55 protein-coding genes, 2 tRNA genes and 1 riboswitch (1 of these 58 only partly in view) are annotated in these 56223 nt (G+C 68.0%); of the genes, 38 read left to right on the forward strand and 19 right to left on the reverse strand.

Going from position 1 to position 56223, the window contains the following annotated elements; all coding sequences use genetic code 11:
• Positions 1 to 50: 50 nt before the first annotated feature.
• The 4 genes from MF609_RS15780 (at position 51) to tnpC (ending at position 2827) form a co-directional block, all read left to right on the forward strand.
• Positions 51 to 127 (forward strand) — tRNA-Met (locus tag MF609_RS15780).
• Between the two features lie 187 nt (positions 128 to 314).
• Positions 315 to 776 carry an IS66-like element accessory protein TnpA gene (tnpA, locus tag MF609_RS15785; protein ID WP_419723110.1) on the forward strand — a complete coding sequence of 154 codons (462 nt, stop codon included), beginning with the start codon at positions 315 to 317 and terminating at the stop codon, positions 774 to 776.
• The gene (gene tnpB, locus MF609_RS15790; protein WP_242417111.1) at positions 773 to 1126 is read left to right on the forward strand and encodes an IS66 family insertion sequence element accessory protein TnpB; all 354 of its coding nucleotides are present in this window, start codon (positions 773 to 775) and stop codon (positions 1124 to 1126) included. Before tnpA ends, tnpB begins: the two co-directional genes overlap by 4 nt.
• A 57-nt stretch (positions 1127 to 1183) precedes the next feature.
• Complete coding sequence (gene tnpC, locus MF609_RS15795) at positions 1184 to 2827, forward strand: IS66 family transposase (protein WP_242417112.1); 1644 nt, start codon at positions 1184 to 1186, stop codon at positions 2825 to 2827.
• Between the two features lie 10 nt (positions 2828 to 2837).
• Here the strand turns inward: tnpC and MF609_RS15800 are convergent, their stop codons facing one another.
• Together MF609_RS15800 and MF609_RS15805 are read right to left on the reverse strand one after the other, a co-directional pair.
• The gene (locus MF609_RS15800) at positions 2838 to 3323 is read right to left on the reverse strand and encodes a hypothetical protein (RefSeq protein WP_242417113.1); all 486 of its coding nucleotides are present in this window, start codon (positions 3321 to 3323) and stop codon (positions 2838 to 2840) included.
• Between the two features lie 249 nt (positions 3324 to 3572).
• Complete coding sequence (locus MF609_RS15805) at positions 3573 to 4679, reverse strand: 5-methyltetrahydropteroyltriglutamate--homocysteine S-methyltransferase (protein WP_242417114.1); 1107 nt, start codon at positions 4677 to 4679, stop codon at positions 3573 to 3575.
• Between the two features lie 194 nt (positions 4680 to 4873).
• Here MF609_RS15805 and MF609_RS15810 point away from each other — a divergent pair, with 194 nt between their 5' ends.
• From MF609_RS15810 to MF609_RS15845, 8 genes are all read left to right on the forward strand, one after another.
• Positions 4874 to 6151, forward strand: a complete 1278-nt coding sequence (locus tag MF609_RS15810; RefSeq protein WP_242417115.1) for an MFS transporter — start codon at positions 4874 to 4876, stop codon at positions 6149 to 6151.
• Between the two features lie 157 nt (positions 6152 to 6308).
• Positions 6309 to 7715, forward strand: coding sequence for an aldehyde dehydrogenase (locus tag MF609_RS15815; RefSeq protein WP_242417116.1), 1407 nt, complete (start codon positions 6309 to 6311; stop codon positions 7713 to 7715).
• 86 nt (positions 7716 to 7801) lie between these two features.
• A complete protein-coding gene (locus MF609_RS15820) occupies positions 7802 to 8638 on the forward strand; it encodes a p-hydroxycinnamoyl CoA hydratase/lyase (RefSeq protein WP_242417117.1) in 837 nt (278 codons plus the stop codon).
• Between the two features lie 158 nt (positions 8639 to 8796).
• Positions 8797 to 10890: an acetate--CoA ligase family protein gene (locus MF609_RS15825; RefSeq protein ID WP_242417118.1), complete on the forward strand. Its 2094-nt coding sequence runs from the start codon at positions 8797 to 8799 to the stop codon at positions 10888 to 10890.
• 303 nt (positions 10891 to 11193) lie between these two features.
• Positions 11194 to 13584 carry a TonB-dependent receptor gene (locus MF609_RS15830; RefSeq protein ID WP_242417119.1) on the forward strand — a complete coding sequence of 797 codons (2391 nt, stop codon included), beginning with the start codon at positions 11194 to 11196 and terminating at the stop codon, positions 13582 to 13584.
• Positions 13585 to 13760: 176 nt separating this feature from the next.
• Complete coding sequence (nadB, locus tag MF609_RS15835; protein WP_242417120.1) at positions 13761 to 15350, forward strand: L-aspartate oxidase; 1590 nt, start codon at positions 13761 to 13763, stop codon at positions 15348 to 15350.
• A gap of 121 nt (positions 15351 to 15471) precedes the next feature.
• Entirely contained in the window at positions 15472 to 16548 is a 1077-nt protein-coding gene (locus MF609_RS15840) for a serine hydrolase (RefSeq protein ID WP_242417121.1), read from the forward strand.
• Positions 16549 to 16717: 169 nt separating this feature from the next.
• The gene (locus MF609_RS15845; protein WP_336944884.1) at positions 16718 to 17221 is read left to right on the forward strand and encodes a phytanoyl-CoA dioxygenase family protein; all 504 of its coding nucleotides are present in this window, start codon (positions 16718 to 16720) and stop codon (positions 17219 to 17221) included.
• A 7-nt stretch (positions 17222 to 17228) separates the two neighbouring features.
• Here MF609_RS15845 and MF609_RS15850 read toward each other — a convergent pair whose 3' ends face one another.
• From MF609_RS15850 to purH, 3 genes are all read right to left on the reverse strand, one after another.
• Entirely contained in the window at positions 17229 to 18311 is a 1083-nt protein-coding gene (locus MF609_RS15850) for a glycoside hydrolase family 43 protein (RefSeq protein ID WP_242417122.1), read from the reverse strand.
• Positions 18289 to 18891: an HAD-IA family hydrolase gene (locus tag MF609_RS15855; protein ID WP_242417123.1), complete on the reverse strand. Its 603-nt coding sequence runs from the start codon at positions 18889 to 18891 to the stop codon at positions 18289 to 18291. Before MF609_RS15855 ends, MF609_RS15850 begins: the two co-directional genes overlap by 23 nt.
• A 176-nt stretch (positions 18892 to 19067) precedes the next feature.
• Positions 19068 to 20657 carry a bifunctional phosphoribosylaminoimidazolecarboxamide formyltransferase/IMP cyclohydrolase gene (gene purH / locus MF609_RS15860; protein WP_242417124.1) on the reverse strand — a complete coding sequence of 530 codons (1590 nt, stop codon included), beginning with the start codon at positions 20655 to 20657 and terminating at the stop codon, positions 19068 to 19070.
• Between the two features lie 128 nt (positions 20658 to 20785).
• On the opposite strand from purH, the gene MF609_RS15865 reads away from it, so the two are divergent.
• The 3 genes from MF609_RS15865 (at position 20786) to MF609_RS15875 (ending at position 22101) form a co-directional block, all read left to right on the forward strand.
• Entirely contained in the window at positions 20786 to 20938 is a 153-nt protein-coding gene (locus MF609_RS15865; RefSeq protein ID WP_242417125.1) for a hypothetical protein, read from the forward strand.
• A gap of 14 nt (positions 20939 to 20952) precedes the next feature.
• Positions 20953 to 21258, forward strand: a complete 306-nt coding sequence (locus MF609_RS15870; RefSeq protein ID WP_242417126.1) for a hypothetical protein — start codon at positions 20953 to 20955, stop codon at positions 21256 to 21258.
• A 63-nt stretch (positions 21259 to 21321) separates the two neighbouring features.
• Positions 21322 to 22101: an SDR family oxidoreductase gene (locus MF609_RS15875; protein WP_242417127.1), complete on the forward strand. Its 780-nt coding sequence runs from the start codon at positions 21322 to 21324 to the stop codon at positions 22099 to 22101.
• Positions 22102 to 22204: 103 nt separating this feature from the next.
• Here MF609_RS15875 and MF609_RS15880 read toward each other — a convergent pair whose 3' ends face one another.
• The 5 genes from MF609_RS15880 to MF609_RS15900 all read right to left on the reverse strand — a co-directional run bounded on the left by MF609_RS15880 (position 22205) and on the right by MF609_RS15900 (position 28177).
• A complete protein-coding gene (locus MF609_RS15880) occupies positions 22205 to 22711 on the reverse strand; it encodes a hypothetical protein (RefSeq protein ID WP_242417128.1) in 507 nt (168 codons plus the stop codon).
• An 83-nt stretch (positions 22712 to 22794) separates the two neighbouring features.
• Positions 22795 to 24534 carry a heparinase II/III family protein gene (locus tag MF609_RS15885; RefSeq protein ID WP_242417129.1) on the reverse strand — a complete coding sequence of 580 codons (1740 nt, stop codon included), beginning with the start codon at positions 24532 to 24534 and terminating at the stop codon, positions 22795 to 22797.
• Complete coding sequence (gene rpe / locus MF609_RS15890) at positions 24531 to 25190, reverse strand: ribulose-phosphate 3-epimerase (RefSeq protein WP_242417130.1); 660 nt, start codon at positions 25188 to 25190, stop codon at positions 24531 to 24533. The genes MF609_RS15885 and rpe overlap by 4 nt, the downstream gene beginning before the upstream one ends.
• Before the next feature lie 87 nt (positions 25191 to 25277).
• The gene (locus MF609_RS15895; RefSeq protein ID WP_242417131.1) at positions 25278 to 26111 is read right to left on the reverse strand and encodes a glycosyltransferase family 2 protein; all 834 of its coding nucleotides are present in this window, start codon (positions 26109 to 26111) and stop codon (positions 25278 to 25280) included.
• Positions 26108 to 28177, reverse strand: a complete 2070-nt coding sequence (locus MF609_RS15900; protein WP_242417132.1) for an HAD-IIB family hydrolase — start codon at positions 28175 to 28177, stop codon at positions 26108 to 26110. The genes MF609_RS15895 and MF609_RS15900 overlap by 4 nt, the downstream gene beginning before the upstream one ends.
• An 82-nt stretch (positions 28178 to 28259) precedes the next feature.
• Between MF609_RS15900 and MF609_RS15905 the strand changes: the two genes are divergently transcribed.
• Positions 28260 to 29324 carry a glycosyltransferase family 4 protein gene (locus tag MF609_RS15905; RefSeq protein ID WP_242417133.1) on the forward strand — a complete coding sequence of 355 codons (1065 nt, stop codon included), beginning with the start codon at positions 28260 to 28262 and terminating at the stop codon, positions 29322 to 29324.
• Positions 29321 to 30541 carry a glycosyltransferase family 4 protein gene (locus MF609_RS15910; protein ID WP_242417134.1) on the forward strand — a complete coding sequence of 407 codons (1221 nt, stop codon included), beginning with the start codon at positions 29321 to 29323 and terminating at the stop codon, positions 30539 to 30541. The genes MF609_RS15905 and MF609_RS15910 overlap by 4 nt, the downstream gene beginning before the upstream one ends.
• Here MF609_RS15910 and MF609_RS15915 read toward each other — a convergent pair.
• On the reverse strand, positions 30463 to 31344 hold the full coding sequence (locus tag MF609_RS15915) for a glycosyltransferase family protein (RefSeq protein WP_242417135.1): 882 nt from the start codon (positions 31342 to 31344) through the stop codon (positions 30463 to 30465). The genes MF609_RS15910 and MF609_RS15915 overlap by 79 nt on opposite strands.
• Before the next feature lie 83 nt (positions 31345 to 31427).
• On the opposite strand from MF609_RS15915, the gene MF609_RS15920 reads away from it, so the two are divergent.
• Positions 31428 to 32315 (forward strand): NmrA family NAD(P)-binding protein, encoded by an 888-nt coding sequence (locus MF609_RS15920; protein WP_242417136.1) that lies wholly within the window; start codon positions 31428 to 31430, stop codon positions 32313 to 32315.
• Between the two features lie 93 nt (positions 32316 to 32408).
• Here MF609_RS15920 and cobU read toward each other — a convergent pair whose 3' ends face one another.
• A complete protein-coding gene (gene cobU, locus MF609_RS15925) occupies positions 32409 to 32924 on the reverse strand; it encodes a bifunctional adenosylcobinamide kinase/adenosylcobinamide-phosphate guanylyltransferase (RefSeq protein WP_242417137.1) in 516 nt (171 codons plus the stop codon).
• Positions 32925 to 32949: 25 nt separating this feature from the next.
• Positions 32950 to 33150: riboswitch (cobalamin riboswitch) on the forward strand.
• A gap of 133 nt (positions 33151 to 33283) precedes the next feature.
• Here cobU and MF609_RS15930 point away from each other — a divergent pair.
• The 11 genes from MF609_RS15930 to MF609_RS15980 are packed head-to-tail and all read left to right on the forward strand — an operon-like array spanning position 33284 to position 43927.
• Positions 33284 to 35212: a TonB-dependent receptor plug domain-containing protein gene (locus tag MF609_RS15930; RefSeq protein ID WP_242417138.1), complete on the forward strand. Its 1929-nt coding sequence runs from the start codon at positions 33284 to 33286 to the stop codon at positions 35210 to 35212.
• A gap of 4 nt (positions 35213 to 35216) precedes the next feature.
• Positions 35217 to 36176 carry an aminotransferase class I/II-fold pyridoxal phosphate-dependent enzyme gene (locus MF609_RS15935; protein ID WP_242417139.1) on the forward strand — a complete coding sequence of 320 codons (960 nt, stop codon included), beginning with the start codon at positions 35217 to 35219 and terminating at the stop codon, positions 36174 to 36176.
• Positions 36173 to 36784, forward strand: coding sequence for a cob(I)yrinic acid a,c-diamide adenosyltransferase (gene cobO / locus MF609_RS15940; protein WP_242417140.1), 612 nt, complete (start codon positions 36173 to 36175; stop codon positions 36782 to 36784). Before MF609_RS15935 ends, cobO begins: the two co-directional genes overlap by 4 nt.
• Positions 36781 to 37587, forward strand: coding sequence for an ABC transporter substrate-binding protein (locus MF609_RS15945; RefSeq protein ID WP_242417141.1), 807 nt, complete (start codon positions 36781 to 36783; stop codon positions 37585 to 37587). Before cobO ends, MF609_RS15945 begins: the two co-directional genes overlap by 4 nt.
• The gene (locus tag MF609_RS15950) at positions 37584 to 38546 is read left to right on the forward strand and encodes a FecCD family ABC transporter permease (protein ID WP_242417142.1); all 963 of its coding nucleotides are present in this window, start codon (positions 37584 to 37586) and stop codon (positions 38544 to 38546) included. Before MF609_RS15945 ends, MF609_RS15950 begins: the two co-directional genes overlap by 4 nt.
• Positions 38543 to 39313: an ABC transporter ATP-binding protein gene (locus MF609_RS15955; protein ID WP_242417143.1), complete on the forward strand. Its 771-nt coding sequence runs from the start codon at positions 38543 to 38545 to the stop codon at positions 39311 to 39313. Before MF609_RS15950 ends, MF609_RS15955 begins: the two co-directional genes overlap by 4 nt.
• Positions 39313 to 40182 carry an adenosylcobinamide-phosphate synthase CbiB gene (gene cbiB, locus MF609_RS15960; RefSeq protein ID WP_242417239.1) on the forward strand — a complete coding sequence of 290 codons (870 nt, stop codon included), beginning with the start codon at positions 39313 to 39315 and terminating at the stop codon, positions 40180 to 40182. The genes MF609_RS15955 and cbiB overlap by 1 nt, the downstream gene beginning before the upstream one ends.
• A complete protein-coding gene (locus MF609_RS15965; protein ID WP_242417144.1) occupies positions 40170 to 41627 on the forward strand; it encodes a cobyric acid synthase in 1458 nt (485 codons plus the stop codon). Before cbiB ends, MF609_RS15965 begins: the two co-directional genes overlap by 13 nt.
• Positions 41624 to 42628: a nicotinate-nucleotide--dimethylbenzimidazole phosphoribosyltransferase gene (cobT, locus tag MF609_RS15970; protein ID WP_242417145.1), complete on the forward strand. Its 1005-nt coding sequence runs from the start codon at positions 41624 to 41626 to the stop codon at positions 42626 to 42628. Before MF609_RS15965 ends, cobT begins: the two co-directional genes overlap by 4 nt.
• Positions 42618 to 43391 carry an adenosylcobinamide-GDP ribazoletransferase gene (gene cobS, locus MF609_RS15975; protein ID WP_242417146.1) on the forward strand — a complete coding sequence of 258 codons (774 nt, stop codon included), beginning with the start codon at positions 42618 to 42620 and terminating at the stop codon, positions 43389 to 43391. The genes cobT and cobS overlap by 11 nt, the downstream gene beginning before the upstream one ends.
• Entirely contained in the window at positions 43388 to 43927 is a 540-nt protein-coding gene (locus tag MF609_RS15980; protein WP_242417147.1) for a histidine phosphatase family protein, read from the forward strand. Before cobS ends, MF609_RS15980 begins: the two co-directional genes overlap by 4 nt.
• Here MF609_RS15980 and MF609_RS15985 read toward each other — a convergent pair.
• Positions 43909 to 44742 (reverse strand): glycoside hydrolase family 16 protein, encoded by an 834-nt coding sequence (locus MF609_RS15985; RefSeq protein ID WP_242417148.1) that lies wholly within the window; start codon positions 44740 to 44742, stop codon positions 43909 to 43911. The two genes, MF609_RS15980 and MF609_RS15985, sit on opposite strands and share 19 nt — an antisense overlap.
• A 146-nt stretch (positions 44743 to 44888) precedes the next feature.
• Here MF609_RS15985 and MF609_RS15990 point away from each other — a divergent pair, with 146 nt between their 5' ends.
• From MF609_RS15990 to MF609_RS16000, 3 genes are all read left to right on the forward strand, one after another.
• Positions 44889 to 45599: a dienelactone hydrolase family protein gene (locus MF609_RS15990; RefSeq protein ID WP_242417149.1), complete on the forward strand. Its 711-nt coding sequence runs from the start codon at positions 44889 to 44891 to the stop codon at positions 45597 to 45599.
• A 56-nt stretch (positions 45600 to 45655) separates the two neighbouring features.
• Positions 45656 to 46099, forward strand: a complete 444-nt coding sequence (gene msrB, locus MF609_RS15995) for a peptide-methionine (R)-S-oxide reductase MsrB (protein WP_242417150.1) — start codon at positions 45656 to 45658, stop codon at positions 46097 to 46099.
• Positions 46100 to 46439: 340 nt separating this feature from the next.
• Positions 46440 to 47375, forward strand: a complete 936-nt coding sequence (locus MF609_RS16000; RefSeq protein WP_242417151.1) for a LysR family transcriptional regulator — start codon at positions 46440 to 46442, stop codon at positions 47373 to 47375.
• Between the two features lie 42 nt (positions 47376 to 47417).
• On the opposite strand, the gene MF609_RS16005 is transcribed toward MF609_RS16000, so the two are convergent.
• From MF609_RS16005 to MF609_RS16030, 6 genes are all read right to left on the reverse strand, one after another.
• Positions 47418 to 48362 carry a fumarylacetoacetate hydrolase family protein gene (locus MF609_RS16005; RefSeq protein WP_242417152.1) on the reverse strand — a complete coding sequence of 315 codons (945 nt, stop codon included), beginning with the start codon at positions 48360 to 48362 and terminating at the stop codon, positions 47418 to 47420.
• A gap of 4 nt (positions 48363 to 48366) precedes the next feature.
• Positions 48367 to 49146 (reverse strand): cyclase family protein, encoded by a 780-nt coding sequence (locus MF609_RS16010; protein WP_242417153.1) that lies wholly within the window; start codon positions 49144 to 49146, stop codon positions 48367 to 48369.
• Entirely contained in the window at positions 49143 to 50300 is a 1158-nt protein-coding gene (locus MF609_RS16015) for an alpha/beta hydrolase family protein (protein WP_242417154.1), read from the reverse strand. The genes MF609_RS16010 and MF609_RS16015 overlap by 4 nt, the downstream gene beginning before the upstream one ends.
• 4 nt (positions 50301 to 50304) lie before the next feature.
• Positions 50305 to 51207, reverse strand: a complete 903-nt coding sequence (locus MF609_RS16020) for a VOC family protein (protein ID WP_242417155.1) — start codon at positions 51205 to 51207, stop codon at positions 50305 to 50307.
• Between the two features lie 38 nt (positions 51208 to 51245).
• A complete protein-coding gene (locus tag MF609_RS16025; RefSeq protein ID WP_242417156.1) occupies positions 51246 to 52361 on the reverse strand; it encodes an FAD-dependent oxidoreductase in 1116 nt (371 codons plus the stop codon).
• A 435-nt stretch (positions 52362 to 52796) separates the two neighbouring features.
• A tRNA-Thr gene (locus tag MF609_RS16030) sits at positions 52797 to 52871 on the reverse strand.
• 112 nt (positions 52872 to 52983) lie between these two features.
• Between MF609_RS16030 and MF609_RS16035 the strand changes: the two genes are divergently transcribed.
• The 6 genes from MF609_RS16035 to gloB form a co-directional block, all read left to right on the forward strand.
• Positions 52984 to 53121 carry a hypothetical protein gene (locus MF609_RS16035; protein WP_242417157.1) on the forward strand — a complete coding sequence of 46 codons (138 nt, stop codon included), beginning with the start codon at positions 52984 to 52986 and terminating at the stop codon, positions 53119 to 53121.
• Between the two features lie 74 nt (positions 53122 to 53195).
• On the forward strand, positions 53196 to 54164 hold the full coding sequence (locus MF609_RS16040; RefSeq protein ID WP_242417158.1) for a glycoside hydrolase family 5 protein: 969 nt from the start codon (positions 53196 to 53198) through the stop codon (positions 54162 to 54164).
• Between the two features lie 40 nt (positions 54165 to 54204).
• Entirely contained in the window at positions 54205 to 54915 is a 711-nt protein-coding gene (locus MF609_RS16045; protein WP_242417159.1) for an alpha/beta fold hydrolase, read from the forward strand.
• Positions 54915 to 55667, forward strand: a complete 753-nt coding sequence (locus MF609_RS16050) for a tetratricopeptide repeat protein (protein WP_242417160.1) — start codon at positions 54915 to 54917, stop codon at positions 55665 to 55667. Before MF609_RS16045 ends, MF609_RS16050 begins: the two co-directional genes overlap by 1 nt.
• Positions 55668 to 55728: 61 nt before the next feature.
• Positions 55729 to 56148 carry a VOC family protein gene (locus tag MF609_RS16055; RefSeq protein WP_242417161.1) on the forward strand — a complete coding sequence of 140 codons (420 nt, stop codon included), beginning with the start codon at positions 55729 to 55731 and terminating at the stop codon, positions 56146 to 56148.
• Positions 56145 to 56223 carry the beginning of a hydroxyacylglutathione hydrolase gene (gene gloB / locus MF609_RS16060; protein WP_242417162.1) on the forward strand. The gene runs 644 nt beyond the window's last position, so 79 of the gene's 723 nt are visible here — the first part of the coding sequence; it begins with the start codon at positions 56145 to 56147; its stop codon lies beyond the right edge, outside the window. The genes MF609_RS16055 and gloB overlap by 4 nt, the downstream gene beginning before the upstream one ends.

Genomic DNA, 56223 nt, shown 5'->3' on the forward strand with positions numbered 1-56223 from the left:
CCATTCACAATGCCACATACCCCTCCCGCCCAAATGGGCGACAAAGGTGTCGCGGGGTGGAGCAGCCCGGTAGCTCGTCAGGCTCATAACCTGAAGGTCACAGGTTCAAATCCTGTCCCCGCAACCAGTGCATATCATCCGAAACGCCGCCCTCACGGGCGGCGTTTTCGTTTGTACCCAGACAACGCCAGCCAAAAACACGCGTGCTCGCTGCGGGTAAGCGTCCGGTGAGCCGCGTGTTGCCGCGTTCAGCATAGCCGTCGATGTCCGGACCGGTCGTGGTCTCCTTCTGGAGTCCAGAAGGAGGTCAGGAGATGGGGCGGATGGAGGTCATCACCCGGACGGAGCGCCGGCGAACCTATAACGAAGCGGAGAAGGCCGCGGTGGTTGCCGAGGCGTCGGCGCCGGGCGTGACAGTGCGGGAGTTGTCACGGCGGCTCGGCATCGCCGAGAGCCTCATCTACAACTGGCGGTCGGCGCAGCGGAAGGCGGCGAGCATCGCCAGCGAGCCGTTGCAGTTCATCCCGTATGGCGTGGTGACGAACGCCGTGCCCGTCGAGCCAAGCTTGGCGCTCGCACCGACAACTTCTGCAGCGGCACCTGCCAAGCCGTCGTCACCTGCCGTACCGGCAGAAGACCTGATCCGCCCGCATCCGGGAGCGCGGCCCGGTGGCATCGACATCGATCTGCCGACGGGCGTGCGGCTGTCGGTCGACAGCTACGTCAACGAGAAGGCGCTCGCCCGCGTGCTGCGGGCGCTGGGGCATGCGTCGTGATAGCGCTGGCACCGGGTACGAAGGTATATCTCGCCTGTAAGCCGGTCAGCATGCAGAAGGGTTTCGACGGGCTGACCGCGCTCGCCAGCCAGGTGCTCGGCACCGACCCGTACTCGGGTCATCTGTTCGTATTTCGAGGCAAGCGCGGCGACTATCTCAAGGCGCTCTACTGGGACGGCTCGGGCATGTGCTTGTTCGCCAAACGGCTGGAGAAGGGCCGGTTCGTGTGGCCGCCACTGGTCGACGGCGGCATCGTGCTAAGCCCCGCGCAGCTGGCCCTGCTCATCGAGGGCATAGACTGGCGGCGCACCGTGGCGCCGGCTCCGGTAGCCGCGCCGACGCTCGTCTGAACGACGCTTTTCCGTCCTTTTCGCTTGGCCTGAGTCGGGCTGGTGGTAGGATGGGCCATGTCGCTGGCGACGGTCGATCTCCCCTCAGACCCGGACGAGCTGCGCGCCTTCGCACAGGCGTTGCAGGACCGGTTGGCAACGGTCGAGCAGGCTCGCGTGACCACCGCTGGGGAGCTCGCAACCGCGGTAGCAGAGCTGGCCAGCACCGCTGCCGAGCTTCGCGCGGCCAAGGCGACCATCCAGCTGACGGCGTTGGAGATCGAGAAGCTCAAGGTCCAGCTCGCTCGGCTCCGGCGCATGCAGTTCGGCCAGTCGTCCGAGCGGCTCACCCGCGAGATCGAGCAGCTGGAGCTGCGGCTGGAGGAGTTGGAGACGGTCGAGGCCGAGGCGACCAGCGCGTCTGCCGACGCTGGCGTGCCGCCACCCGCCCGCGAGAAGCGCAAGCCCAAGCGCCTGCCGCTGCCCGACCACCTACCACGCCATGAGGTCGTGCACGCCGCCCCGCACGCGGAGGGTTGCGGCGCGTGTGGCGGCACCATGTCGGCGCTGGGCGAGGACGTGACCGAGGTGCTGGAATATGTGCCCGGCCGCTTCCAGGTCGTCCGCCACGTCCGCCCCAAGCTCGCATGCCAGCGCTGCGACGCCATCACCCAGGCGCCGGCACCGGCGCTGCCTATCCCGCGGGGCAAAGCCGGACCCGGCCTGCTCGCGCATGTGCTGGTGTCCAAGTACGCCGACCATCTGCCCTTGTACCGGCAGGCGGAGATCTACGCCCGAGAAGGCGTTGACCTCGACCGCTCGACCATGGCGGACTGGGTCGGCCAAGTCAGTTGGCTGCTTCAGCCGCTGGTCGAACACATCCGCGCCCATGTATTCGCGGCCGACAAGATCCACACTGACGACACGCCGGTCCCGGTGCTGGCGCCGGGCAGCGGCAAGACGAAGACCGGCAGGCTGTGGGTGTACGCCCGCGATGACCGGGGCTGGCAGGGCATCGGTCCACCGGCAGCGGCCTACTTCTACACGCCCGACCGCAAGGGCGAGCGACCGCGCGCGCACCTCGCGAGGTTCAGCGGCTTCCTGCAGGCGGACGGCTGTACGGGCTACGACCAGCTGTATGATGGACGCCGGCAGCCCGGTCCCATCGTCGAGGTGGCGTGCTGGGCGCATGTCCGGCGCAAGATCTACGACGTGTGGAAGGGGACCGGCTCGACCACGGCGCGCACCGGCGTCAGCATGATCGACCTGATGTATGAGGCGGAAGAGTTGGGACGCGGGCTGCCGCCGGAGGACCGGCTCGAACGCCGCCAACTCGTCAGGGTCGGCGTGGACGGCTTCTTCAACTGGGCCGAGGACACCATGCGCCGCATCTCGGGCAAGGGCGCGCTGGCCGACGCCATCCGCTATGCGGTCAAACGGCGCGAGGCACTGACCCGCTTCTGCGACGACGCGCGGCTGGAGGCAGACAACAATCGCGCCGAGAACTGCCTCCGCCCCGTGGCGCTCGGGCGCAAGAACTACCTCTTCGCCGGCTCGGACAAGGGCGGCGAGCGGGCGGCCGCGATCTACACGCTCATTCAGACCGCCCGGCTCAACTTTGTCGACCCCGAAGCCTGGCTGCGCGATGTGCTCACCCGTATCGCTGACGGCCACCCGATTAGTCGCATCAGCGAACTCGCGCCATGGTATCGCAGCGGATGAGTAGCTGAAATTACCGATAAACAGTTCTACCAAGGTCTGAGCATAGCGCCTTGGCATCTGAAGGGCGCAGTCGCGCAAGCTCACGATTGAACCGTTCGGCAAAGCGCGTTGCGGCAGTGAAGCAAGCCTGTCTCGGCCCATTCCACATCACCATCCCATCATGTGGGTTACTGCCCTTGGCATCCAATTCAGTGAGCCGAGTATCGCCTGGAAAAACTTCGGTTCGGGACGGGCATAAGCCTGGAGCGCTTGAAGAGAGGACCACCCCGCCGGTCGTGATTTTGTAGAACTTTGGTGGGTTTAGCTTCGCTGCGATTGCCGCTTCCGCAGTAGCAGATCTGTGGCCGAACTGGGCGTAGCAAGTCTTCCACTCGCGCATTTGTGCACGCAACGCGCGTTGCGTCGCTGCCGGCTGTTTAGCCAGCCAAAGAGCCTCTTTTGCCTCCAGCGCTTTGTCCGACTGAGCAAGCGCGAGGCCTGTGGCTCCAGACAGCATAAAAAGGCAGCACGCTCTCAAAGTGAAGGAGGCAATGGTCACCCGGCCATGCTGCGCCAGTTGATCTAACGGAACAAGGGCTAGCGCGCGCCCTCTCGCGCATGCCCTTGGCTTCTGCACGGCTTCGGCCGGACGCTTACAGCTGCGGTCCGGGTGACGTGACTGACGGGCCGGCGTTGTACCCGAGAGATGTCGTGATGCGTGCAGCCTGCCCGCATCACGACATTCATGCTCCGCGTACGTTATCGATCAGCCCCATACGTCGCGGGCAACGTCCAGCACCAGTTGCAGTTTCGCGGCCTGCTGTCCGACTTCGATGTCGTTGCCGTGGACGGTGGAAGAGAAGCCGCACTGCGGCGACAGCGCCAACTGGTCGAGCGGGGCGTAGCGCGCCGCTTCCTCGATCCGGCGTTTCACGTCCTCCGCCGATTCCAGCTCGCCAAGCTTGGTCGTCACCAGCCCCAGCACCACCGTCTTGCCCTTCGGCAGGAAGCGCAGCGGTGCGAAATCACCCGAACGGGGATCGTCATATTCGAGGAAATAACCGTCGATCGCCAGTTCGTTGAACAGCACTTCCGCTACCGGTTCGTAACCGCCTTCTGCCGCCCAGGACGAACGGAAATTGCCGCGGCACAAATGGACGCAGACGGTCATGTCGTCGGGCCGGTCGCGGATCGATTCGTTGATAAGTCGCGCGTAGAGCCGGGGCAGCGCATCCGGGTCCATGCCCCGCTGCCTCGCATTCTCGCGCTGGGTCGTGTCGCACAGATAGGCAAGATTGGTGTCGTCGAGCTGGAGATAACGACATCCCGCATCGGCCAGGCTGGCGATCTCCGCGCGATAGGCGGCGGCGAGATCGGCGTAGAAATCCTCCAGATCGGGATAGGTCGTCGCGTCGATCGCATCGCGTCCGCCGCGAAAATGCAGCATCGTCGGCGACGGGATCGTCACCTTGGCCGTCCGCGTCGTGCAGCTGGCAAGAAATTCGTAATCGGCGCGCTGGATATCGCGGACGTGATTGATTTTGCCCGTGATCTTCATGACAGGTGGCGCATATTCCAGCGCCTTGCCGCCATGCTGGTGGAACTTGACCTGGGTCCCGCCGGCTTCCTCGACACCGTCGAGCTGCAGCAGGAAGTCGGTGTGGAAATAGGTGCGGCGGAATTCGCCGTCGGTAATCCCCTGAAGTCCCAGATCCTCCTGAAAGCGGACCACGTCGCGGATCGCCGTATCTTCCGCGCTGCGTAAAGCGGCGGCGTCGAGCGTGCCCGCACGATACGCCTCCCGCGCCTCGATCAGCGCCTTTGGTCGCAGGAAGCTGCCGACGTGATCGGCGCGAAAAGGTGGGGTCGGCATCGTCTCTCTCCCGCTATCCCGTAGTTATCCACAGGACTTATCCACAGTTATCCACAGCCCGGCCCCGATCGCAAAGCATCGGCAATGCCGGTTGTCGGGACCGGTCATAGCGGTATATGTTACCCCGCATAACAAAAAACTGGAGAGGGTACCACGTGGCCCAAGACCCGCGCATAGCGATCGAACAGGCTCCGATGTCGCGATTCCAATGGGGGATCGTCGCGACCATGGTCGGGTTGAACGCGCTGGACGGATTCGACGTCCTGTCGATCAGCTTCGCCTCTCCCGGCATTGCCGCCGATTGGGGCATCGATCGCGCCGCGCTGGGCATCGTGCTGTCGATGGAACTGGTCGGCATGGCGATCGGGTCGCTGTTGCTGGGGGGAGTCGCCGACCGCTTGGGCCGGCGGACGACGATCCTCGGCTGCCTCGTCATGATGACCGTCGGCATGTTAGGCGCGGCGAGCGCGGGCGGGATCGTCACCCTGTCGGTCTGGCGGGTGCTCACTGGCCTAGGCATCGGCGGGATGCTGGCATCGACCAATGCGGCCGTCGCCGAAGCCGCCAATGCGAAGCATCGCGCGCTGGCGGTCGTGTTGATGGCGGCCGGCTACCCGATCGGGACCATCGTCGGCGGGTCGGTGTCGGCGGTGCTCCTGACGCACTATGACTGGCGTGCGGTATTCGTGTTCGGGGCAGCGTGCAGCGCGTTGTTCGTGCCGCTGGTGCTGTGGCGTGCGCCGGAATCGGTCGCGTTCCTGATGCACCGGCGGCCGGCGAACGCGCTGGCGCGGATCAACGCCACGCTGCGGCGGATGGGACATGCCCCCGTCGACATGCTGCCCGATCCCGAACCGAAGGCCGCTGCCGCCAAGGCCCCGGTGATGGCGCTGTTCTCGCCGGCGCTGCTGCGCACCACCATCGCGCTGACGCTCGCCTATCTGGCGCATATCATGACCTTCTATTTCATCCTGAAATGGATTCCGAAGATCGTGGTCGACATGGGGTTCCCGGCACCGCAGGCCGCGGGCGTGCTGGTCTGGGCCAGTATCGGCGGCGCGACCGGATCGCTGATTCTGGGCCTGCTGACGGGCAGGCTGCGGCTGTTGGCGCTGACCATCGGGGCGATGCTGTTGTCCACCGCGCTGGTGATCGTGTTCGGGCGGGCGCAGAGCGACCTGACCGGCCTGTCGATCGTCGCGGCGGCGGCCGGCTTCGCCACCAATGCCGGCGTCGTCGGGCTGTACGCGCTGGTGGCGGAACGCTTTCCGACCGGCGCACGCGCCACGGCGACCGGGTTCGTCATCGGGGTCGGGCGTGGCGGGTCGGCGCTGGCACCGATGGTCGCCGGGTTCCTGTTCGCCGCCGGATACGGGTTGCAGACCGTTGCGGTGCTGATGGGCGTGGGGTCGCTGGTCGCGGCGATCGCGCTGCTGTTCCTGCGGGGCAGGCCGGCCGTGGCGGTCGCATGACTAGGCCGCGTTCGTAGGAGAAGAGCCGGGACCCCGGATCAGGTTCGGGGTGACGGCGATGGGTGCGCTGCAGCTTGTATCTCGAGCAAATTGCCTGATTGACGCCGCCTCCGACTCGATTTAGGCTATGAAGCATAACAAATAAGGAGAGGCCGCCATGGCGTCCGTCAAAACGTTCGACCGTTTGAATCCCGTGACCGGCGCGGTCGCGACGACGGCGGAGGCGTTCGGCCCAACGCAAGCCAATGCGGCGGTCGAAGCCGCTGCTGCCGCCTTCCCGGCTTGGTCGGCGCTCGGCCCCAATGCCCGCCGCGCTGCGCTGACCAAGGCGGCCGATGCGCTGGCCGGAAAGGCGGACCAGTTCGTCGAGGCGATGATGGGCGAGATCGGCGCGACCGAAGGCTGGGCACGGTTCAACCTGATGCTGGCGGTGTCGATGGTGCGCGAGGCCGCCGCGCTGACCACGCAGATCGCGGGCGAGGTGATCCCGTCGGACAAGCCGGGCTGTATCGCGATGGCGCTGCGCGAGCCGGTCGGCGTGATGCTGGGCATTGCGCCGTGGAACGCGCCGATCATCCTGGGCGTGCGCGCGATCGCCACGCCGCTGGCGTGCGGCAACACGGTGGTGTTGAAGGCGAGCGAGCAATGCCCGCGCACCCACAGCCTGATCGCCGAAGCCTTTGCCGAGGCGCTGCCCGAAGGCGCGGTGTCGATCGTCACCAATGCGCCGGAGGATGCCGGCGAGGTGGTCGGCGCGCTGATCGACAATCCGCATGTACGGCGGATCAACTTCACCGGATCGACCCATGTCGGCCGCATCATCGCCAGGCGCGCGGCCGAGCATCTCAAACCCGTACTGCTGGAACTGGGCGGCAAGGCGCCGATGATCGTGCTGGACGATGCCGATCTGGACGAGGCGGTGAAGGCGGCGGCGTTCGGCGCGTTCATGAACCAGGGTCAGATCTGCATGTCGACGGAACGGATCATCGTGGTCGACAGCGTCGCCGACGCCTTTGTCGAGAAATTCGCCGCCAAGGTGCGGACCATGGCGGTCGGCGACCCGCGCGAAGGCAAGACGCCGCTGGGCGCGGTGGTCGACCAGAAGACGGTCGCGCATGTCCAGTCGCTGATCGCCGATGCGGTCGCGGCCGGCGCGGTACAGGTGAATGGCGGCGACGCGGACGGCGTGCTGATGCCCGCGCACGTCATCGACAAGGTGACGCCGGAGATGAAGCTGTTCCGCGACGAAAGCTTCGGCCCGGTCGTCGGCGTGATCCGGGCCCGCGACGAGGACCATGCGATCGACCTCGCCAACGACACCGAATATGGCCTGTCGGCATCGGTATTCACCCGCGATACCGCGCGGGGCCTCCGCGTTGCGAAGCGCATCCAGTCGGGCATCTGCCATATCAACGGACCGACCGTGCATGACGAGGCGCAGATGCCGTTCGGCGGCGTGAAGGCGTCCGGCTATGGCCGGTTCGGCGGGCGGGCGGGGATCGATGCCTTCACCGAACTGCGCTGGATCACGATCGAGACCCAGCCGGGCCATTATCCGATTTGACGCCACTGCGCGCGTGGCGCGTCGCCCTTCCCATCCGACATTCTCGCCGGCGAACCCGATTGCCGGCGCCAGCAAGAGGTTTGCACATGACCGAAACGAGCAGCAACGGCGTCGTCGCCTATGATGTCGAAGGTGGCATCGCCTGGGTACGGTTCAACCGGCCCGACAAGCGCAATGCGATGAGCCCGACGCTGAACCGCGACATGATGGAGGTCCTCGACACGCTGGAGTTTCGCGACGATGTCGGCGTGCTGGTGCTGTCGGGCGAGGGGCCGGCCTGGACCGCGGGCATGGATTTGAAGGAATATTTCCGCGAGACGGAATCGCAGGGGCTGGGCGGCACGCGCAAGGCGCAACGCGAGAGCTATGGCTGGTGGCGGCGGCTGCGCTGGTATCAGAAGCCGACGATCGCGATGGTCAATGGCTGGTGCTTCGGCGGCGGATATGGCCCGCTGTTCGCCTGCGATCTGGCGTTCGCTGCCGAGGAGGCGAAGTTCGGGCTGTCGGAAATCAACTGGGGCATCCTGCCCGGCGGCGGTGCGACCAAGGTCGCGCAGGAGCTGATGCCGTTCCGGAAAGCCATGTACCACGCGATGATGGGCGAGAATATCGACGGCAGGACCGCCGTCGAATGGGGCCTGGTCAACGAGGCGCATCCGCTGGCGCAGCTGAAGGACCGCGTGACCGAGGTGGCCAAGGTGCTGCTGGCCAAGAACCCGGTTGCGCTGAAGGCGACCAAGGACGCGATGAAGCGGGTCGGCGTGATGAGTTATGACGATGCCGAGGACTATCTGGTCCGTGCGCAGGAAGCGGCCAATTCCTACGACAGCGAAGGCCGCAAGGAAGGCATCCGCCAGTTCATCGACGAGAAGAGCTACAAGCCCGGGCTGGGCGCGTACGACAAGGATCGCGCGAAAGCCTGACCTGAACGATCCTCCCCGCGCGCGGGGAGGGGGACCATGCGCAGCATGGTGGAGGGGGGGGCCGCCATCCGGAACGGTTGCGTTGCGTGGACACCCCCCCTCCGTCAGCGCTGTGCGCTGCCACCTCCTCGTGAACGGGGAGGAAAGGGACACATTCCATGCCCGACCTTTCCCGCCTGCTCACCCCCCGTTCGGTCGTCATCGTCGGCGCATCGCCGACGCCGGGGGCGCTGGGCAATTCGGTGCTGCGCAACCTCGAACGGCACGGCTATGCCGGCACCATCCATCTCATCAACCCGAAGCGCGATACGATCGACGGGCGGCCCTGCCTGAAGGCGATCGAGGATCTGCCGATGGGGGTCGATGCGGCGGTGCTGGCGATTCCCGGACCGGCGGTGCTGGGCGCGGTCCGGGCGCTGGCGGCGCGCGGGGTGGGCGCGGCAATCATCTTTTCGGCAGGCTTCGCCGAAGGCGGCGAAGAGGGGCTGGCGGCACAGGCGGAGGTCGCCCGGATCGCCGCCGAACACGACATGGTGGTCGAGGGGCCGAACTGCCTCGGCCTCGTCAACTATGCCGCCGGGGTGCCGCTGACCTTTGTCGAGGCGCCGGTATTGGACCTGGGCGACAAGCCGGCGGTCGGCATCGTCAGCCAGTCGGGGGCGATGGCCGTCGTGCTGGGCACCACGCTGATGGCGAAGGACCTCGGCATCACCGCGTCGATCTCCACGGGCAACGAAGCGGCGTCGGGCGTCGAGGATTATGTCGAGCATCTGATTGCCGATCCGGCGACGCAGGCGATTGCGATGATCGTCGAACAGTTCCGCCAGCCCGCGCGCTTCCTGGCGCTTGCGGAACAGGCGCGCGCGGCGGGCAAGCACATCGTCCTGCTCCACCCCGGCACGTCGAGCGCCGCGCGCGAAAGTGCCGCGACGCATACCGGCGCGATGGCGGGCGACTGGCAGTTGATGCGGACCAAGGTCGAGCGTGCCGGCGTCGTGCTGGTCGACAGCCTCGAAGCGCTGGGCGATGTCATCGATATCGCGGTGCGCGCCAAGCCGGTGCGGCGCGGCGGCACGGCGGTGCTGACCGAAAGCGGCGCGTTCAAGGCGCTGACCCTCGACCTGGCCGAAGCGATCGGCCTCGACCTGCCGCCGATGGCGGGGGCGACGGCGGCGGCGATGCGCGGCGCGATCCCCGATTTCATCCCCGTGTCCAACCCGATGGACCTGACCGCGCAGGCGCTGGTCGACCCCGACCTGTATCGCCGCACGCTGATCCCGCTGCTGGCCGACGACGCCTATGCCGCATTGGTGTTCGGCATCATCCAGACCGATCCGGCGACCTCGGCGCGCAAGTTCCCCGCGATCATTGACGCGGTACGCGCGCTCGCGCCGGACAAGCCGGTCCTCTTTGCCGGGCTGGACGACGGCGCGCCGGTGCCGGCCGAGTATATCGCCGGGCTGCGCGCGATCGGCGTGCCCTATTTCCCGTCGCCCGACCGGGCGTTCCGTGCGCTGCGGCACCTGCTACGCCACGCCGCGCACGACTTTGCGGTGGTGGAGGCCGATCCGGTCGCGCTCGACCTGCCGGCCGGGGTCATCCCCGAATATCGCGCGAAGGAATTGCTGGCGCCGGTCGGCATCCCGTTCCCGGCGGGCGGGTTCGCCGCGACCGTGGCCGAGGCGCAGGCAATTGCCGGGCGCGTCGGCTATCCGGTCGCGATCAAGGCGCAGGCGGCGGCGCTCAGCCACAAGAGCGATGCCGGCGGCGTCCTGCTGAACATCGCCGACGATGCCGCGCTGGCGGCGGCGTGGGACCGGCTCTACGCCAATGTCGCCGCCTATGACGCGACCATCGCGCTCGACGGCGCGCAGGTGGAGGCGATGGGCCGGCGCGGCGTCGAGCTGATCGTCGGCGCGCGCAACGACCCCGATTGGGGGCCGGTGATCCTGGTCGGGTTCGGTGGCGTCACCGCCGAGCTGCTGCACGACGTCCGGTTGCTGCCGATCGACCTGACGCATGACGCGATCGTCGCCGAACTGCGCGCGCTGAAGCAGGGAGCGCTGCTCGACGGTTATCGCGGTTCGCCCGCGCTCGACGTCGATGCGGTCGCTGCGCTGATCGCCGGGCTGGGCCGGGTGCTGGCGGGGACGCCGTCCATTCGCGAGATCGATCTGAACCCGGTCGTCGTCTATCCCAAGGGCGACGGGGTGGTCGCGCTCGACGCGCTGATCCTTGCCGATGTAAATTGAATCAGGGCCGATCGATATTCAGCGACGATCCTGGATTTTCGTCATTCCCGCGAAGGCGGGAATCCATAACACCTGACGTTTCGGCTGGATTGGCAACGCTGGCGCATATGGACTCCCGCCTGCGCGGGAGTGACGATAGGGGATGGAACAGCCGTTCCCTATCTGGTGAACGCAATGTAGGTCTTATCTACTGCCAGTCCGCAAAATGTAGCGATGAAGTATTACAGTTATTGACAATAGCAGTTGGTCGCGTAGCCTGCGGGAAAAGGGGAGCGACAGATCTCCCCATCCTGGGAGGATGCTATGACTGGCCTTCGTTCGACGATGCTTGCCGTGCTGCGTTGTCATGCCGCGATCGGTGCCCTGGCGGTTGCCGCCATCCCTGTCGCCGCGTCGGCGCAGGACACGCCCGCTGCCACCACCGAGCAGGAAGAGGGCGAGATCATCGTCACCGCCCGCCGCCGTGCGGAAAGCCTGCAGGACACGCCGGTCGCGATTTCGGCGTTCACCTCCGACATGCTCGACCAGCGGCAGATCGTGCAGACCCAGGACCTCGAACGCATCACCCCCAGCCTGCAGTTCAAGCCGGCGGGGCAGCTGTCGGGCAACAGCGCGGCATCGGTGGTGTTCATCCGCGGCGTGGGGCAGGTCGATCCGACCGCCGCCGTCGATCCGGGCGTGGGCATCTATCTCGATGAGGTATATCTTGGCCGGGCGGTCGGCGGTGCGATCGATTTCGGCGACATCGACGGCGTCGAGGTGCTGCGCGGGCCGCAGGGCACGCTGTTCGGGCGCAACACCATCGGCGGCGCGATCCTGGTGCGCACGCGCCAGCCGGAACTGGGCAAGACCAGCGTGCGCGCCCGGCTGCGCGTCGGCGACTATGATCTGCGCGAAGGGTTCGCGGCGGTGAACGTGCCGCTGGGCGAGACGCTGGCCGCGCGCGTGTCGGGCGGGTTCCGCCGCCGCGACGGCTATGTCATCCGCGCGGTCGACGGCCTCGATCTCGGCAACGAGAATGGCTATTCGCTGAACGGCGCGCTGAAGTGGGAGCCGTCGAGCGATTTCGACCTGTTCCTGCGCGCCGATTATTCGCGTCGCGACGAACACGGCGCGCCGTTCGTGCTGGCCGGGGTCAACGAACAGGCGCCGGTCGCCGCGATCGCGAGCGTCGCCGCCGGCTGCCCCGGCGCGACCATCCCCTTTTCGCCGATCGTGCCGGGCGACCGCCGCTTCGGTGCGCCCAACGTGCCGATGATAAACGACGCGCGCTGCGCCAACGACCTGCAGGCCAAGGGCGATTTCGTGAACGGCGGCAACGCGCCGGTGATGAGCATGTCGGAGGTGTGGGGCGTCGCCGGCACCGCCAATATCCACCTGACCGAACAGGCGCTGGTGAAGCTCATCACCGCCTATCGCGAAACCAGCTCTCGCGGGATCCGCGACGCCGACAACACGCCGCTGACGCTCATCACCACCGATGTCGGGTCGCAATCGAGCCAGTTCAGCCAGGAGGTCCAGCTCCAGCTCGACTTCGGCAAGGTCAGCGGCATCCTTGGCGGTTATTATTTCAACGAGGCGACCGACGAGCGCGCGACGGTGTTCCTTGCCTTTCCGCCATCGCCGCCGGTCATCCGCTCGCTGCTGGCCGGCGGTCCCGGCAGCCGCGATTTGCAGGTGTCGCGCCTGAAGACCAATTCGGTCGCGCTGTTCGGCGAGGCGACGTGGTCGCCGACCGAGCGGCTGGAGGTCAGCGGCGGCCTGCGCTACACCTCCGACCGCAAATATTATCAGGGGACGGTGCTGAACCTGTTCCCCGCGACCCAGCCCGACCCGAACCCGTTGCCGACGCTGGCGACGACGCAGGGCGGACCGCTGTTCATCTTTCCCCGCCCGTTCCAGCGCGACTTCGCCGCGCTGACCGGTTCGGCGAGCGTGCAATATCGCTGGAGCGGGGCGGTCAGCACCTATGCCTCCTATGCCAAGAGCTTCAAGTCGGGCGGGTTCAACACCCGGTACAATGCCGCCACGTCGAACAACCTGCCGGTGCCGTTTTCGGACGAAAGCGTCACCAGCTACGAACTGGGCGTGAAGACCAATCTCGGCCGGTTGCGCCTGAACCTCGCCGCATTCCAGGCGGAATATCAGGACATTCAGCTGATCTTCCGCCAGGGCGTCGTGCCGCTGCTGTTCAACGCCGGCGAGGCGCGCATCCGCGGGTTCGAGGCGGAGGCCAACTGGCGCGCGCCGTGGGGGCTGTCGGTCGATGGCGGGCTGAGCGTGCTGAAGGACAAGATCAAGAGCATCACCCCCATCCCGGGTGCGACCGCGACCGTCACGCCCAACGACGACCTGCCCTTCACCCCCGACCTCCAGGCCAATCTCGGCCTGTCGTACAAGATCGAGCTGGGGAACGACGTGACGCTCACCCCGCGGGTCGATGGCAGCTATACGTCGAAGATCACGTTCATCACCGGCAGCATTCCGCTGATCGAGGAGGACGGCTATTTCGTCGGCAATGCCTCGGTGGGCCTGAAGCTGGCCAACGGGATCGAGATCAGCGCGGGCGTCAACAACGTCCTCGACCAGCGTTACCTGATCCAGGGGAATGCGTCGCTCGCGACGCTGGGCTATGCCGAGCGTATCTTCGCCCGCCCGCGCAACTGGTTCGCGCAGCTGTCGACGTCGTTCTGATCCCCGCGTCACCCCGGGCCTGACCCGGGGTCCCGCTTCTCTCGGCCGCTAGAAGAAGAAGCGGGACCCCGGATCAAGTCCGGGGTGACGCGAGTAGCGGCGCCTGCACCCTTGGACACGCTTGTCACGCCCTACGAAACGCGCCTAGTCGTCGGACAAATCAACCGGAGCGCATCTTGTCCCACGACCCTGCCCAGAGCGACATCCTCATCATCGGGTCGGGAGCCGCCGGCCTGACCGCCGCGCTGCACCTGGCGGAGCGGTTCCGCGTGACGGTGCTGGCCAAGGGCGCACTGAACGAAGGGTCGACCGCGTGGGCGCAGGGCGGGATCGCCGCCGTGCTGGAACCGGGCGACACGTTCGAAAACCATGTCGAGGACACGATGGTCGCGGGGGCGGGCCTGAACGACCGCGCCGTGGTCGAGTTCGTCGTCGAGTCCGCCCCCGCCGCGATCGAGCGGCTGGCGTCGCTGGGCGTGCCGTTCAACATGGATGGCGAGGCGCTGCACCTGACGCGCGAGGGCGGGCATTCGCATCGCCGCATCGTCCATGTCGACGACGCGACGGGTTGGGCGGTGCAGGAGGCGCTGATCCGCGCGGCGCGGGCGCATCCCAACATCACGCTGCTGCCCGACATGGTCGCGGTCGACCTGGCGACCAGCCGGCACGAGCTGCGCTATTCGGGCGCGGGCAATGTGTGGGGCGTCTATGCGTTCAACCGCGCGACCGACCGGGTCGAGTTGTTCACCGCGCGCGCGACGATCCTCGCCACCGGCGGGGCCGGGCGGACCTATTTGTTCAGCACTGCCCCGCGCGGGGCGACCGGGGACGGCATCGCCATGGCGTGGCGCGCCGGATGTCGCGTGTCGAACATGGAATTCATGCAGTTCCACCCGACCTGCCTCTACAATCTGGAGGTCAAGAACTTCCTGATCACCGAAGCGGTCCGGGGCGAGGGTGGCAAGCTCATCAACCCGACCACGGGCAAGAATTTCATGCCCTATTACGACCCGCGCGCCGAACTGGCCCCGCGCGACATCGTGGCGCGGGCGATCGATGCGGAGATCAAGCGCTTCGGCCTCGATTATGTCCATCTCGACATCAGCCATATGGACCCCGCGTTCGTGCGCGGCCATTTCCCCAACATCTACGAAAAGCTGCTGGGGCTGGGCATCGACATGACGACCCAGCCGATCCCGGTCGTGCCGGCACAGCATTATACCTGCGGCGGCGTGCTGATCGACCGCGACGGGCGAACCGACCTGCCCGGCCTCTATGCGGTCGGCGAAGTGTCGCAATCCGGGCTGCACGGGGCCAATCGCCTCGCGTCCAACTCGCTGCTCGAATGTTTCGTATTCGGCGAAGCGGCGGCGAAGGACATCGCCGCGCGCTGGGGCAGCCTGCCGCCGCCGCCCGCGATCCGGCCGTGGGACGAAAGCCGCGTGACCGATTCCGACGAGGAAGTGGTCATCAAGCAGAACTGGACCGAAATCCGCCGCTTCATGTGGAACTATGTCGGTATCGTGCGGTCGACCAAGCGGCTGGAGCGGGCGCGCCACCGGATCGCGATGCTGACCGAGGAGGTGGCCGATTATTACGGCCATTTCCGCGTCACCGCCGACCTGATCGAACTGCGCAACCTGTTGCAATCGGCCGATCTGATCGTGCGGTCGGCGCTCCGGCGGCAGGAGAGTCGCGGCCTGCACTACACGCTGGATTATCCCGAAACCGAGCCGCAAGCGGTCGATACCATTCTCGTTCCATAACGAGCCCCGCCGTTCGTCGTCCCTGTGGGGGGATTCGTCGCAAGCGACCGGCTGTGCCCTGTCATGTTAACATCCGGACAAGCATGGTCGGGCCACAGTCCGGGGTGAGATGGTCGCACACATGTTGAATCGAATCGGGTCGCGCAAGGCGGCGCTGATGGTAGCGGTGATTGCGTTGGGCGGGGCCGGAATGGCGACGCGCACCTTGCCGCCCGCGGCACAGGCCGCGCCGCCACGCTATGCCGTGCCGGTGCCGCTGCCGGCACAGACGCGGCCCGCGCCGCCGGCCCTGGTGTCGGCGATCAACGCGCTGGGCGGCGGGTTCCAGGGCAAGGTCGGCATCGCGGTGCGCAGCATCGACGACGGCTGGGTCGTGGGCCATGCGATGGACCAGCGGATGCCGCAGCAATCGGTCAGCAAGCTGTGGGTCGCGCTGACCATGATGAACGCGATCGACGAGGGGCGTTATGCGCTGACCACCCCGGTCACGATCACCCGCAGCGACCTGACCCTGTTTCACCAGCCGATTGCCTATCTGATGAAGGACGGCGTGTTCAACACGACCGTCGGCGACCTGCTGCGCCGCGCGCTGACGATGAGCGACAATACGGCGAACGACAAATTGCTGAACCTTGCCGGCGGCCCGGTCGCGGTACGCGACTTCATCGCCAGCCGGGGCCTGGGCAATATCCGCTTCGGCCCGGGCGAACGCTTGTTGCAGGCGAAGACCGCCGGTCTGCCGTGGAAGCAGGAATATTCGCAGGGCAACGCCTTTGCGCAGGCGCGTTCGCGGCTGGACCCCAATGTCCGCCGCGCGGCCTATCAGGCCTATGTGGCCGATCCGCCCGATGGCGCGGGCGCGGGTGCCATCGCCGATGCGCTGGCGCGGCTGCATCACGGGATGCTGTTGTCCGAACAGTCGACCCGCTGGCTGCTGGACACGATGAGCCATACTCGCACCGGCCGCGCCCGCATCCGCGCCGCGCTGCCCGCCGGGTGGAGCGTCGCGCACAAGACCGGCACCGGACAGGATCTGGGCGGGCGTACGGCGGGTTTCAACGATGTCGGCATCCTGACCGCGCCGGACGGCAAATCCTATGCCGTCGCGGTGATGATCGGCGATACCTCGCGACCGGTGCCCGAACGCCAGCAGCTGATCCAGACGGTCGTGTCATCGATCGTCGCGGTACACGGGTAGGGAAGCCGCAGCGCTGCGCGTCGCCACCCATGGGGCGGAACGGTTCGATGGCGCGGTAGCGGACGAACTGCCGCTGATTGAGGCTGCACTGGCCGAGGTTCCGCCCGACCGGGCCGGTGTCAGGGTCACCGGCAATGCGGCGCTGGCATCGCTGCTGGTCGCCAATGGCGTGATTGGGGCGATTGCTGCCCGCGCTTTGGGCGATAGCTGTCGTCCGGTCCGCGCGATCCTGTTCGACAAGAGCGAAGCGACCAACTGGGCGCTCGGCTGGCACCAGGACCGCACGATCTGCGTCCGTGAGCGGATCGAAACGCCGGGTTTCGGCCCATGGACGCTGAAGGCGGGGCTGCACCATGTCGAGCCACCCTTTGCCCTGCTGGCCGAGATGGTGACGCTCCGGGTACATCTCGACTCGGTCGATGCGGATAATGCGCCTTTGCTGATCGCGCCGGGATCGCATCGGGTCGGAAGGGTGCCGGTCGATGCCGTTCCATCGGTCGTGGAGGACTACGGCGTTGCGGCATGTTTGGCCGAACCGGGCGACGTCTGGCTGTATGCCACTCCGATCCTGCACGCATCGGACGCGGCGGTCCGTCCGATCCGGCGGCGCGTGCTGCAGGTCGATTTCTCCGCCGACCCACTGCCGAACGGCTTGGAATGGCTCGGCGTGTAGCCTGCCCTTATCGCTTGCCGAGCAACCTCGGCGCCACGCCCCGGTCGGTAATGAGCACCGGCGCGATGCTGCCGTCCTTGCGGAAATAGAGGCGGTCGATCGCGACTTCGCGGTGGTTGCCGTCGGTCTCGGTCAGCGGGCGGCGGTGATAGACGATGTACCAGTCGTCGGTACCCGGAACCTGCAACAGCGAATGGTGCCCCGCACCGCGCGCCACCCGTGCATCTTGTTGCAGCACCACCCCGCGCGGGGTGAACGGCCCCAGCGCACTCGGCCCGGTGGCATAGGCGACGCGATAGTCCGGGCCGGTCCAGTCGCCTTCCGACCACATCAGGTAATAGACGCCGTTCCGCTTGGCCATGAACGGCCCCTCGACATAATCGGGGGACGGGGTGATCGATTTGAAGGTCGTACCATCGGCGAACGGCACGATGTCGGTCAGCGTATCGGACAGGCGCACGACGTTGCAGTGCTTCCACCCGCCATAATAGAGATAGACCTGCCCGTCATCGTCGCGGAACGCCATCTGGTCGATCGGCTGCGCGCCGTTCACGATCCGGTTAATCAGCGGCTTGCCGATCGCGTCGCGAAACGGTCCTTCCGGCTTGTCCGCCACCGCAACGCCGATGCCGCCCGTCTGGGCATCGTTCTTGATGTCGTTCGCGCCGAAGAACAGATAATAGCGCCCGCGATGCTCGATCGCCGAAGGTGCCCACATCGAATAGGCCGCCCAGCCGACGCGCTCCACGTCCAGCACGCGCGGGTGCCGCGTCCAATGCACCAGATCGGGCGACGAAAAGGCATCGAGGAACGTCTGGCGCAGGAACGGGTGCCAGATATGCGGGGCCTTGCGCTCGTTCGCCTGCCACGGCGTGAAGCGGCTGGCCGGCGCGGGCGTGCCCTGGTCCGCCGAATAGGTCGGATAGATCCAGTAGCGGTCGCGAAAGATGCGGATTTCGGGATCGGCATACCAGCCGGGAAAGGCCGGATTGGCCGCCAGCGCCGCGCGCGGCAGCGCCAGCGATGCGCCCAGCCCGGCCAGCAGCGTGCGGCGGTCGACGCGCAGGTCAGCGATAATCGGTGATCGCATAGGTCCCCTCCTCTGCCGCCACGCGCGGCCCTACGATCGCGACCGCTGCGCCGGCCGCCTTGCCCGCTGCGACGCCCGCAGGCGAATCCTCGAACACCAGACAGTCCGCAGCCGCCACACCCAGTCGTTCGGCGGCTAGGCAGAAGCCCTGCGGGTCCGGCTTGCCCCGCGTTACATCCTCGGCGGTGATGAAGACTTTCGGGATCGGCAGGCCGATCGCCCGCAACCGCACTTCGGCAAGGTTGCGCGGGGCGGAGGTGACGATCGCCCATTCGTGCGGAGCTAGCCCCTCGATCAGGTCGTGGATGCCGTCGATCGCAACGACACCGTCGACATCCTCCAGTTCGGCGGCGTTCAGCCACGCGGCTTCGGCATCGACATTCATGCTCGGCGTGGCGAAGCGGCGGACCGTGTCCTCGCCCCGTACGCCGTGGCACATCGCGATCAGCGCCTCGGCATCGATGCCGTGCCGGTCGCACCAGCGCCGCCAGACCCGCTCGACCGCTGCGCTGGAATCGAGCAGCGTCCCGTCCATGTCGAACAGGAACGCGGCATAGGGGACGTTGTGGAACGACGGCATGACGGCGTCGTACCGGGTGGGAGCGGGGGAGGCAAACGAACCTTGGGGGCCATCTCTCCCGATCGTGGCCCCGCGAAGGCGGAGGCCCAGAGCCAAGCAAAACAAACGCTTGCGTGCGGCGCTCTGGACCCCCGCCTGCGCGGGGGTACGTTATCGATGAGGAAGCGTGCTGCGCCTCAATGCCGGAAGTGGCGCATTCCGGTGAATACCATCGCGAGGCCCGCTTCGTCCGCCGCCGTGATCACTTCGTCGTCGCGGATCGATCCGCCCGGCTGGATCACCGCCGTCGCGCCCGCCTCGACCGCGGCCAGCAGGCCGTCGGCGAACGGGAAGAACGCGTCGGATGCGACCGCCGACCCGATGGTGCGTGCTTCGCTCCAGCCGGCCTTGTCCGCCGCGTCCTTCGCCTTCCACGCGGCGATGCGAGCGGATTCCAGCCGGTTCATCTGGCCTGCACCGATACCCGCCGTGCTGCCGTCCTTGGCATAGACGATCGCGTTCGACTTCACATGCTTGGCGACGGTCCACGCAAAGCGGCAATCGGCCAGTTCCTGGCTCGTCGGCTGGCGCTTGGTCACGACCTTGAGGTCGACCTGGCCCAGATTGCCGCCGTCGCGCGACTGGACCAGCAGCCCGCCGGCAATGGTCTTGACCATCAGCCCGCCGCGCGCCGGATCGGGCAGATCGCCGGTCAGCAGCAGGCGCAGGTTCTTCTTGGCGGCGAACACCGCCTTCGCCTCGTCATCGGCCGAGGGGGCAGCGACGACTTCGGTAAAGATGCCACTGATCGCGCGCGCGGTTTCTCCGTCAAGCGGACGGTTGACCGCGATGATCCCGCCGAACGCCGATACGCTGTCGGACGCGAGGGCGGCCTGATAGGCTTCGATCAGCGTCGCGCCGGTCGCGACGCCGCACGGATTGGCGTGCTTGACGATGACCACGGTCGGCGGGCCGTCGCGGAATTCGCTGACCAGCTCCAGCGCGGCATCGGCGTCGTTGTAATTGTTGTAGCTCAGCGCCTTGCCTTGCACCTGCTCCGCCTGCGCAATGCCGCGCGCGGCGGGACCGCGCGGGATGTAGAGCGAGGCCGACTGGTGGGGGTTCTCGCCGTAGCGCAGCTCCGCGCCGCGGGTGAAGGCGAGCGGGAGCGTGTCGGGGAATGCCTGTCCCTGATCGGCGAAGGCGAACCACTGTGCGATCGCCGAGTCATAGGCGGCGGTCGCTGCATAGGCTTTCGCGGCAAGACGGCGGCGAGTGGCGAGCGTCGTCGCGCCGCCGGTCTCGGCCAGTTCGGCGATCAGCGCGGCATAGTCGGCGGGATCGGTGACGATCGCCACCGCATCATGGTTCTTCGCGGCCGAACGCACCATCGACGGGCCGCCAATGTCGATATTCTCGATGATCGTGTCGCGGTCGGCGCCCTTGGCCACGGTCGCTTCGAACGGATACAGGTTCACGACGACGATATCGATCGCGCCGATGCCGTGTTCGTCCATCGACGCGACATGCTGCGGATTGTCGCGCACCGCCAGCAGCCCGCCATGGACCACCGGGTGCAGCGTCTTGACCCGCCCGTCCATCATTTCGGGAAAGCCGGTCAGCTCCGAAATGTCGCGGACGGTGAGGCCGGCGTCGCGCAAGGCGCTGGCGGTGCCGCCGGTGGAAACCAGCTCGACGCCATGGTTGGCAAGGGCGGTGGCGAGGTCGACGATACCGCTCTTGTCGGAAACCGAGAGGAGCGCGCGCTGTGCGGTGACATGATCCATGGCCGCGCCCTTTCGCGCGAATGCGGCGGCGGGGCAAGGGGGCGCGGGTTGCGACTTTCGGCGGTTGGGGAAGCCGTCTCCTCGCGATACGTTGACGACGCATGGTGTTGCGAAACGGAGGATTCGGAATGCGTGGCTATGGCTTCCCCTTTCTCATTTCCGTGCTGCTGGCAGGCTGTTCACCATCGACGAACGACGTGGATGCACAGATCAAGGCCGCGCAACTGGCTTCGACATTCGGGGCGACCGCGACCTGGAAGCTGTCGGACGCAAACTGGTAGCGGCAACGCCGGCAATGCGCGATGCCGCCTATCGCTTCTGCATCGAACGCTATGGCGGGGATAGCAACTGCTTCAATGAACAGGACTATTCGCTGATTGCTGCCAATCACGTGGAAAGCAACGTCCGCCGTGCCATCCGGGGCGTTTCCAGTGCGCCCTTTTTCGATGCACTTCGCGCCCGGCCGGCGGCATTTGACGATGCCCGGCGTTATTGTTTCTCGGTGTATCGGGATGCAGGCGCACAGGACGCCCGGATACTGGGTCCGTGCCTGTCCAGCGCGACGGGATCGGATTTCTTTGCGATCATCCCGGTTCCGTGACGCCCGATAGCACCTCGGATAGCGTTGGCAGGGCAAAGATGCTTTTCGATGAAAGGACCCCTAATGCAACGTCTGCAATCGAAACTCTGCGTCGTCACCGGCGCGGCGCGCGGGATCGGCCATGCCATCGCCACGCGCTTTCATGAAGAGGGCGGCATCGTCGTCCTGACCGATATCGACGCCCATGCCGGACAGGCCGCCGCCGATGCGCTCGGCTGTCGGTTCATCGCGCTCGACGTGCGCGAGGAGGGCGACTGGGCACGGCTGTCGCGCGACGTGCCCACAGCCGATGTGATGGTCAACAATGCCGGGGTGACCGGGTTCGAGGGCGGCATGGTCGCCCACGACCCCGAACATGCCTCGTTGGAGGATTGGCGCGCGGTCCATGCGGTCAATCTCGACGGCACCTTCCTCGGCTGTCGCTATGCCATCGGCGCGATGAAGGCGGCCGGCACCGGATCGATCATCAACATCTCGTCACGCTCCGGGCTGGTCGGCATTCCGGGCGCGGCCGCCTATGCGTCATCGAAGGCGGCGATCCGCAATCATAGCAAGAGCGTCGCACTCTATTGCGCGCAGCAGGGCTGGCGCATCCGCTGCAACTCGGTCCATCCGGCAGCGATCCTGACCCCGATCTGGGAACCGATGCTGGGCGACGGCCCCGACCGGGAGGCGCGGATGGCGGCGCTGGTCGCCGACACGCCGCTCAAGCGGTTCGGATTGCCGGAGGAGGTCGCGGCAGTCGCGGCGATGCTGGCGTCGGACGAAGCGGCATATATGACCGGGACCGAGGTCAATATCGATGGCGGACTGCTGGCCGGATCGGCTGCGTCGCCGGGGTAGGCTCATCGTCACCCCGGACTTGATCCGGGATCCCGCTCTCTAACCGGCCGCAGTGAAGAAGCGGGACCCCGGGTCAAGCCCGGGGTGACGGGATAGGGACGGATTACCCCTTTTTCACCGACGTCGGCACGGCGCAGGCCAAGGCCTGGCGATAGGGCTGCTTCCAGCAGCGGCGAAACCCATCGAGTATGTTGAGATTTCTTGGCCACTGCAATTTCGTCGGCTTGCCGTCCGGCCCAACTGTCTGGGCCAACTCGGGTGGCTTCGGCAGGGCGGCCAGTGCGGCACGGGCGCGCTCCAGCCCCGACCGGTCGCCACGCAGGAATGCGATGGTGCCATCGACATACCGGTTCCAGCCCCAAACCCGATCGATCTCGGCCGGCTTGCGGCTGCGCTCGAACAAGGCGATCGCCTGCTGTTTTTGTCCGATCTCGGCCCGCATTTGTCCTTCGTGCCAGAACAGAAGGCGGATGTCGGGTGCATCGGAACCATGCGCCGTGCGCCAGTCGCGGATCAGGTTGGCCGCTTCTGCCGTACATCCCCGATTCGATAGACCACGCCAGCCACCCGCCATATCCTGATCGAACGCGTCATAGTCCAATGCCAGCATTGCCGCCCGGTCATAGCGGCAATCGGGGGCGGGAAGGGCGACCAGTGCAGCAGCCAGCAACAACATCACCCTATCTCCTCATCCTATCGCGCGCGGTGGAACCGCCACGAAAAATCATGGCCCCCGGCCGGGGTCGCGCCCGACAGCACCAGCTGGAAGGTTGGCACCGGCGTGCCGCCCTCGTCGATCCACAGGCTTTCCTCGACGCCCAGCGTCGCGCCCTTGCACCGGAACTGCCATACCGGGCCGCCATCCGGAATGCGCAGGAACGCGGCCTGTCCGTCGGGCGTCGGCGCGATCTCGATTCCGGGGGCGAGGTGGAAGCGTGCGACGAACCCCGTCTCCCCCTTGCGTCCGCGCCGGCCGGTCGGGATCAGCATATCCTCGCCCTGCACGTCGCGACCATCGGCGGATAGGGTCAGGACGCGGCGATGCTGGAAGCCGAGGCGTTTGGCATAGCCGTCATGCGCAACCTCGATCCGGCTGATCGCGTCGCTTTCCTGCCTTGCCAAGTCGACCACGCCGACGCCCTTGCCCAGCGAACCGTCGGCATGGATTGCGGTCGAATTGGCATCGGCCAGCACCAGTGTCGAATGGGCGGCGGTGGTGCGTAGCGCGCGGCGCAGCTCGGGGGAGAGCGTCAGCAAGGCCGCGCCCGCGCCGCCGCAATTGACGACGATCCGCTGCCCGGCATCGGACAGTTCGAACGCCAGCGTCGACGCACAGCCCTCCCGCGCAGCCCGCGCGACCGGCGGCGGGGCGCAATCGACCATCAGCACGGTGCGCCCGGCAGCGAGCCGCTGATAGCCCCAGTCGCCGGCATGGCGCAGGGGACGCGTGCGCACGCCGGTCGCCGCGACGACATCGGCGATGCGTTCGCCGTCGACCGGCCCCGATCCCTGCCAGCAGGCGAGGCCCCCCTCACCATGGCACACGCCGAGCAGCGCCGCGACCATCCGGGTCAGCGCCAGCCCCTGCGCCTCGGGCACGTCCATCCGCCGCGCGGCATAGATTTCGCGCAAAGCGGTCAGCGTCATCACCGCGTCCAGCTGTTCGGCGGGCGAGCGGCCGACGATGCCGCCATCCTCGAACAGTCCGTTGGTCAGCGCCCGCGCGAGGCCATGTTCGCCGAATGCGCGGCGCGGATCGCCGCCCGGTATGACCAGTCCAGCGGCGACCACCCCTGCCCAGGCCGTGATCGCGCGGATGCCTGCGGAAGCCTTCCCCGCTTCCCCATCGAGGTGCCTAGCGGCGCGCGCGATCGTATTGAGCACACGCGAGCGATAGACCAGATCGGTCGACGACAGGATCAGCGGGGCGTGGGCGATCCAGAACAGCATTCGCCGCCCGGTGACATGCCCGCTCCACGCCGGTTCGGACACCCGCTCGCCATGCGCCGCCAGCCATTGCAGCATCAGCGTCTCGGCGATCGGCACCGCGGTTACGCGCGGCGCGACGCTGGAGAGGTCGCGCAGCCACGCAAAGCTATGCAGATGCTCGGCAAAGGCGCTGGAGAATTTGGGACGGTCGAGGCCGAGGCGAGCAAGCGGGACGCTCTCGCCCCGGAACATCAACTCGCCGCGCAACAACGCCTGCCCGCGCGCCATGTCGCCGAAGAACGGGTCGTCGGCGATCGCGATCAGCTTGAGCGGATGCCGCCCCTTCAGCCGCAGCCCGTGCAACGGGGTGCGCCATGCCAGCTGTTGCAGTTTCTCGGCGATGCGTTCGGACAGCGACAGTCCGGTGCCGCCGCCCTGCCGCACCAGCCGCTTGCCGACGTCGATCTCGCCCTGCGGTTCGTCGATCGGCTGGGGCGGGATCATGCGCCGCGCAGTGCGGCGATATTCGCGGCATAGGCGGTCGGGCCGCCGGTAAAGGTCGCGGTGCCGGCGACGAGGCAGTCGGCCCCGGCGGCAATCGCCTTGGGCGCGGTTACCCGGTCGATCCCGCCATCGACCTGCAGGTCGATGTGGCGACCGGTCGCGTCGATCTTCGCGCGCAGCACCTCGATCTTGCGCAGCTGGCTGTCGATGAACTTCTGTCCGCCGAACCCCGGATTGACGCTCATCACCAGCAGCAGGTCTACAAGATCGATCACCTGATCGACCACTTCGACCGGCGTGCCGGGGTTCAGCACCACGCCGGCGCGCTTGCCCAGTGCCTTGATCCGCTGAAGCGTGCGGTGGAGGTGCGGGCCCGACTCCGGGTGAACCGACAGGATGTCGGCCCCGGCCTCGGCAAAGGCTTCTACCAGCGGGTCAACCGGCGATACCATCAGATGGACGTCGAACGGCTTGGGGCTATGCGGGCGCAGCGCCTTCACCACCGCCGGGCCAATGGTCAGGTTCGGCACGAAATGCCCGTCCATCACATCGATATGAATCCAGTCCGCCCCGGCGGCATCGATGGCACGGACTTCCTCGCCCAGCTTGGCGAAGTCGGCGGACAGGATGGACGGCGCGATACGGACGGGTTGCATGGGGCCCGTCCTAGCATGGTCTGCCGACTCGGCAAGCAAAGGGTAAAGGAACATGCAACAATTGGTGCGACTTGGCCGGATTGGGCGCTAGCTGAACAACGCGTCCTCGCGCCGGCTTGCGATGACCTCTTGCAGGCTCGGTTCCCGCAGCCGTTCGATCGTGTCGCAGTCGGCGTGCCAGCGGATCAGTCCGGCATCGGCGAACTGTCCCAGCCAATAGTCCATGCACCACCGCCCCCACCGCGCGCGAAATCGCGTGGCGTTGCGCAGGATCGCGTCGAACTGGTGCAGCGGCGGGATATGGACGGCGTGATGCTGGTGCCACGCAACCGCGCCGCCGACCCATGCCATCGGGACGCCGGCCGCTTCGAGCCGCCACGCAAAATCGGTTTCCTCACCGCCATAGCCGACATAGCCGGTATCCATGCCGCCCGCCGCGTCCCAGGCCGTCCGCGGCAGGGCGAAGGACAGGCCCCACAGCTCGCCATGGCTGGGCACGGGACGGATTTCGTCCGCGGCCAGCGCCGGCTTGGCGGGATGGCGGACGCCCCTTGCCGGGTCGAACGGGCCGGGCGGGAGATAGTGCACCTCACCCAGATAGACCGCGGGCGCGGCGTCCAGTGCGTTTGCATAGCGTTCGACCAGCGTCGGTGACGGCACGCAGTCGACGTCGAGGAAGATCAGCCGATTGCCCCGCGCGGCCTCGGCGGCCGCGTTGCGTGCTTCGGCAAGCGGCATCGGATCGCCCGGCACGAACACGTTGCGCACCGGCACGCCGGGATCGGGCAGGCCGTCCGGCGCATGATCCTGCATATAGGCGATGACCAGTTCGTCGGGCCGGCGCGTCTGCTCGGCAAGGCCGGCCATCAGCTGTGCCAGTTGCGCGGTCCGCCCGCGCACCAGCGTACAGACCGAAATCACGCCGACAGTCGCTGCGCCGGCAGTCGCCGGAAATGCGCGACCCCCTCCATGATGCCGAACGCATAGCCGCGCCGCGCGACATAGCTGTGGGCGAGGTCGGGCCGCTGGGCGAGGCCGTCCGAATAATTGCCGACGATGATCGCATGGGCACAGGCGCGCAGCATTTCGACATCGTTGCCGCTGTCGCCCGCGACGATCACCTGATCGCGGCGCATCTGCGCCCGGCGGCGGACATGGTCGACCGCCGTCCCCTTCGACGCGGCCAGCGGAAGGATATCGAGATAGCGGCCATGGCTGTGAATGACCGAAGCGGTCAGGCCGGCGGCGGCGAGCAGGTCGCGGACCCGCTCGGCGATATCGGCCTCGCCGCCGGTGAAGTAGCTCAGTTTATGGCTGCGTTGTTCGAGCGGGCTTTGCGGGCGTAGCTCGCCCCGGCTCGACAGCAGTGCGGCGATGGCGGCACGGTCCCATCCGGCGTCGATGATCGCCGTCCATTCATCGTCGCGTTCATATACCCCACCATGGACGCGGTGGTAGATTTCCGACCCGACCGAGGTGATCATGACGGCGGGCGGCGCGACCTGGTTCTGGGCGAGGATCGCCAGCGCGCTGTGCAGGCTGCGGCCGGTCGCGATGCCGAACGCCATGTCGTGCTGGTCGCCATGCCACAGGTTGAACGCCTGCGCCGCTTCGGTCTCGCCCAGCAGCGTGTTGTCGATGTCCGAGATCAGCAGCAGGCGCGGGCTGGCGACGGCCGGGGCCGGCGGAGCGATCACCGCTGCTGCCAGTTCGGCATAGCGCGTGACATGGCCGTCCCAGTCGTACAGCTCCGCCACGCTGGCCCCGGCGCGCGAATAGCGGTCCCACAGCGCATCGTCGGACAGGATCTTCAGCATCGCCCGGCCGATCGCCATCGGATCGCGCGGGTCGACGAGGATGCCGTTGTCGCACCCCTCGATGATGTCGTTCGGCCCGCCGCTGTCGGTCGCGACCAGCGGCAGGCCCGATGCGGCGGCCTCCAGCAGGGTCAGGCCGAAGGGTTCGTTGAGCGCCGGGTTCACGAAGATGCCGCGCTTCGCCCGGGCATGTGCATAGATGGCGGGTACTTCATGCGGAGCATGGGTCTTGGGGATCGCGACCGATCCGTAGAGGTCGTAGCGATCGATCAGCGCGAACAGTTCGGCCATGTTGCCCGCCAGTTCGGGTTCGAGGCTGCGCGGATCGTCGCGCGTCCCCGCCACGATGACGAGGTTCGCGGCGGTCTGCAGCGCCGGGCATCGGCCATAGGCATGGACCAGCGCCGCCAGGTTCTTCTTGCTGACCGGGCGGGCCAGCGCGAGGATCACCGGCTTGGACGGGTCGGCGAGGAAGCGGTCGATCCGTGCATCGACCATCGCATCGGTGCAGGTGCCCGCGAACATCCCCAGATCGCTGCCCGGCGGGATGATGCGGATGCGGCCGGGATCATAGCTCGGATAGCCGGCATATTGCACCTCCGCCTCGTCGCGCGAGGAGGCGATGATCGCATCGGCATGGGCGATGGCATGGTCCTCGATCACGATGCGGCGTTCGAGGCCGGCGGTTTCCGCGCAATCGGTGCCGAACGCGGCCTGCTTCACCCGGCCGAGCGAATGGGCGGTGAACATGTAGGGAATGCCCAGCCGTGCCTTGATCGCCGCCGCCACCGCGCCGGCATCGGCATAATGGGCGTGGATCAGGTCGGGGCGACGGTCCAGCCCCTCGATATGCGCGACCAGCGCGTCGACGAAGCTGTCGGTTTCGGTCCACAGCGCTTCCTTGGCCAGATAGGCGTCGCTCGCCGAGCGCAGGCGGACGATCCGCGTCGTGTCGTCGATCGCCTCGACCGCGCGCCAATAGCCGTCGCCGAGCGGCCCGCCGCGAAAGGCGCGGGTGACGATCTCGGTACGCTCGATCCCCGCATGCCGCCCCGTAGCGGCGACCAGATCGAGAAGATAGCGGATGTGACCGCCGGTATCCGCCGTCACCCCATATTCAACCTCCCGCGCGCGAAGACATCCCTGCAGGGCGAGGTGAAGGATGAACATTACGGAACTTTCCCGTTAAAAAACGCGGACTTGTTGCCGCCCTCACAGGAACCGTTGCGCCTCCGCTTTGTTCCGGTGGGCGATGGTATCCCCGCTTCGCATCGCCCAGGTCGCCCCGGTCATCTACCCCACGCCGCCAAGGGGGGCGGGGGGAACCGAGCGGGTCGTGTCCGACCTGACCGAGGCGTTGATGGCGATGGGCCATGACATGACGCTGATCGGTCCGAGCGACAGCGTGACCACCGCCCGCCATCTGTCGGCGCATCCCAGCCTGTCGGCGCTGGAAGCCTATCACGGCCCGGTCGCGCCCGGCGTGCCCGCCGCGCTGGAGGCGGCGCAACTGGGGTTGCTGGCCGCGCATCTGACCGAGTTCGATATCGTCCATTGCCATGGCGAGTTCGCCCATGCGGCCGTGCTGGGCAGCCGGATCGGACGCAGCCTGACCACGGTCCATTGGCGGCTGGACGAGCTGGACCGGAAGCTCTTCTTCCACAGCTTTCCCGAGCTGCCGGTCGCGGCGATCTCGCAGGCGCAGGCACGCGACCTGCCGCGCGCCAACCGCGCCGGCGTGGTGCATCACGGCATTCCGGCCGACCGGTTCGCCGCCGGGACAGGGGGCGAAGGCATCGCGTTCATCGGGCGGATGACCGACCAGAAGCGGCCGGACGTCGCGATCCGCGTGGCGCGTGCCGCCGGACGGTCGATCCGGCTGGCAGGCGGGATCGATGTCGGCAATCCGCGCTATTTCGACGAACGGGTCGCGCCGTTGCTAAGTGACGACGCGGTGCATGTCGGCGAGGTCGACGATCGTGCGAAACAGGCGCTGCTGGGCGAGGCGGCGGCGCTCCTCTTCCCGATCGACTGGCCCGAACCGTTCGGGCTGGTGATGATCGAGGCGATGGCGTGCGGCACGCCCGTGATCGCCTGGGATCGCGGCAGCGTGCGCGAAGTGGTCGAACCGGGCGTGACCGGCTTCATCGTGAGGACCGAGGACGAGGCCGTCGAGGCGCTGGGCCGGATCGACACGCTCGACCGGGCGCGGGTGCGCAAGCGGTTCGAGGAACGCTTTACGGCGACTCGCATGGCGGAGGATTATGTGACGCTCTACCGGCAACGGATCGCGCTGGCGCAGGGCGCTGGCGCATGAGGATCGGCATCCTCACCTGGGCCTATCCGCCTGAAAAGAGTGGGTTGTCGCGCGCGGCCTGCGAGATCGCGCACGCACTCGCCGAAGCCGGACACGATGTGCGCGTCGTCACGATGGACCGGACCGGTCGCAGCAGCAGCGACGGAGTCGAGGTGATCGGCGCGGCGGAGGACGGGTGGCTCGCGCGGCTCAGGCGCTGGCCCGGCATCGGTCATTTGTGCGGCCCGGCGATGATCGCGCGCACCGTCCGCTGGCTCCATGCCGAACGCCCGTTCGACGTGGTGGAGGCGACCAACTGGTATGCGCCGGGACTGTGGGTCGCGCTGACCGGTCCTGCGCCGCTCGTCACCCGCAATTCGACCCCGGTCGCGACCAGCGCCGCCAAACCCCGTTCCCTGCGCGACCGGATCGATCGCTGGGCGGCGGTGACGCTGGAGGCGCTGTCGGCGCGCGCCTCGGCCGGGTTGATCTCCAATACCGAAGCCCATGGCGCGAAGGTCGCAACGCTGTACGGCACGCGGCCGCCGGGGCAGGGCCATGCGGTGATCGGGCTCAGCCTGCCGCCGGCCATCGTCGATGCGGGGCGGGCGGCATCCTACCCGCCGGGCAATGATGAGTTGCGGCTGCTGTTCGTCGGGCGCAACGAACCGCGCAAGGGCACCGACGCGCTGATCGGTGCGCTGCCCCAACTGGCGGCGGAGGCCGACGCCGGCAGCCTGCCCGATTTCCGGCTGACGATGATCGGGCTGCACCGCACCGAACTGGACCGGTTGCCGCCGGCCGCACTCCGCCGGATCGACAGTTTCCACCGGGTCGAGGACGACGCGCTCCATGCTGCGCTCGCAGCTGCCGATATCGTCGTTGCGCCGTCACGCTATGAGAGTTTCGGGCTGGTCTATCAGGAGGCGATGACCTTCGGCCGGCCGATCGCGGCGTGCGGCGAAGACCCGAGCGCAAGACTGTTCGTCGGCGGCAGCGGCGCGGGGTTGCTGGCGGACGACTGCACGGCCGACGCGCTGGGCGCGATCTTGCGGCGGATGCTGCGCGATGGCGATCTGCGGCAGGCGCTGTCGACGGCGGCAAGAGTCGCGGCGGGGCGCTTTACCCGCGCCGGCCTCGCCGCCGAAACGGTCGCCGCTTATGGCGCGTCGTTAAAGGGGCGCAGCAGGGCGGCTTCGTCGCCGGGGCGGCCGGCACCCGCCGACATGGCCTCGTAGACCTTCGAGCGTTCGATCACCCGGGGGCGGTCGAGATGATGCTCGATCGCCCCCGCCAGCGCCAGCGAGGTCCGTTCGAACGGGACGACAGGGCGTTCATGGACCGTGCCGGCAAAACGGATATGCGCACGGGTCAGGCGATACTGGATGTCGGGCCATAACGCCGACTGCACGCCGTCGACGAGGTTACGGCGCGGCAGGCCCAGCGCCCACAGCCCGTCACAATCCGCCGCCGCCGTCAGCCAGCCGAGCGCCGCCAGCAACGCCGCGTCCGGTGTCTCGTCGCTGTCGAGTTGCAGCACCCAGCCCGTCGCCAGCGCCTGCACCCGGTTGCGTTGCGCAGCGAAGTCACCCGCCAGCGGATGGGCATGGACTTGGGCACCGGGAACCGCCCGTGCCAGCGCCGCCGCATCGCCCTCGCTGCCGTCGAGCAGGACGATCCGGTCGGCGAAGTGCGGGGCAAGGTCGGTCAGCAGCCGGGCGACATGGTCGCTTTCTCCGGCGCGGGCGATCATGCCCAGCGTGATCGCGTGCGGTTGGGCCGTGGCCGACCGCCAACCATCGCCATCCGTCACCAGTCCCAGCGCCCAGCCGGCGTTGCGCCGGGCGTGCGGTGCGAGGGCGATGCCGGCGGCGGGCGTACCGTCGATCAGCAGCGACCGGATCGCCGCGCGCACCGTAGCCGGCATGAAGTACAGGTCGGCCAGCGCCAGCCCGCAATGGTTGCATTCGGGCATCGCGCGGTCGTGCCAGCGATCATTGCCGCAGATCGGGCAGCGCGGGCCGGTGATCGTTTCGTCCATTGGTGGCAGCCCCCTTGCGTTACGATGCGGGGGAACGCACGACGGGGACGGCAGTTCGCCGGGGAGGATTACGGGGAACGAACATGGACACGATCATCGTCGCCGGGGCCACTGGCGACCTTGGCAGCCGGATCGCGAAGGCGGCGGTGGCGCGCGGGGCGAAGGTGCGCGCGCTGGTCCGCGCCGGCACCGCGCCCGACCGGATCGCGGCGCTGGCGGCGATCGGGGCCGACCCGCATGTCGTGGATTTCGACGATGCCCAGGCGCTGTCGCACGCCTGTCGCGGGGTGGTGTGCGTCGTATCGGCGCTGAACGGCCTGGGCGATACGATCCTCGATACCCAGACGAAGCTACTGGATGCGGCGCTGGGCGGCGGCGCGGCGCGGTTCATCCCGTCCGACTTCTCGATCGACTATCGCGCGCTGCCGACCGGTACCAACCGCAATTTCGACCTGCGTCGCGCGTTCCGCACCCGGATCGATACCGCACCGATCATGGCGACCTCGATCTTCAACGGCGCGTTCGCCGACATGCTGAACGGGCAGATGCCGCTGATCCAGCGACGGGTGCGGCGCGTGCTGTACTGGGGCGATGCCGATGTGAAGTTCGCGCTGACGACGAAGGACGATGTGGCGGCCTATACCGCCGCCGCCGCGCTTGACCCCGCAGCCCCCCGCAACCTGCAGATCGCCGGCGCAGAGGTCAGCGCGCGCGATCTGGCGGCACTGATGGGGGAGGTCACGGGCAAGCCCTATGGCCTGCTGCGCGCCGGGTCGCTGGGCGCGCTCGGCCGGATGATCGGGGTGACGCGGCGGCTGTTCCCGGCGCGGGACCAAGTGTTTCCGGCGTGGCAGGGAATGCAGTATCTCCATAACATGTTCGACGGGCGCGCGCCGAGCGGACCGGTGGATAACGGCCGGTATGATGTGGCGTGGACCGATTTGCGGGACGTGTTGGCCGACCGTCCGTGAGGGACCGTCGCCCCAGCGCAGGCTGGGGCATCAAGCCGCAGGAGCGTTGCGCCGGCGGAGGGAGATCCCAGCCTGCGCTGGGATGACGTACCCTTACGATGGCGAGAACCGCTGCAACGGCAGCACCATCCCCGCCACCACGAACCAGCATCGTTCGACTGCCGCCGCCACCGCCTGGTTGAGTCGCCCCGCCTCGTCGCGAAATTCGCGGCCCAGCGGATGGTCGGGCACGATGCCCAGCCCCACTTCGTTGCTGACCAGCAGCAGCGGATGCCGTGCTGCGCCGATCGCGGCGATCAGGTCGGCGCTATGCCGCGCCACGTCATGCCCGCCGAGCATGACATTGGTCAGCCATAGCGTCAGGCAGTCGACCAGCACCGGCCCCTCCGCCGCAGCGATCGCCGGTGCCAGATCGACCGGACATTCGACCGTCCGCCAGCCGGGACCGCGATCGGCGCGGTGGCGGGCGATGCGGTCGGCCATTTCCGCGTCCCACGCCTGCGCGGTGGCGAGATAGGTCCACGGCCCCGGCAGCGCCTCGCACGCACCTTGCGCCAGCCGGCTCTTGCCCGACCGCGCGCCGCCCACGAACAGGGTTGTCGTCGCCATCTTGTCCCGTGCCCCGATGCGCTTTAAGGGCGCGGATGCGACAGGTTCCCAGAAATGGGATGAAAAGGGAACCCGGAAGCGCGTTTGCGACGCGTCATCCGGGGCTGCCCCCGCAACTGTGACCGGCGAGCCCTGCTCCTCCGTGTGCCACTGGATGCAAATCCGGGAAGGCCGGGCAAGGCGATGACCCGCGAGCCAGGAGACCTGCCCGTCGCGGTTGTCCTTCGCGCGGACGGGGTGTGCCGGGCGATCGAGGGTTTCCTCGCGTGACGACGTCGTTGGGGTCGTGTGCGCGGGGGACAGGTGTCTGCCGCTTCCGTCGCGTGCGCCCCCGGATTGCATCTAGGGGGATTACCCGAATGAAGACCCGTTTCCTGTTGCTGCCCTGCCTGTTGGCGGCGACCCCAGCCTTTGCCCAGAGCGCCCAGTCGACCAGCGGCCTCGAACGTGTGGCCGGCAGCGACGACGAGATCGTCGTGACCGCCAACCGGGAGGCGCGTCCGGTCGACACCGTCGGACAGGCGGTGACCGTGCTCGACACCGCGACCATCGAAACCCGGCAGGCGGTGATCGTGTCCGACCTGCTGCGCCAGACGCCGGGCGTCACCGTCACCCGCAACGGCGGTCCGGGCACCACGACCAGCGTCAACATCCGCGGCGGCGACAGCGACCAGACCGTGGCGTTGATCGACGGCGTGAAGCTCAACGATCCGTCGTCGCCGGGCGGCGGGTTCAATTTCGGCAACCTGCTGATCGGCAATATCGCCCGCATTGAAGTGCTGCGCGGCGCGCAGTCGGTGCTGTGGGGCAGTCAGGCGATCGGCGGCGTCGTCAACCTCATCACCCGCCAGCCGACCGAAGCGCTGGCGATCAACGCACGGGCCGAGGGCGGATCGTTCGGCACCGGACAGGCCTTTGCCAATGTCTCGGGCAAGGCCGGGCCGGTATCGGCCAGCCTGGGCGGCGGGTTTTTCACCACCGATGGTATCTCGGCCTATGCGCCGGGGCGTGAGAAGGACGGATACCGGAACTACGGCGCGAACGGCAGCGTGTCGGTCGCGCTGGCCGACAGCGTGTCGGTCGACGTGCGCGGTTTTTATTCGAACGGGCGGACCGAGATCGACGGCTTTCCCGCGCCGACCTTCACCTTCGGCGATACGCGCGAAGTGGGCAAGGCCGAGCAATGGACCGGCTATACCGGGTTGAACGCCGCGCTGTTCGACGGGCGGTTCCGCAACCGCATCGGCTATGCTCATACCCAGAGCAATCGCAGCAACCGCGACCCCGACGGCACGCCCACAGAGACGTTCCGGGGCAAGGGGCGCAACGACCGCATCGATTATCAGGGGTCGTTCGACGTCACGGATGTGGTGTTCGCGACCTTCGGCGTCGAGCGTGAAGTGTCGCGCTTCACCACGGCGAGCTATGGCGGCACGCCGACGACCGGCCGCGCGCGGCTGCTCGGCGTCTACGGCCAGCTGGCGGTGACCCCGATCGAGAATCTGACGTTGACCGGCGGCGTGCGCCACGACGATCACAATGTGTTCGGCGGCGCGACGGTGTTTTCGGGCAGCGGGGTATGGTCGCCCAACGGCGGCAACACGCTGCTCCGCGCCAGCTATTCCGAAGGGTTCAAGGCACCGACCCTGTACCAGTTGCAGAGCGAATACGGAAATGCGCAGCTGACCCCGGAACGGTCGAAGGGCTGGGACGCGGGTATCACCCAGCGCGCCCTGGACGGCGCGGTGGAGGCCAGCGCGACCTGGTTCGACCGCACGTCGAAGGACCTGATCGCGTTCATTTCCTGCCCCGCCAACGGCACCGGCATCTGTGCCGGGCGTCCGTTCGGCACCTATGACAATATCCAGCGCGCCGAGGCGAAGGGGCTGGAATTCGCGCTGAAGCTCAAACCCGTCGAGGCGTTCACCGTCGCGGCGGCCTATACGTGGCTGGATGCGGAGAACCGCTCGGTCGGCACCGCCAATTTCGGGCGCAAGCTGGCGCGGCGTCCGGCGGACAGCATGACGGTCAACGCCGATTATCGCTGGGCATTCGGTCTTGGCGTCGGCGCGACCGTCACGATGATCGGCGACAGTTTCGACAATGCGTCGAACGCGCGCCGGCTGGACGGCTATGTCCTGACCGACCTGCGGGCGTCGTTGCCGATCACCGAGCGGGTCGAGGTCTATGGCCGGGTCGAGAACCTGTTCGACGAACGCTACCAGACCATCTTCCAGTACGGCACGCCGGGCCGCGCCGCCTATGGCGGTGTCCGGGTCCGCTACTGATCCGATGACATCCCTCGCCGAATTCTGCGCGCATGGTGGCCGGGTGGCTGCCGCTGCGCGTGCGTTCGGCGGGGGCGAGTGGATCGACCTGTCGACGGGCATCGCGCCATGGGCCTATCCCGTCGACACGCTCTACCCCGACCTGACGAAGCTGCCAGAACCCGACGAACTGGCCGCGCTGGAAATGGCGGCGGCGCAGGCGTTCGGCGTCGCCGATCCCGCCCGGGTCGTGGCGGTGCCCGGTACCGACCTTGCGCTGCGACTGCTTGCGGTCGTGCTGGCGGCGAAGCGGCCGGCGGTGGTGCGGCCGGGCTATGCCGGACACGCGGCGGCGTGGGGCGGGGGGCGCAGCGTCGTGGCGCTGGCCGATCCGGGCGATGCCGACCTGCTGGTGCTGGCATCGCCGGCCAATCCCGATGGGCGGGTGACGCCGCCCGCGCGGTTGCGGGCATTGGCCGAGCGGATGACGGTGGTCGTCGACGAAGCCTATGCCGACCCGGCCCCCGGCCTGTGCGGCGAAGCGTCGGACCGGCTGATCGTGCTCAGGTCGTTCGGCAAATTCTATGGCCTGCCCGGTGTCCGGCTGGGCTTCGTCATCGCCGGCGCGCGCGTTGCTGGGGCGCTGCGGCACCTGCTGGGCGACTGGCCGGTGTCGATGCCGGCGATCGCCATCGGTATCGCCGCCTATCGGGATGCCGCTTGGCGTGGGGAACAGGTGGAGCGGATCGAGACGGTCGGCAGCCTGCTCGACCTCGCCCTGTCGCGATGCGAGCGGATCGGGGCCGCGCCGTTGTTCCGGCTGATCGGCACGCCCGACGCGCACGCCCTGTTCCGTCATCTGTGCAACCATGCCATCCTGACCCGACCGTTCGCCGACGACCGGCGTCGCCTGCGCATCGGCCTGCCGCCCGACGGCGCGGCGCTGGCCCGCCTGACCCATGCCCTTGCCGAGTATTTCCGATGACCGAGACCCCCGACGATTACGCCCGCCACAATGCCCGGATGCAGCGCATGGCGGTGGCGCGTGAAAAGATGCAGGCGCGCCGCACGCTCGAACGCGGGCTGCTGATCGTCCATACCGGCAATGGCAAGGGCAAGTCGTCCAGCGCGTTCGGCATGGCGATCCGCAGCATCGGCTGGGGGATGAAGGTCGCGATCCTCCAGTACGTCAAGGGAAAATGGGAGACGGGCGAGCGCAACTTCTTCGACGCGCATCCCGACCTCGCCCGCTTCGAGGTGATGGGCGAGGGCTTCACCTGGGAAACGCAGGACCGCGCGCAGGACATCGCCGCCGCGCGGGCGGCATGGGAACGCTCGAAGGAGATGATCCTCGATCCTGCGATCGACTTCGTGATCCTCGACGAACTCAACATCGTGCTGCGCGACGACACGCTGCCGGTCGCAGAGATCGTCGATTTCCTGAAAGGCCGGCCACTGACCAAGCATATCTGCGTCACCGGCCGCAACGCGAAGCCCGAACTGCTGGAGATCGCCGACCTCATCACCGAATTCGGCGAGGTGAAGCATCCCTATCATGCCGGGTTCAAGGCGCAGAAAGGCGTCGAATATTGATCCGTCCGCTCGCCTTGTTGCTGGTTGCACCGGCTTTGGTGTCCGCCGCGCCGCGCCTGCCCCGGATCGTGTCGATCAATCCGTGCGTCGATGCGGTGCTGGCCCGCGTCGCCGATCCGGCGCAGATCGTCGGGATCAGCCATTATTCGCAGGATGCGCGCGCGACCTCGGTCCCGCTTGGCTGGGCGAACCGGTTCAAGGCCACGTCGGGCACGGCGGAGGAGGTGGTCGCGCTGCGCCCCGATATCGTCCTTGCCGGGCCGCATGTCGAACCGGCGACCATCGCCGCGTTGAAGCGGTTGCGGATCAGGCTGGTGCAATATCCGGTCGCGGAATCGGTGCCCGACAGCATGGCGCAGGTCCGCGAGATCGCGGCGGCCACCGGCCATGCCGACCGGGGTGACGCGCTGGCGGCGCGCATTGCCGCTGCCGCCGCGCCCTCTTCAGCGCGTCCGGTCGGGGCGTTGGTATGGCAGGGTAACGGCTTGGTACCCGGTAGCGGTACGCTGACCGACGACCTGTTGAAGCGCGCCGGATTCCGCAACATGAGCGCCGCATACGGCCTGAAGCAATGGGACGTGCTGCCGCTCGAATATCTGGTCGCCGATCCGCCGCGGGTGCTGCTGTCGACCGCGCCGGAGGGCGTGCAGGACGACCGCATGACCGGCCACCCTGCAGTGCGGCGGCTGGCGAAGCACATCACCGTCGCGCCCTATCCGACGCGGCTGATGAATTGCGGCGGGCCGACGATCATCGCGGCAATGGCGCGGTTGCGGCAGGTCCGTGCGAAGGTGGCGGCATGAAGCGGCTGACCCTTGGCCTCATCGTCCTGCTGCTGCTCGCCGCCGCCCTGTCGGTCGCGGCAGGCAAAATATGGGTGCCGCTCGATGCGTGGAGCGCCGACGATCCGCGATCGATCATCATCGTCGAATTGCGCTTGCCGCGCACCGTACTGGCGCTGCTGGTCGGCGGCGCGCTCGGCCTGTCGGGGGCGGTGATGCAGGGCTATCTGCGCAATCCGCTGGCCGATCCGGGGCTGTTCGGCGTGTCGTCGGGCGCGGCGTTCGGCGCGGTGATCGCGCTCTATTTCGGTTACGCCGCGCAAATGTGGCTGCTGCCGGGGTTTGCGCTGGTCGGAGCGGGCATCACCATGACGCTGCTCGCGCTGATCGCCGGACGATCGGGCAGCCTGTTGCTGTTCACGCTCGGCGGCATGATCCTGACCAGCATCACCGGGTCGCTCACCTCGCTTGCCATCAGCCTCGCGCCGACGCCGTTCGTATCGTCGCAGATCGTGACGTGGCTGCTGGGCGCGCTGACCGATCGCAGCTGGGACGATGTGCTGGTTGCCGCACCGCTGATCGCGCTCGGCATGGGCGTATTGGCGCTGACCGCGCGGTCGCTCGATGCGCTGACCCTGGGCGAGGCGGCGGCGCGGTCAATGGGCGTCGATCCGGCGCGGTTGCAGCGGCTGGTCATTCTGGGCATCGCGCTGACAGTCGGGGCATCGGTGGCGACGGCGGGAATGATCGGCTTCGTCGGGCTGATCGTGCCGCATCTGGTCCGGCCGCTCGCGGGCAATCGGCCGTCCGCGATCCTGCTGCCTTCGGCGCTGGCAGGGGCGGTGTTGCTGACCTTTGCCGACAGTCTGGTGCGGCTCGCCCCGACCGTCAGCGAGCTGCGGCTGGGGATCGCCATGTCGATGCTGGGCGGGCCGTTCTTCCTCTATCTGCTGATCGCGATGCGGAGGCGGCTGGCATGACCGATCTGGTGGCTGATGGGATCGGCCTGACGCTGGGCGGCAAGCGCGTGCTAGACGATGTATCGTTCAGCTTTCGGCCGGGGCGGGTGACGGTGCTGCTCGGTGCCAACGGCGCGGGCAAATCGAGCCTGCTCGCCTGTTTGGCCGCGCTGCGCCGCCCGGATACGGGCGCGGCCCGGCTGGGCGGGAAGGATGTCCAGGCGATCGACCGCCGGGCGCGGGCGCGGGCGATCGGGTTGCTGCCGCAATCGGCCGATGTCCACTGGGATATCGATGTGGCGACGCTGGTCGGACTGGGCCGGTTCGCGCATCGCGGTCGCTGGGGCGAGACGCAGGCGGATCGCGATGCAGTGGCGGCGGCGCTGGCGGCGACCGACATGACCGCGCTGGCCGGGCGGGGCGTCGAACGGCTGTCGGGCGGCGAGCGGGGCCGCGCGCTGCTGGCGCGGGTGCTGGCCGGGGAACCGGACTGGTTACTGGCCGACGAACCGCTCGCCAGCCTCGACCCCGCGCACCAGCTGGACGTGCTGGCGCGGTTGCGCGGCGTGGCGAGTGGCGGGCGCGGCGTGGTGCTGGTGCTGCACGACCTGCATCTGGCGGCGCGGGTCGCCGACGATGCGGTGCTGCTGAAGGATGGGGGCATCGTCGCGGCGGGTGCGGCGGAGGCGGTGCTGACCGCGCCGGCCATTGCCGAAGCCTATGGCATCGATGTGGAGATCGGGCATACGGCGCAGGGGCATCGCTACATCCTGCCGGTCGCGCGGTGATCCCGCTCGCCGCGCTGATCGTCGAGGCGGGCATCGGCTATCCCCGGCGGTGGTGGCATCCGGTGATGGGGGTAGGCGCGCTGATCGCGGGGTTCGAGCGACGCTGGAACCGGCGGCGGCGTTTGGAGGGTGTCATCCTCGTCCTGCTGCTGGTCGCGCTGTCGATCGTGCTGGGGCGGGTGATCGAGCGGATGGGAACGATCGTGACCGTGCTGGCCGCGACGACCGGACTCGCACAGCGCAGCCTGCACGACCATGTCGCTGCGGTGGCGCGGCCGCTGGCGGCAGGCGACCTGTCGGCGGCACGGGCTGCGGTGGCGATGATTGTCGGGCGTGACACCGATACGCTCGACGAAGCCGGGGTGGCGACGGCGGCGATCGAGAGCCTGGCGGAGAGTTTCTGCGACGGCGTGGTCGCACCGGCACTCGGCCTGTTGCTGTTCGGGTTGCCGGGGCTGTTCGCGGTGAAGGCGATCAATACCGCCGATTCGATGGTTGGGCATCGCACCCCGGAACTGTGCGCGTTCGGCTGGGCTTTGGCCAGGGCGGACGATATCGTCAATTTCGTGCCGGCGCGGATCGCGGGTGCGCTGATCGCGCTGGCGGGGCGCGGCGGCTGGCGCGAGATGCGGCGCGATGCGCCGTCCCATGCCTCGCCCAATGGCGGCTGGCCGGAGGCGGCGATGGCCGGGGCGCTGGGGCGGCGGCTGGGCGGGGCGGTGACCTATGACGGGGAGCCGGCGCAGCGCGCGATACTGGGCGACGGGCCGCGTCCCGATGCGCGCGATCTGGCGCGGGCGCTGGTGATCTATCGCACCGCCTGCCTGCTGCTGTGGATGCTGGTCGGGCTGTTTCCATGGCTGGGGTAATGATCCAGGGGACCGGATCGGACGTCGGCAAGTCGGTGCTGGTCGCCGGGTTGTGCCGGCTGCTGACGAACCGGGGGATGCGGGTCCGGCCGTTCAAGGCGCAGAACATGTCGAACAACGCCGCCGTCTGTGCCGATGGCGGCGAGATCGGCCGGGCGCAGGCCCTGCAGGCGATGGCGTGCCAAGTCGCGCCGACGACCGACATGAACCCGGTGCTGCTGAAGCCGCAGAGCGACCGTACGTCGCAGCTGGTCGTCGGCGGGCGGGTCACGGGGGTGATGCGCGCGGGCGATTATCGGGCGCGGCGGCCGGAGCTGCTTGTCGAAGTGCTTGCCGCCTATCGCCGGCTGCGGGCGGAGGCGGATATCGTCGTGGTCGAAGGCGCGGGATCGCCGGCCGAGATCAACCTGCGCGCCGGCGACATCGCGAATATGGGCTTCGCGCGCGCGGCCGGGGTGCTAGTGGTGCTGGCGGGCGATATCGATCGCGGCGGGGTGATCGCCTCGCTGGTCGGCACGCAGGCGGTGATCGATCCGGCGGACGCGGCAATGATCCGCGGCTTTCTGGTCAACAAGTTCCGGGGTGATCCGGCGCTGTTCGACGATGGCCGGGCGGAGATCGTCGCGCGGACCGGGTGGCGCGATATCGGGCTGGTGCCGTGGCTGGCCGACGCCGCGCGCCTGCCCGCCGAGGATGCGGTGGCGCTGGGGCGGGGCGTCGAGGGTAGCGAAGGGCCGCTGATCGCGGTGCCGATGTTGTCGCGCATCGCCAATTTCGACGACTTCGACGCGCTGGCGCACGATCCGGCGGTGCGGTTGCGGATGATCCCGCCGGGCCAGCCGCTGCCGGGCGATGCGGCGCTGGTGATCCTGCCGGGGACCAAGGCGACGATCGCCGATCTGTCCTTCCTGCGGGAGCAGGGGTGGGACATCGACCTCGCGGGGCATGTCCGGCGGGGCGGGCGGGTGCTGGGGATTTGCGGCGGATATCAGATGCTGGGCAGGCGTATCGCCGACCCGGACGGAATCGAGGGGTCGGCGGGCAGCGTCGCGGGGCTGGGGTTGCTGCCGGTCGAGACGGTGATCGCCGGTATCAAGACGACGCGGCCGGTGACGGGCGAGTTGCTTGGGGGTGCGGCCTTTGCCGGGTATGAGATTCATGCCGGTGTGACGCAGGTCGCGCCGGGTACGCCGTCGTTCCTGCGGTTCGACGACGGGACGGCGGACGGGGCGACGGCGCGCGACGGGCAGATCGCCGGTTGCTACGTCCACGGCCTGTTCGACCGGACCAGTGCGCGGACCGCGCTGCTGACCGGGATCGGGGCTGCCGCCGATCCGCTGGACCGGCATGAGGCGGTCGACGCCGCGCTGGACGGGGTTGCCGCCGCGCTGGAGGCGGTACTGGACATCGACGCATTACTGGACATTGCCGGGGAGGCTGCATGATCGACGACATTCGCGCGCATCTGGACGCGCTGGCCAAGCCGCGCGGGGCGATGGGGCGGCTGGAGGCGCTTGCCCAAGAACTGGCGCTGACGCAGCGGCGGATCGATGCGCGGACCACCCCGCGACAGGCGGTGCTGTTCGCCGCCGATCATGGTTGCGTGGGGGAGGGAGTGTCGGCGTGGCCGTCCGAGGTGACGCAGATGATGGTCGCGACGATCCTCTCTGGGCGGGCGACCAGCAACGCGCTGGCGGCGGCTGCGGATTGCCCGCTGAAGCTGGTGGATGTTGGCACGATCGCGCCGAAGTTGGCGCCCCATCCCCATTTCCGCGACGCGCGCGTGGCGCAAGGCACGCAACCGCTGGGACAAGGGGCGGCAATGGACGTCGCGCAGTTCGACGCGGCATGGGCCGTGGGCGTCGAGGAGGCCGAGGCGGCGATCGAAGCGGGGGCGGTGCTGCTGATCGCGGGGGAGATGGGAATCGGCAACACGACGCCGGCCGCCTGCCTGACCGCGCTGCTCGCCGGGATCCCGCCCGATGCGGCGGTCGGGCGGGGAGCGGGGGCCGACGATGCGGTGCTGGCGAACAAGCGTCGGGTCGTGACGGCCGCCGTGGCGCGGGCGGCGGCGATGCCCGACCGGCGCGCGGCGATCGCATCGGTCGCAGGCTTCGAGATCGCGGCAATGGCCGGTTTCTATGCGACCGGCGCGGCGCGCGGGGTGACGCTGCTGCTCGACGGCTATGTCACGACTGCCGCCGCGCTGATTGCGCAAGCGCTAGCGCCCGGTAGCGTAAGCGCGATGATCGCCGGTCATCGTTCGGCCGAACCGGGGCATGGCGCGGCGCTCGCGGCGCTGGGGCTGACGCCGGTCCTCGACTGGGAGATGCGGCTGGGCGAGGGGAGCGGGGCGCTGACCGCGCTGCCGCTGCTCGATGCCGCGGCGGCGTTGCTCAACGATGTCGTGCGGCTGGACCAGATCGGGGCGGATCGTGCCGACTGAAGCCCCGCGCTGGGCCGCGCCGCTGCTGGCGGTGCAGTTCCTGACGCGCGTGCCGGTACCACCGCTCGCCCGGCTGACCGGGGAACAGGCGGCGGTGGGACTGGCACGGGCGATGGCGTGGCTGCCGCCGGTCGGGACGCTGATCGGGCTGGTCACCGGAGCGACCTTCGTACTGGCGCAATGGTGGTGGCCGCCGGTCGTCGCCGCCGTGCTGGCACTGATCTTCGAGGCGCTGCTGACCGGCGCGTTCCATGAGGATGCCGTCGCCGATTTCTGCGATGCGTTCGGCGGCGTGGCCAGTGGCGAACGCGCGCTGGCGATCATGAAGGACAGCCGCATCGGCAGCTATGGCGCGCTGGGGCTGGGGCTGGTCGTGCTGCTGCGCGTGGCGGCGATGGTCGCGTTGCCGCCGGTGCTGGCACTGGTGGCGATCGTCGCGGCGGCGACGCTGGGACGATTATGTGCGGTGACGCTGGCGGCGTTGGTGGCGCCGGTCGGCAGCGGCACGGGGATGGCGGTACGTGCGGGTCGGATGGCGCGGGGGCGGCTGGCGCTGGCGATGCTGCTCGCGCTGCCGGGAACGTTGCCGTTGCTCTGGTCGCGACCGGGCGCGTTCCTTGTCGCCCTGCTGGCGATGGCGGCGATGCTGGCGCGGCTGGCGCGGTTCCTGCTGCGGCGGATCGGGGGGAGTACCGGCGATTGCCTCGGCTTTGCCGCCGCGATGGGGCAGCTGGCGGTGCTGCTGGCGGTCGCGGCGCGGTGAAGGTCCTGCTGCTGCGTCATCCGCCGGTCGCGCTGGCGTGGAAGGGGCGCTGCTACGGCCGGTCCGACATGGGCTGGAGCCGCGAAGGTTGGGCGATGGCGCGCCGGATCGTCCGCGACCTGCCGGTCGTCGATGCGGTGGTCCATTCCGGCGCGCTGCGCACCCGCCGGCTGGCGACGATGCTGGTGCAGGACATGCCGGTCGTCGAAGACCCGCGCTGGCTGGAGCGCGATTTCGGCCGGTGGGAGGGGCGGCGCTGGGACGCGATCTGGCGGGAGAGCGGCGCGGAGATGGACGGCATGATGACCGATCCCGACACCTATCGCCCCGGCGGCGGCGAAACCGGGCGCGAACTAGCCGACCGGGTAGCGGCGGCGTGGGACGCGTTGCCGGTGCACGCGACCGTGCTGGTCGTCGCCCATGGCGGGCCGATCGCCACGCTGCGCGCGTTGCGGGCCGGACAGCCGCTGACGCGCGCAGTGGACTTCATTCCCCCGTGCGGCGAGATCGTCCCGCTTCAGCGATACTGCCAGTAGCGGACGTAATCGACCTGCATCGATTGCGGGAACTTGCTGTCGTCGATGCCCATCTTGCCGCCCCAGTCCCCACCGACCGCGACGTTCAGGATGAGGTTGAACGGCCGGTCGAACGGCCAGGCGGCCCGACCGCCGGGCTGGTCGTTGGCGACGCGCATATAGCCGCGTCCGTCGATGCCGATGGTGATCGCGTCGGGTTTCCAGTCGAGCTGGTAGCGATGCCATTGGCCGCACGCGGTCGGCACCTTGATCGCCCCGCCGCGCTGCGTGCCCCTGGCATGGTTGAACGCCCCGGTATGCAGCGTTGCATGAACCAGATCGGGTTCGTAGCCGACCAGTTCGAGGATATCGATCTCGCCCTCGTCGGGCCATTTGCCCTCCGGCGGCAGCATCCACAGCGCCGGCCAGATTCCACGCCCGCAGGGCAGCTTCGCCCGGATGTCGTAAAAGCCATAGCCCATCGGCCGGGTCGAGACGATGCGCGCGGAGGTATAGTCCTGCCCGCCCGAATCCGCACCCTTAGGCTTTTCGCGGCGAGCCTCGATCACCAGCGCGCCCTGTTCGGTCCGCGCATTGGCCGGGGTGTCGGCGGGCGCATAATATTGGCGTTCGTTATTGTGCCAGCCGGCCTTGTTGCGGCTGGTGTCGAAGCGCCAATGGGCCGGATCGATCCGCTTGCCGGTAAATTCGTCGGCAAAGCTCGGCGCGGTGGTCGGCGGCCCGATGGCGACATCGACCGCATGGTTCGACGCACCGAGCGTCGCGGGCTGGTCCTGTGCCGGTGCCACGGCCGAAAGACCAAGGGTCGCCAGCATCCATATCGTCCTGCCCATCGGCCATCCTCCTGAAATCGCGCCGGTTTCGTCCGGGCCTGCACCTAGGGTAGAAAGAGCGCAGGGTTAAGCGCAACCCCTGTCGGCACGGACCGTTCAGGCGGCACAATCGATAACGGAGCAGGCGAATGACGGTGCAGCAGTTCGATTACCGGGACGGCGATACGCTATTGCAGGCGGGGATCGCCTTTCCCGCCGGAGAGGAAAAGGCGCCGGCGGTGCTGATCGTCCATCAATGGGCCGGACGCGGTGAGGGCGAGCACAAGACCGCCGAGCGGCTGGCCGAGCTGGGCTATGTCGGCATCGCGATCGACATGTTCGGCAAGGACGTGAAGGGCGATCCGTCGGGTGACAACAGCCACCTGATCGGCCCGTTCCTGTCCGACCGTGCGGCGTTGTTGCAGCGGGTGCGGGCGGCGGTGACCTTTGCCGCGACGCTCGACCGGGTCGATGCGACGCGGATCGCGGCGATCGGCTATTGCTTCGGCGGGCTGTGCGTCCTCGACCTGGCGCGCGGCGGTGCCGACGGGGTGCGGGGCGTGGTCAGCCTGCACGGAATGCTCGACGGCCATGGCCTGGAGCAGGACGGGGCGATCGCGGCGAAGGTGCTGGTCGAACATGGCTGGCGCGATCCGATGGCGGCGCCCGACAAGGTGCTGGCCTTTGCGGAGGAAATGGGCGCACGCGACGCCGACTGGCAGCTGCACGCCCATGGTCGGGCGATGCACGCCTTCACCAACCCCCATGCCGCCGCCCCCGAAAAGGGCATGGCCTATGACGCCGATGCCGATCGCCGGTCATGGGAATCGGTGACGGCGTTCCTTGCCGAACTGCTCTGATCCGGTTGCGTGGGGCCGGTCCGGCCCCATCTAAGACGGCAGCAAAGGAACGACCAATGACCGACTATCGCAAGACCGAGGAGGCGCTTGCCCGCCTCACGCCCGAGCAATTCTACGTGACGCAGCAGAGCGGCACCGAGCGGCCGGGCACCGGCGAATATCTGCATGAGAAGCGCGCGGGCATCTATGTCGACATCGTGTCGGGCGAACCGCTGTTCGCATCGGCCGACAAGTTCGATTCGCATTGCGGCTGGCCGAGCTTCACCAAGCCGATCGAACCGGCCAATGTCGCCGAACTGCGCGACACGACGCATGGCATGGTCCGTACCGAGGTGCGCTCGGCCGGCGGCGACAGCCATCTGGGGCATGTCTTTCCCGATGGTCCGCGCGACCGGGGTGGCTTGCGCTACTGCATCAATTCCGCCGCCCTGCGCTTCGTGCCCCGCGATGCGATGGAGGCAGAGGGCTATGGTGCCTATCTCGATCAGGTCGAGGGATAGCGTCCATGGGTGGCCGGGGCCGGGTTCGGCGGAATCGCTACCCGGTGCCTGCGCCATCCCCGCAGCGTCGGCGCTCGATCAGGCTCGCCGGCTTGGCCAGTAATGCGACGATGCGCGCTTCCAGTGTCGGATCGTGACGGGCGACCGATAGGCGACGCCGAACGCGCCCCGGGCCGGTGACGTGAACCTGACCCGTTGGTCCTGAGCAGCCGTCGAGCTTGTCGAAATGGCGTATCGACGTACCCTTGTTTCCGATCGGTGCGCCATGCCTGCCTTGGTGCTGGCCGGACGGCTGATCGGCGAATAGGGATCGAGCCTGTCTACAGGCACGGGATGGCGGATGCGTTTCAAGGGACTGGACCTCAACCTCGTCGTCGCGCTCGACATCCTGCTGCAGGAACGCAGCGTGTCGCGATCGGCCGAGCGGCTGAAGCTGAGCCAGCCGGCGGTCAGCGCCGCGCTTGCCCGGTTGCGCGACTATTTCAACGACGAACTGCTGGTATCGATCGGCCGGTCGATGATCCCCACCGCCTATGCGGAATCGCTCTGGCCGATCGCGCGCGACCTGCTGGCGAAGGCGGACCTGCTGATCGACACGTCGTCGACCTTCGACCCGGCCACGTCGCAGCGCCGGTTCCGGATCAGTGCGTCCGACTTCATCCAGACCGTCCTGATCGCCCCGGCCCTGCGCGCGCTGCAGACCGTCGCGCCGGGCGTCAGCATGGACGTCGGACCGACCGGATCGATGAGCCTCACCCAGTTCGAGAACGGCGAGATTGACTGCGTCGTCAGCCCCGAACAATATGCCTCGCCGGCGCACCCGGTCCGCCCGCTGTTCACCGACGATCACGTCGTCGTCGGCTGGCGCGGCAACCCGGCGATGGACCGGCCGCTCGACCTCGACACGTTCCTGTCGCTCGGCCATGTCGCGGTGCGGCTCGGGTCGGGGCGCGAACTGACCTTTGCCGAGCGGCACATGCTACCCTATGGCGACCAGCGGCGGATCGAAGTGTCCAGCTCGACCTTTTCGGGCGTGGCGCTGATGTTGCCGCAGACCCGTCGCGTCGCCGTGTTGCAGCAGCGGCTGGCGGCCGTGTTCTGCGATGCGTTCGACCTGGTCATGCAACCCCTGCCGTTCGAGATTCCGCAGCTTCGTGAAGTCGCGCAATATCACTCCAGCCGCGCGAACGATGCCGGCATCGCCTGGCTGATCGACATGTTCGAACGCGTGGCGGCGGGAACGGCGACGGGGCAGGGCGTTACCGGCGCGAATTGAAACGCCGCCACCGCCCTGCCGGCATCGGTACGCGGCGGGGCGCTATGCTTTCACCACCCGTTGTTCGATCGTCCCGAACGGCGCGCGGCCATCGGCCTGTCGTGCCTCCATCCGCACCGTGTCGCCGAACCGCATGAAATCGGTCCGCGGCTTTCCTTCGTCGACGATCTCGATCCCGCGCCGCTCGGCGATGCAGGTCGATCCGACCTCGCGGAAATCGGCGTTCGACACGGTGCCGGAGCCGATGATCGTCCCGGCCGGCAACGACCGCGTGCGCGCGGCATGGGCGACCAGTTCGTGGAAGCCGAAGGCCATCGCGGCACCGTTGGGCGCCCCGAAGCGCGCGCCGTTCCAGTCGACCAGCAGGTCGAGACAGACGCGCCCGTCGCGCCAGCCATCCCCCAGTTCGTCGGGCGTGACCGCGATCCCGGCCATGCTGCACGCCGGTTTCGCCTGCACCCATCCGAAACCGGTCTTCATTTCCGGTCCGGCCAGCGCCCGCAACGACCAGTCGTTGATCTGGACGATCAACCGCACATGGTTCAGCGCGGCCTCGGCCGGGGTGCCCATGGGTACGGCGTCGACGATCACGCCGAACTCGCCTTCGAAATCGATGCCCAGCGCTTCGGATGGCAGCGGCACGTCGTCGTACGGACCGTAGAAGCGATCCGACAGTCCCTGGTACATCAGCGGCAGGCCGGTGCGTTCGGGCGAGATGCCGAACACCTGGTCCATCAGCGCGCCATGGCTGTCGAACGCCGACCCGTCGAGCCACTGCCACGCGCGCGGCAGCGGTGCGGCGAGCGCCTGCGGGGTGAGGGGATCGGGGAACTCCGCGATCGCGCGGCACGTCGCCGCATGGATATCCCATTGTTCCAGCAACTGCTGAAGCGTCGCGACGGGGACCGGTGCGCAGGACGTACCGTCCGGGGCGACGATGACGACGCGGCCGTCGGCCGTGCCGTCGCGAAGGGTGGCAAGGCGCATGATATCAGTCCTCGAAGATCGCGACCGCGCGCGTCCAGCCTGCCGAACCGCGCTTCACCTTCGCCGGGAAACAGGAGACGGTGAAACCGAAATCGGGAAGCTGGTCGAGGTTGGTCAGTTTTTCCATGTGGCAATAGCCGATGTCGCGCCCGGCCTTGTGCCCTTCCCAGATCAGCGAGGTGTCGCCGGTTTCGGCCACACGCTGCGCCGTCGCGGCGAAGGGGGCGTCCCAGCTCCATGCGTCGGTGCCCGTGACCCGCACGCCGCGCGTGGTCAGGTACATGGTCGCCTCATAGCCCATGCCGCAGCCCTTCCCCAGAAAATCGGGGCTGCCGAGCGCCGCGCCGGCCGCGGTGTTGACCAGTACGATATCCAGCGGTTGCAGCGCATACCCGATCCGCTGCAACGCCGCCTCCACGTCGGCGGCGGTGGCGACATAGCCGTCGGGCAGATGCCGGAAGTCCAGCTTCACGCCGGGCCGGAAGCACCAGTCGAGCGGCACCTCGTCAATGGTGATCGCCGGTTTCCCGCCGTCCATCGTCGGATGATAATGCCATGGCGCATCGAGGTGCGTGCCGTTGTGCGTGGTCAGCGTCAGCGTTTCCGACGCCGCGAAGCCCCGGCCGCCCGCCATCCGATCGGCGGTCAGGCCGGGGAAGAAGTTCTGCACCTCCGCCACGGTTTCTTCGTGCGTCTGGTAGGTGATCGACGGGCGCATGAACGGCGGGTCGGTGACCACATCCGGGTCGAGCGTGATCGACAGGTCGAGGAACCGGCGGCTCATGCGACGTGGCCGCCCAGGGTATCGGCGAACCAGTCGGCGATATAGTCGCGGCCGAAGCTCATATTGTCCGCACCGACATGCTCCACCCCGCCTTCGCGCGCGGTGAACAGCTTTAGTTCGCGGCGCGGCGCATTGACCAGCTGGTCGTGCAGGTCATGCGCATAGTCGACGCTGATCTGGCGGTCGCTGGCGCCGTGGGTGACGAGGAACGGCACGCGGATGCGGTCCATATGGCCGTTCAGGTTCATGTCCGTCGACCGGCGGAGGAAGTCGTCCATATCGCCGGCACCGAACGCCCACATGACATGCGCCCAGTAATGCGGCACGGGGTTTTCGCCTTCCCGCTTCATCCGCTTGTCCTGAACCTCGCGCCAGTTATGGTTGGCACCCCATACCGCACCGCTGGCGAAGCGCGGTTCATAGGCGACGGCACGCGGCGCGAAATGGCCGCCCAGCGAGATGCCGGTCATGCCGATCCGCTGCGGATCCACATCGTCGCGCGCCTCCAGCCAGTCGACCGCCTTCGACGCCCAATTCTCGCTGTGCGGATCGACCGGCAGGTTCTGCAGGCGCAGCGCCTCGCCCGATCCGGGCTGGTCCACGCACAGCGTCGAAATGCCGCGCCGCGCCAGCGCATGGGGCAGCTTCGACCAGTAGAGCAGTTCCTTGCAGCTATCGAGGCCGTTGCAATAGACGACGACCGGCTTGCGCCCTTCACCGGGGGCGCGGGTGTAGAGCGCGGGCATGGTACCGTCGGCCAGCGGCACCTCCACCCGTTCGCGCGGCAGGCTGCCGAGGCGGGTCGAGCGGTCGAACGTCTCTCGCGCCTTGGCATAGGTGGCCTTGCGGCCCGGATGGCCATGGCCCTGCATGCGTTCGGCGACGAGCAGATACAGCGCCGCGCGTTCCAGCTTGTCGCTGGCGGAGAAGCCGCGCCCGCGCGCCTCGTCCTCGTCGGCCAGGCCGATCAGCCTGTCGGCCATCTCGACCCATTTGGCCATGAACTGCGGCGTGCCCGCATCGGCACCGCCCGCCGCCGCATCGCGGATCGGTTGGCACATATCGACGATCTCGCCGATCTGCGCGCCGCTTTCCAGCGCGATCGCGACCGACAGGTTCCAGATATAGTTCGGGAAATATTCGAACAGGGCCACGACGTCAGACCTCCGCCGCCTGGAACAGGGCCGGGTCGGCCTTCGGATGCGGCATCGTCTGCGGGCCGCCGACGCCGACGCCCCACTGGTCCATCACCTGCGGTCCGGGCACATGGACCTGTGCCTCATGGGCGTGGAAGTCGACGTCCTCCAGCTCGGAGGTATATTCGACGGCAAAGCCGTTCGGCGTCGTGAAATAGCTGAAGGTATTGTTGCCTGCGGTGTGACGGCCCGGACCCCACAATATGTCGGTTCCCTTTTTCCGCAGCCGGTTGATGCCGCGCATCATGTCGTCGACGGTCAGCACGTCATAGGCGACGTGGTTCAGACAGGGCGGGCCCGGCAGGAACGCGATGCGATGATGCGCTTCGTTGCACCGCAGGAACGCCATGAAATCGCCCAGCCAGTCGCTCAGCTTGAAGCCGAGTACGTCGATGAAGAACTGCACGGTGGCCTTGTGGTCGGGCGAATGCAGGACGATGTGGCTGATCTTCTGCGGGACCGCGTCCCACCGGACCATCGTCCGCTTCGATCCTTCGGCGACGTCGCTCGACACCTCGAACGGCATGCCGTCCGGCGAAAAGAAGCGAAAACCATAGCCGCCGCCCGGCGACGTCAGGTCACGCGGTGCGAAGATGATCCGGCAACCGGCCGCGACGGCGCGGTCGTGGATCGCATCGACATCGGCGCGGCTGTCGGTTGCGAGCGCGATCACGTCGACCCGGGCGACGTCGTCCCGGCGCAGGCGGACGACGTGATGCTCGCCATGGCCCTGTGCCTTGAAATAGGCCATGCCGTCGTCGCTTGGCACCGGCTCCAATCCCCAGACGTCGGCGTAGAAGGCGCGTTCGGCCTCCATGTCCGGCATGGCGTAGCCCACGTAGCGGATATCGGTAATTCGGCTCATCGGTCGGTCCTCGGGTCTATCGCTCGGCGGCGGTGGGGTCAGATGGGTTGCGAGACGACGGCGAACATCTCGCGCGTCGCTGCGGCGTTATCGACCGGCTCGGACAGTCCGAGCTGGCCGCGGCAAATCGCGAGACTCGACCGCACGATGTACGCGCAGCGATCGAAGCGTCGGTCGCGATAGGCACGGAAGGCGGCATGGGGCGTGTCGTGGCGCGCCACTTCCTGGGCCAGGACGATCGAGTCCTCGATCGCCATTCCCGCGCCCTGTCCCAGATGCGGCGTCGTCGCATGGAGCGCATCGCCGAGCAGGACGACGCGGCCCTTGTGCCAGTCGCCCTCGACGATCAGCGTTTCCAGCGGGCGATAGACCACGGCGTCGTCATCGGTGATCCCGTCTGCCAGCGCCCGCACGGCGGCGGGTGCGGCGGACAGCTTGGCACGCATCGCGGCCGCCAGCCCTTCGCGGGGATAGCGCGTTCCCGCCGGTTCGGGCGTGGTGACGAACATGTAGATCTGGTCGGCGCTCATCGGCACCAGCCCGATGCCGATCGGTCCGTTATAGGCCTGTAGCGCGTCGAGCCCGGCAGGCCGCGGCAGGTTGTACCGCCAGACCGCCTGACCGGTATAGGCAGGCGCCGGGGCATCGGGGAAGAGGTGGGAGCGGGTCCGCGAATAGACGCCGTCCGCACCGACGACGATATCGACGACCCGGCAGGCGCCCGACGACAGCGTGACTTCGACGCTGTCGCCGCGATCGTCGATCGAGGTCGCCGTGACGCCCAGCAGCACCTCGACCCCGTCGGCGATCACGCGATCCGCCAGCACCTTGTGCAGCGCGGGGCGGGCGATGCCGACATTCGCCGGATAGCCCTGCACCAGATTGGGCGAAGACACGCGGGCGACGCACATTCCGGCGGGCGTGAACACCTCGACATGATCGAAGCCGCATGCGGCATCCAGGTAGGAATCGATCAGGCCCAGTTCGCGCATCGCGCGCAGGACATTCGACTGCTGGATGATCCCGACGCCGTATACCGACCAGGACGGATCCTTTTCGATCACGGTAACGTCATGCCCGTCCCGCCGCAGCGCGATCGCCGCCGTCAGGCCGCCGATGCCGCCGCCGATGACGAGGATTTTCAACGCGTTCATGCGCCGCGCGCGTCAGGGCATGCCGGAAGGCAGTCGCTCGCCGAACCTGTCATGACCTCTCCCGAATCTGTTCTTGAAGGGGAGGTTAGGGGAACAAAAAAGATAGATAAAATGAGTTTATCAGATGTATGAGTATCAACGATATCGATAGCTAGCCTGCTGGGTCGCACGATCGTATCGTTCGTCACACTGTGCGTGGCGTGGCTTGTCATAGACCAAGGCGTAAGGCCCGTCCGTCGCGGCTGGTGCCACTAGCGAGTCGGCCACGGAAGCGGCTGATGACCAAAGCGTGGCGATGAGATCGCACGGGTGCTCGAGCCAAGAATGGAGAGAGAAGCGGGCGAAATCAGCGTGAGCCGATGCTGATCACCCGTATCATTACCCGGACCAACGATCCCCCGAGGGGAGGCTATCTAACCAGTCTCACGGGAAAAATGGTGCTGCCGGTGAGGATTGAACTCACGACCTCAGCCTTACCAAGGATGCGCTCTACCACTGAGCTACGGCAGCACTCCGAGCCGGGGGGAAACCCCTCGGCGGCGGGAGGGGCCTATGTGCAGGCATTGGGCGGGATGTCAAGCGGCCGTTGCCATATTGCGTGCGAATTGCGTAGAAAGTCGCCATGAGTGAAGCGGAACGCAAGGCGCGGCTGGCACAGGCGCTGCGACAGAATTTGCGCCGGCGCAAGGAACAGGCGCGAGGCGAAGCGGCGGTCGAGCGTGCCGCTGCGCCGGTGGTCGGCACCTCCACAGAGGACTGATCGCTCGCCCGGTTGTTGACAGCGTTGACAGCGGACGGCACGCTTTGTCCAACGGAATCAAAGGGGAGAGGTTTATGCGTCGCTGGTGGCTGTTGCTGGTCGCGTTGTTGTCGGGACCGGTCGCTTGGGCCGCACCGGCCGCGCCTGCGGGATCGCCGGTGGCGGCGCATGGCCGGCTGGCGGTGAAGGGCAACCGGGTGGTCGATGCGCAGGGGCGGCCCTATGCCGTGCATGGCATGTCGCTGTTCTGGAGCCAGTGGCAGCCGCGCTATTATGATCCGGCGACGGTTGCGTGGCTGGTGCGCGACTGGCGGGTAACGGCGGTGCGCGCGGCGATCGGCGCGCAGCAGGGCGGCTACGACACCCAGCCGGAGGCGGAGACGAAGCGGGCGGAGGCGGTGATCGACGCGGCGATCGCGCAAGGGATCTATGTCGTGGTCGACTGGCACGCGCACCAGCCGCGCGCCGACGATGCCGTCCGCTTCTTCAGCCATATCGCGACGAAATATCGCGGCGTGCCCAACCTGATCTACGAAACCTATAACGAGCCGCTGCCCGAACATGGCTGGGCCAAGGTGCTGAAGCCTTATCATGCGAAGGTGATCGGCGCGATCCGGGCGATCGACCCGGGTGCCTTCGTCGTCGCCGGCACGCGCAGCTGGTCGCAGGATGTCGATGAGGCGGCGGCCGATCCGCTGCCCTTCGCCAACGTCGCCTATACGCTCCATTTCTATGCCGCGACGCATAAGGGCGAATTGCGCGCCAAGGCGGAGACGGCGATGCGGCGCGGTGTGGCGCTGTTCGTCACCGAATATGGCACCACCGCCGCCAATGGCGACGCGCCGATCGATGCGAAGGAAACGCAGACTTGGTGGGACTGGTGCGCGAAGAACGGCATCAGCTATCTCAACTGGTCGGTCGCGAACAAGGACGAGGCATCGGCGATCCTGAAGCCTGCGACGCAGGCGCTGTCGGGCTGGAGCGAGGCGGATTTGACCGAATCGGGGCGGCTGGTGCGGGGGCATCTGCGCGCGGCACGCTGACGCCTTGTCGCTGTGGGCGGGGGCGTGGCATGACGCGTCCATGACCGACTCCCGCCCGCTCGCCTATCGTCACACCCCCGGTTCCGGCCCGACGATCCTGTTCCTGCCGGGCTATGCGTCCGACATGAGCGGGGCCAAGGCGCTGGCGATCGAGGCATGGGCGCGCGAGACGGGCCGGGCGTTCCTGCGGTTCGACTATGCCGGGTGCGGTGAAAGTCCGGGCGTGTTCGAGGAACAGACGCTGGCCGGCTGGGTCGACGATGCGCTGGCGATGATCGATGATGCGATCGAAGGACCGGTGGTCCCGGTCGGATCGTCGATGGGCGGATGGATCGCGCTGCTTGCCGCCCGCGCCCGTCCCGAGCGGATCGCCGGGCTGGTCGGCATCGCGCCCGCGCCCGACTTCACCGACTGGGGGTTCACGCAGGCAGAGAAGATGGCGCTGCTGACGCAAGGGCGGATCGAGCGGGCGTCACCCTATGCCGATACGCCGACCGTGTTCACCCGGGCCTTCTGGTCGTCGGGCGAGGCGAACCGGGTGATGCACAGCGAGCTGCCGGTCGACGTAGCCGTCCGGCTGGTGCAGGGACAGCGCGATGCCGATGTGCTGTGGGAGCGCACCGTCCACCTCGCCTCGCGTCTCCGTTCAGCCGATGTGCAGACTATCCTGGTCAAGGATGGCGATCATCGCCTGTCGCGCGAGAGCGACATCGCGCTGATCCTGCGCGCGATCGAGGATGTCCTGACCTGATGCTGTCTCCGCTGCTGTTCCTTGCCCTTCAGGCTGCCGCCGGGCCGCAACTGCCCGCCGGGGCTACGCCCGAAGCCCGCTACGACGCCTGCGTCGATGCGGCGACGACCGCGCCCGAACAGGCGGAGAAGATCGCAGGGCAGTGGCGGCTGGTCGGTGGCGGGTTCCTGGCGCGGCAATGCCTGGGCATGAGCTATGCGACGCGCCAGCGCTGGACCGCCGCCGCCGAGGCGTTCGAACAGGCCGCGCGCGAGGCGGAGGTGGCGAAGGATGCCCGTGCCGCCAATTACTGGGCGCAGGCGGGCAATGCCCGGTTGGCCGATGGCGATACGATCGCAGCCGGCACCGCGCTGGACGCGGCACTGGCCAGCGGGACGCTGACCGGGCTGGCGCGGGGCGAGGCACAGCTTGACCGGGCGCGGGTCCGGGTTGCGGCTGGCGACCTGGCCGGGGCGCGCGGCGATCTCGACCGCGCGGTGAAGGATGCGCCGGCCGACCCGCTGGTATGGCTGTTGTCGGCGACATTGGCGCGGCGGACGGGCGACCTGACCCGCGCGAAGGCGGACATTGCCGAAGCGCTGCGCCGGTCGCCCGACGACGCGTCGGTGCAGCTGGAAGCGGGCAATATCGCGGGGCTATCGGGAGACGGGAAGGGCGCCCGGGCCGCGTTCGAGGCGGTGCAGCGCATCGCTCCCGACAGTCCGCAGGCCAAGGCAGCCGACGCCGCGCTCGACACGCTGCCGCCCGCCTGATGGCGGTTGCGACGCGCCCCTGCCGACCCGATATGCCGGGTCGATCCATAGGGAGCCGTCGATGACCCGTTATCTCCACACCATGATCCGGGTGACCGACCCGGACGCGACCATCGCCTTTTTCGACATGCTGGGCTTGAAGGAAGTCCGCCGCATGGAGAATGAGAAGGGGCGATTCACCCTGATCTTCCTCGCCGCGCCGGGGCAGGAAGGCGTCGCCGAAGTCGAGCTGACCCATAATTGGGACGCCGAACCCTATAGCGGCGGGCGCAATTTCGGGCATCTGGCGTTCCGGGTCGATGACATCTACGCCACCTGCCAGACGCTGATGGATGCGGGCGTTACGATCAACCGGCCGCCGCGCGACGGGCATATGGCGTTCGTGAAGACGCCCGATGGCATTTCGATCGAGCTGTTGCAGGACGGGTCGCTCGACCCTGCCGAACCCTGGGCCTCCATGCCGAACACGGGGACGTGGTGATGGAGATCGTCCAGATCCCGGTGCTGTCCGACAACTATGCCTGGCTGCTGCACGACGATGCGAGCGGCGAGACGG

The organism is Sphingomonas panni (assembly GCF_022664435.1).
Lineage (GTDB): Bacteria > Pseudomonadota > Alphaproteobacteria > Sphingomonadales > Sphingomonadaceae > Sphingomonas > Sphingomonas panni.

Coding starts and splice junctions, on each gene's coding strand:
- tnpA (WP_419723110.1), top strand. CDS start 315: ATGGGGCGGATGGAGGTCATCACCCGGACGGAGCGCCGGCGAACCTAT.
- tnpC (WP_242417112.1), top strand. CDS start 1,184: ATGTCGCTGGCGACGGTCGATCTCCCCTCAGACCCGGACGAGCTGCGC.
- MF609_RS15800 (WP_242417113.1), bottom strand. CDS start 3,323: ATGCTGTCTGGAGCCACAGGCCTCGCGCTTGCTCAGTCGGACAAAGCG.
- MF609_RS15805 (WP_242417114.1), bottom strand. CDS start 4,679: ATGCCGACCCCACCTTTTCGCGCCGATCACGTCGGCAGCTTCCTGCGA.
- MF609_RS15810 (WP_242417115.1), top strand. CDS start 4,874: ATGTCGCGATTCCAATGGGGGATCGTCGCGACCATGGTCGGGTTGAAC.
- MF609_RS15815 (WP_242417116.1), top strand. CDS start 6,309: ATGGCGTCCGTCAAAACGTTCGACCGTTTGAATCCCGTGACCGGCGCG.
- MF609_RS15820 (WP_242417117.1), top strand. CDS start 7,802: ATGACCGAAACGAGCAGCAACGGCGTCGTCGCCTATGATGTCGAAGGT.
- MF609_RS15825 (WP_242417118.1), top strand. CDS start 8,797: ATGCCCGACCTTTCCCGCCTGCTCACCCCCCGTTCGGTCGTCATCGTC.
- MF609_RS15830 (WP_242417119.1), top strand. CDS start 11,194: ATGACTGGCCTTCGTTCGACGATGCTTGCCGTGCTGCGTTGTCATGCC.
- MF609_RS15840 (WP_242417121.1), top strand. CDS start 15,472: ATGTTGAATCGAATCGGGTCGCGCAAGGCGGCGCTGATGGTAGCGGTG.
- MF609_RS15850 (WP_242417122.1), bottom strand. CDS start 18,311: ATGCGATCACCGATTATCGCTGACCTGCGCGTCGACCGCCGCACGCTG.
- MF609_RS15855 (WP_242417123.1), bottom strand. CDS start 18,891: ATGCCGTCGTTCCACAACGTCCCCTATGCCGCGTTCCTGTTCGACATG.
- purH (WP_242417124.1), bottom strand. CDS start 20,657: ATGGATCATGTCACCGCACAGCGCGCGCTCCTCTCGGTTTCCGACAAG.
- MF609_RS15865 (WP_242417125.1), top strand. CDS start 20,786: ATGCGTGGCTATGGCTTCCCCTTTCTCATTTCCGTGCTGCTGGCAGGC.
- MF609_RS15870 (WP_242417126.1), top strand. CDS start 20,953: ATGCGCGATGCCGCCTATCGCTTCTGCATCGAACGCTATGGCGGGGAT.
- MF609_RS15875 (WP_242417127.1), top strand. CDS start 21,322: ATGCAACGTCTGCAATCGAAACTCTGCGTCGTCACCGGCGCGGCGCGC.
- MF609_RS15880 (WP_242417128.1), bottom strand. CDS start 22,711: ATGCTGGCATTGGACTATGACGCGTTCGATCAGGATATGGCGGGTGGC.
- MF609_RS15885 (WP_242417129.1), bottom strand. CDS start 24,534: ATGATCCCGCCCCAGCCGATCGACGAACCGCAGGGCGAGATCGACGTC.
- rpe (WP_242417130.1), bottom strand. CDS start 25,190: ATGCAACCCGTCCGTATCGCGCCGTCCATCCTGTCCGCCGACTTCGCC.
- MF609_RS15900 (WP_242417132.1), bottom strand. CDS start 28,177: ATGTTCATCCTTCACCTCGCCCTGCAGGGATGTCTTCGCGCGCGGGAG.
- MF609_RS15905 (WP_242417133.1), top strand. CDS start 28,260: ATGGTATCCCCGCTTCGCATCGCCCAGGTCGCCCCGGTCATCTACCCC.
- MF609_RS15910 (WP_242417134.1), top strand. CDS start 29,321: ATGAGGATCGGCATCCTCACCTGGGCCTATCCGCCTGAAAAGAGTGGG.
- MF609_RS15915 (WP_242417135.1), bottom strand. CDS start 31,344: ATGGACGAAACGATCACCGGCCCGCGCTGCCCGATCTGCGGCAATGAT.
- MF609_RS15920 (WP_242417136.1), top strand. CDS start 31,428: ATGGACACGATCATCGTCGCCGGGGCCACTGGCGACCTTGGCAGCCGG.
- cobU (WP_242417137.1), bottom strand. CDS start 32,924: ATGGCGACGACAACCCTGTTCGTGGGCGGCGCGCGGTCGGGCAAGAGC.
- MF609_RS15930 (WP_242417138.1), top strand. CDS start 33,284: ATGAAGACCCGTTTCCTGTTGCTGCCCTGCCTGTTGGCGGCGACCCCA.
- MF609_RS15935 (WP_242417139.1), top strand. CDS start 35,217: ATGACATCCCTCGCCGAATTCTGCGCGCATGGTGGCCGGGTGGCTGCC.
- cobO (WP_242417140.1), top strand. CDS start 36,173: ATGACCGAGACCCCCGACGATTACGCCCGCCACAATGCCCGGATGCAG.
- MF609_RS15950 (WP_242417142.1), top strand. CDS start 37,584: ATGAAGCGGCTGACCCTTGGCCTCATCGTCCTGCTGCTGCTCGCCGCC.
- MF609_RS15955 (WP_242417143.1), top strand. CDS start 38,543: ATGACCGATCTGGTGGCTGATGGGATCGGCCTGACGCTGGGCGGCAAG.
- MF609_RS15965 (WP_242417144.1), top strand. CDS start 40,170: ATGGCTGGGGTAATGATCCAGGGGACCGGATCGGACGTCGGCAAGTCG.
- cobT (WP_242417145.1), top strand. CDS start 41,624: ATGATCGACGACATTCGCGCGCATCTGGACGCGCTGGCCAAGCCGCGC.
- MF609_RS15985 (WP_242417148.1), bottom strand. CDS start 44,742: ATGCTGGCGACCCTTGGTCTTTCGGCCGTGGCACCGGCACAGGACCAG.
- MF609_RS15990 (WP_242417149.1), top strand. CDS start 44,889: ATGACGGTGCAGCAGTTCGATTACCGGGACGGCGATACGCTATTGCAG.
- msrB (WP_242417150.1), top strand. CDS start 45,656: ATGACCGACTATCGCAAGACCGAGGAGGCGCTTGCCCGCCTCACGCCC.
- MF609_RS16000 (WP_242417151.1), top strand. CDS start 46,440: ATGCGTTTCAAGGGACTGGACCTCAACCTCGTCGTCGCGCTCGACATC.
- MF609_RS16005 (WP_242417152.1), bottom strand. CDS start 48,362: ATGCGCCTTGCCACCCTTCGCGACGGCACGGCCGACGGCCGCGTCGTC.
- MF609_RS16010 (WP_242417153.1), bottom strand. CDS start 49,146: ATGAGCCGCCGGTTCCTCGACCTGTCGATCACGCTCGACCCGGATGTG.
- MF609_RS16020 (WP_242417155.1), bottom strand. CDS start 51,207: ATGAGCCGAATTACCGATATCCGCTACGTGGGCTACGCCATGCCGGAC.
- MF609_RS16025 (WP_242417156.1), bottom strand. CDS start 52,361: ATGAACGCGTTGAAAATCCTCGTCATCGGCGGCGGCATCGGCGGCCTG.
- MF609_RS16035 (WP_242417157.1), top strand. CDS start 52,984: ATGAGTGAAGCGGAACGCAAGGCGCGGCTGGCACAGGCGCTGCGACAG.
- MF609_RS16040 (WP_242417158.1), top strand. CDS start 53,196: ATGCGTCGCTGGTGGCTGTTGCTGGTCGCGTTGTTGTCGGGACCGGTC.
- MF609_RS16045 (WP_242417159.1), top strand. CDS start 54,205: ATGACCGACTCCCGCCCGCTCGCCTATCGTCACACCCCCGGTTCCGGC.
- MF609_RS16050 (WP_242417160.1), top strand. CDS start 54,915: ATGCTGTCTCCGCTGCTGTTCCTTGCCCTTCAGGCTGCCGCCGGGCCG.
- MF609_RS16055 (WP_242417161.1), top strand. CDS start 55,729: ATGACCCGTTATCTCCACACCATGATCCGGGTGACCGACCCGGACGCG.